The sequence below is a fragment of the Pseudomonas laurentiana genome, from assembly GCF_014648275.1.
Classification (GTDB): domain Bacteria; phylum Pseudomonadota; class Gammaproteobacteria; order Pseudomonadales; family Pseudomonadaceae; genus Aquipseudomonas; species Aquipseudomonas laurentiana.
Window position 1 is genome coordinate 1 of record NZ_BMQU01000006.1, and the last position, 57,416, is coordinate 57,416.

Below are 57,416 nucleotides of genomic sequence, written 5' to 3' on the forward strand. Positions count from 1 at the left end.
ACCTTCTAGAAACTTCTAACTCGTTGATTACCAAGGAGTTTTCCGTTTCGACTGCGCCGGAAGTGGGGCGAATTATAGAGATATAAAATGGCGCGTCAAGGACTATCTGCAACGTTTCGGTGCATCACGGTCAGGCAAACCAAAACAAGAGGGGGAGGCCTTACGGCCTCCCCCTCTTTCTACTCACATTTACAAGCTTGGGAATGCAAACTGCGAAGCCTCATGACTGGCGCGTTGCGGCCAGCGCTGAGTGATTGCCTTACGGCGGGTATAGAAGCGCACTCCATCCGGGCCATACGCATGCAGGTCACCGAACAGCGAGCGTTTCCAGCCACCAAAGCTGTGGTAAGCCACCGGCACAGGCAGCGGCACGTTGACACCTACCATACCCACTTCGATTTCGTCGCAGAACAAGCGCGCGGCCTCACCGTCACGGGTAAAGATACACGTACCGTTGCCGTACTCATGTTCGTTGATGAGCTGCATTGCCTCCTCGAGGCTGTTGACCCGAACGACGCACAGCACCGGCCCGAAGATCTCTTCTTTATAGATGCGCATCTCTGGCGTCACGCGGTCGAACAGGCAGCCACCCAGGAAGAAGCCTTCCTCATGACCGGCGACACTCAGGCCGCGACCATCAACGACCAGTTCGGCACCGGCCTTCAGGCCGTCTTCAACGTAGCCCGCCACCTTGTCACGGTGCTGCCCGGTAACCAATGGCCCCATGTCCAGGCCGCAGGAAGTGCCTGCACCGATTTTCAGCGCCTTGATCTGAGGTACCAGCTTGGCGACCAACGCATCCGCCACCTGATCACCGACACAAACGGCAACCGAGATTGCCATGCAACGCTCGCCACAGGAACCGTAAGCAGCCCCCATCAGCGCACTGACAGCATTGTCCAGATCGGCATCCGGCATCAGCACTGCATGGTTTTTCGCGCCACCCAGTGCTTGCACGCGCTTGCCACGGGCAGCGCCTTCTTTATAGATGTACTCGGCAATTGGCGTCGAGCCTACAAAACTCAGCGCCTTGACCTCAGGTGCTTCAATCAGGGCATCCACGGCAACCTTGTCGCCGTGGACCACGTTGAGCACACCGTCAGGCAGGCCGGCCTCTTGCAACAACTGAGCGATCAACAGTGTCGAGCTTGGGTCACGTTCAGACGGCTTGAGGATGAAGCAGTTGCCACAGACGATGGCCAGTGGGTACATCCACAGTGGAACCATGGCCGGGAAGTTGAACGGGGTGATACCGGCAACCACACCCAGCGGCTGGAAGTCGGACCAGGCGTCAATGTTCGGACCGACATTGCGGCTGTACTCGCCCTTCAGTACTTCGGGGGCGGCACAGGCAAACTCAACGTTCTCGATGCCCCGCTTCAATTCACCAGCGGCGTCTTCCAGCGTCTTGCCATGCTCTTCGCTGATCAACTGAGAGATACGTGCTTCGTTCTTTTCCAGCAGTTGCTTGAAGCGGAACATTATCTGAGCGCGCTTGGCCGCCGGTGTATTGCGCCAGGCCGGGAATGCAGCCTTGGCGGCGTCGATAGCCTGTTGAACCGTTTCCTTGCTGGCCAACGCTACCTTGTGGATAACCTGGCCAGTGGACGGGTTGAAGACATCAGCAGTACGTTCGCCGCTGGACACCAAGTCGCCATTGATCAAATGTGGAACGATGCTCATGCAGAACTCCAGAAAGGGGATAGTCCGGGCGCGGGGGCTGCCCGCGCCAGTTACCTATATATAGAAGGGCTCAGTCGACCTGGTTCAGCGCTTCGCCAACGGCATCGAACAGGCGGTCCAGCTCTTGCGGCTTAGCGTTGAAGGTTGGGCCGAACTGCAGGGTGTCGCCACCAAAGCGAACGTAGAAGCCGGCTTTCCACAGTTTCATCGCGGCCTCGTAAGGACGAACGATGGCATCGCCGTCACGCGGAGCAATCTGAATCGCGCCCGCCAAGCCGTAGTTACGAATATCAATGATGTTCTTCACACCCTTCACGCCGTGCAGCACGTTCTCGAAGTGCGGCGCCAGCTCGGCGGCAGCCTGAACCAGACCTTCCTTCTGCAACAGGTCCAAGGCTGCAATACCTGCGGCACAGGCAACAGGGTGCGCCGAGTAGGTATAACCATGGGGGAACTCCACCGCATACTCGGGAGTCGGCTGGTTCATGAAGGTCTGGTAGATCTCAGTGCTGGCAATCACTGCACCCATCGGAATGGCGCCGTTGGTGACCTGCTTGGCGATACACATCAGGTCTGGCGTAACACCAAAGGCCTCGGCGCCAAAATTCGCCCCCATGCGACCGAAACCGGTAATCACTTCATCGAAGATCAGCAGAATGTTGTGCTGGTCACAGATCTCACGCAAACGCTTCAGGTAGCCCTTCGGTGGTGGTAGTACACCTGCCGAACCGGCCAGCGGCTCAACGATCAGCGCGGCAATGTTCGAGGCGTCATGCAGTTCGATCAGCTTGAGCATCTCATCGGCCAGGGCGATCCCCCCCTCCTCAGGCATGCCCTTGGTAAAGGCGTTGCTGGCCAGCACGGTGTGAGGCAGGTGATCGACGTCCAGCAACTGGCCGAACATCTTGCGGTTGCCATTCACCCCGCCGAGGCTAGTGCCGGCAATGTTCACGCCGTGATAGCCACGGGCACGACCGATCAGCTTGGTCTTGGTTGCCTGGCCTTTCAGGCGCCAATAGGCACGTACCATCTTCACCGCAGTGTCGGCACACTCAGAGCCCGAGTTGGTATAAAAAACGTGGTTCAGATTACCAGGGGTCAGGTCGGTGATCTTCTCGGCCAGTTGGAACGACAGCGGGTGACCGAACTGGAAGGCTGGCGAATAGTCGAGTACACCCAACTGACGCGACACGGCTTCCTGGATTTCCTTGCGGGTATGCCCCGCACCGCAGGTCCACAGGCCCGACAAGGCATCATAAATCTTGCGGCCCTTGTCGTCGGTCAGGTAACTGCCTTCAGCGGCGACGATCAGGCGCGGATCACGCTGGAAGTTACGGTTGGCGGTATACGGCATCCAGTGCGCATCCAGCTTGAGCTGGCTGGCCAGACCGTTAGGTGCGTGTTCAGGCATGTTCATCGGACAAACCTCGCAAGGCGATTGGGTGATTGGCGTTGTTGCAGCTAAGTTGTCATGGCTATAAAGTCTGAAAAAGCCAACTTTTCTAATCTTTAGATAGCCGAGTACTAAACTATGAGCCGTCGCCCGGAAGCACTCGCCCAAGTCAGTGATTTCGACATCCGCTTGCTGAAAATCTACCGCAGCGTCGTGGAGTGCGGCGGTTTCTCGGCAGCCGAGAACGTACTGGGTATCGGCCGCTCGGCAATCAGTCAGCAAATGAGCGACCTCGAACAGCGCCTGGGCCTACGCCTGTGCCAACGTGGTCGTGCCGGCTTCTCGCTCACCGAGGAAGGCCGCGAGGTCTATCACTCCGCCCTGCAGTTGCTCAGTGCGCTGGAAAGTTTCCGCACTGAGGTCAATGGGCTGCACCAGCATTTGCGTGGCGAACTGAACATTGGCCTGACCGACAACCTGGTTACCCTTCCGCACATGCGCATTACCCACGCCTTGGCGCAACTCAAAGACCGAGGCCCCGACGTACGCATCCAGATCCGCATGATCGCCCCCAGTCAGGTGGAACAAGGCGTGCTCGACGGCAGCCTGCACGTTGGCGTGGTACCGCAAACCAGCCCGCTGTCCGGGCTGGAGTACGAGCCGCTGTACAGCGAACGCTCGCAACTCTACTGCGCCGTCGGTCATCCATTGTTCTATGCCGACGATCATCAGCTCGACGATGAACGCCTGAACACCCAGGATGCCATCGCCCCAACCTTTCGCTTGCCAGCCGATATTCAGGCCCACTACCAGGCACTCAACTGCACTGCCAGTGCTTCAGACCGCGAGGGCATGGCCTTTCTGATCCTGACCGGGCGCTACATCGGCTACCTGCCCGATCATTACGCCAGCTTCTGGGTGCAACAGGGACGCTTGCGAGCCCTCAAAGCCAGCGAGCGCTTTTACGATCTGGGATTATCCTGGGTAACCCGCAAAGGCCGCCGACCGCACCTGGTGCTGGAAAGTTTTCTGGAAAGCCTTGCCGCAACCCGTTAAACGGCTGGCACATCAGTACCAAACACCTTAAAAAATACGAAGATTGCGTTTTTAGCGGGCAGATGCTTGTCTGATAGCTGTGACTGAGTTATCTGTTGCACAGCCTTTACTTCGTCTTTTCCGGAAACACCTCATGACCCTGGAAGTTCCTGCGCATCGCCTGACAGCCTCCGGCAAGCCTGCCGGTCGCATCCGCCAAAAGAACGAGCAAGCCATTCTCAAGGCGGCCGAAGACGAGTTCGCCCGTCACGGTTTCAAAGGCACCAGCATGAATACCATTGCGCAGAACGCCGGGCTTCCGAAGGCCAACCTGCACTACTACTTCACCAACAAGCTCGGGTTGTACGTTGCAGTACTTAGCAACATCCTCGAACTCTGGGACAGTACCTTCAACGCCCTGAACAGCGATGACGATCCGGCCATTGCGCTGAGTAACTACATCCGCACGAAGATCGAATTTTCTCGACGCAACCCGCAAGCCTCACGAATCTTCGCCATGGAGATCATCAGTGGCGGCCAATGCCTGAGCGAGTACTTCAACCAGGACTACCGCACCTGGTTCAACGGTCGGGCGGCGGTCTTCCAGAGCTGGATCGATGCTGGCAAGATGGACCCGGTCGATCCGGTCCATCTGATCTTCCTGCTATGGGGTAGCACCCAGCACTATGCCGACTTCGCTACCCAGATCTGCCAGGTTACCGGTCGTAGCCGCTTGACCAAACAAGACATGGAAGCGGCCAGCAACAATCTTATCCACATCATCCTCAAAGGCTGTGGCCTGACACCTCCCAATTGAACTCCGTTTATGCCTTCAACCCTGTTGGACACCTGCGAGTTTCGCGAAGAAATCCGTAAAAGCCGCTTTATCACCCTCGCAGGCCCGATCAGCAGCCCCGCAGAGGCCCAACAATTCATTGAGCGGCACAGCGACCTGGCCGCAACCCACAATTGCTGGGCCTGGAAAATCGGTCAGCAGTACCGTAGCAGCGACGATGGCGAGCCTGGTGGCACCGCAGGTCGCCCGATTCTCGCCGCCATCGAGGCACAGGACTGCGACCAGGTCGTAGTGCTGGTGATTCGCTGGTATGGCGGTATTCAACTGGGCACCGGCGGCTTGGCGCGGGCTTACGGTGGTGGCGCCAACAAGTGTCTGCAACAGGCCGAGAAAAGACGCCTGGTCAGTCGTGTCGACCTGCGCTGCAGTTGCACGTTCAGCGAGTTGGCACTGCTTAAGCTGCGCGTCGCAGAAGTCGACGGCCTGGTGCTGGATGAGCAATTCACCGCCAATGGCGTCGACGTACAGATTGCCATTGGCGAAGCGCACATCGAGCCTCTCCAGCGCCAATTGGCTGACCTCAGCCGCGGCAGGATCCTGCTGGAGCGTACCTGACAGTTGCCCACATCCACTGTGGGCCTGACTGTGGATAAGCTCTGAGCATTCCTCTACAGCCCTTTTAAAACGTGGCCTGCAAGCAAACGATCATATTTTGATCAATATTTAATGACAGCGCTTCAATTGTCCGAAAATCAGACGCTTAGGCTGATTTATAGCCATTCGAAGACTGCCCACTGACGCTTATACCCCTGTTTTCGCCTTGCACACAGATACTGTGGAGCAACCTGTGGATAAACCGTGTACGCCTTAGCCAAGCGCTTGTACGGTCACGCCTGTGGCAGACTGGTTGTTTTTTGATCAGATCATTTGAGCTCAGCGCATTGCCATGACATAGGCACCCGCCATGTCGTAGCGACCGAACTGCACCTCGGCTAAAGGCTGGGGTATGCTTCAAGACCATTCCCAAATGAGCATTGATATGCGCATTGGTGAACGCCCTCAAACCTGCAGTGTGAGCGGCAATGCCCTACGCTTCCATGAAAGGAACCTCCCGCATGACCTCTCAAAAAAACGCATTGATCATTGGCGCTTCCCGTGGCTTGGGCCTTGGCCTGGTGCAGCGTCTGAACGAAGAAGGCTGGAACGTCGTGGCCACCGTACGTGACCCGCATAAAGCCGATGCGCTGAACGCAGTGTCGAACGTGCAGGTCGAGACGCTCGAGATGAACAGCAGCGTCCAACTGGATGCGCTTCAGCAGCGCCTGAAGGGGCAAACCTTCGACCTGTTGTTCATCAATGCCGGCGTCAAGGGCCCGGACAACCAGAACGCTGAGCACGCCAACCTCGATGAGGTCGGCCAATTGTTCATGACCAACGCGGTGGCGCCTATTCGTGTCGCCCAACGCTTCGCCAACCAGGTAAAAGCCGACGGTGGCGTGATTGCCTTCATGAGTTCGATCCTCGGCAGCATCAGTATTCCCGATGCACCAGAACTGGCGTTGTACAAAGCCAGCAAAGCTGCCCTGAACTCCATGATCAACAGCTTCTATGGCCCATTGGACGCCCCCGGCCTGACACTGCTGGCCATGCACCCAGGCTGGGTCAAGACCGACATGGGTGGCGAGGGCGCCGAGATTGATGTCGCCACCAGTACCCGTGGCATGGTTGATCAGGTCAAGGCATACAGTGGTCGAGGCGGCCTGCACTTCATCAACTACAAAGGCGAGCCCTTGGTCTGGTGAATTGAATCACCGTCGCTGAAACAGTAGACTCCAGGTCTCGCCCACATGGCGGACCTGGATCAGCAGACAGGGCAACACTGAGCTGGCTAACCTGAACCCACTTTCAGAGGAGCCGGCACCATGCCTGCGACCCGTATCTGGTTGAAAAATCCCCTCGCTATCTTCACCGCCAACACGCTTGACGCCCGTGGTGGCCTGGTCGTCGAACATGGCCGCATTCATGAAGTGCTTGGCTTGGGGCAATCTCCCGCCACCCCCTGCGATCACGTCTTCGATGCCCGCGAGCATGTGCTGCTGCCTGGGCTGATCAACACCCATCATCACTTTTACCAGACGCTCACCCGCGCCTGGGCCCCCGTGGTCAATCAGCCGCTGTTCCCATGGCTCAAGACGCTGTACCCGGTCTGGGCTCGCCTGACGCCCGAGCGGCTGAAAGTGGCCACCCAGGTTGCGCTGGCTGAACTGTTGCTGTCGGGCTGCACCACGGCAGCCGATCACCACTACCTGTTCCCCGAGGGCCTGGAAGAGGCCATCGATGTGCAAGTCGAAAGTGTGCGTGAACTGGGTATGCGTGCAATGCTCACGCGCGGCTCAATGAGCCTGGGCGAAGCTGATGGAGGCCTGCCGCCACAGCAAACCGTGCAACAGGGCGAAGTGATCCTGGCGGACAGCCAGCGACTTATCCACAGCTACCACGAACGCGGTGACGGCGCGCAGATCCAGATTGCCCTGGCACCGTGCTCACCTTTTTCAGTCACCCGAGAAATCATGCAGGCCAGCGCCAGCCTGGCAACAGAACTGGATGTACGCCTGCATACGCACTTGGCAGAAACCCTGGACGAAGAGGACTTCTGCCTGCAACGCTTTGGCCTGCGCACCGTCGACTACCTCGACAGCGTCGGCTGGCTTGGGCCACGCACCTGGCTGGCCCATGGCATTCATTTCAACCCCGATGAAATCGTCCGCCTCGGCGAAGCCGGAACAGGCATCTGCCATTGCCCGAGTTCCAACATGCGTCTGGCATCAGGTATCTGCCCGACCGTGGACCTGAGCAATGCCGGCGCTCCGATCGGGCTCGGTGTGGACGGCTCCGCGTCCAACGATGCCTCCAACATGATTCTGGAGGCTCGCCAGGCCCTCTACCTGCAACGCTTGCGCTACGGTGCGCAAGCGATTACCCCCGAGCGGGTACTGGGCTGGGCGACCCGAGGCTCGGCACAACTGCTCGGACGCAACGACATCGGCGAACTGGCGCCGGGTAAACAGGCTGACCTGGCCCTGTTCAAACTCGACGAACTGCGATTTTCCGGAAGCCACGATCCGCTGTCAGCCCTGCTGCTGTGCGGCGCTGACCGCGCTGATCGAGTCATGGTCGGTGGCCGCTGGCGCGTCATTGATGGGCACATCGACGGCCTGGACCTCAACGCTCTGATCGCCAATCATCGCCAGGCTGCAACGGCGTTGATGGCAGGCTAAACAGCCAAAGCCAATGCTCGCTCTCGTCAGTGGCGCAACCAGCGCCATTGATGAGATTACTGTCGTCATCACTAAACCCTGCATAGCGCAGGCACGCTAGAATGACGGCATCTGTACCTGAAGAGAAACGATTATGTACGACTGGCTTAATGCGCTGCCCAAAGCAGAATTACACCTGCACCTGGAGGGATCGCTGGAGCCCGAGTTGTTGTTCGCACTGGCCGAACGCAACAAGATTGCCCTGCCCTGGAACGATGTCGAAGCCCTCCGTGCGGCCTATGCGTTCAACAACCTGCAGGAATTTCTCGACCTCTATTATCAAGGCGCTGGTGTACTGCGCACCGAGCAGGACTTCTACGACCTGACCTGGGCCTACCTGCAGCGCTGCAAGGCCCAGAACGTGATTCACACCGAACCGTTCTTCGATCCGCAGACCCACACAGACCGCGGCATTCCCTTTGAGGTGGTACTCAACGGCATCCACCGCGCACTGGAAGATGGTCGTCAGCAGTTGGGCATCAGCAGCGGCCTTATCCTGAGTTTCCTGCGCCACTTGAGCGAAGAGGAAGCCCAAAAGACGCTGGATCAAGCACTGCCATTTCGCGATGCGTTCATTGCGGTGGGCCTGGACAGTTCAGAGCTCGGCCACCCCCCCAGCAAATTCCAGCGAGTATTCGACCGCGCTCGCAGCGAAGGCTTCCTGACCGTTGCCCACGCGGGCGAGGAAGGCCCGCCAGAGTACATCTGGGAGGCACTGGACTTGCTTAAAATCCAGCGGATCGACCATGGTGTTCGCGCCATCGAGGACGAGCGGTTGATGCAACGCATCATTGACGAACAGATTCCATTGACCGTCTGCCCATTGTCCAATACCAAGCTCTGCGTGTTCGACCACATGAGCCAGCACAACATTCTCGACATGCTTGAACGTGGCGTGAAGGTCACGGTCAACTCCGACGACCCGGCCTACTTCGGCGGCTACGTCACGGAAAACTTCCATGCCCTGTACACCCACTTGGGCATGACCCAGGACCAGGCCCGTCGCCTGGCGCAGAACAGCCTGGATGCGCGCCTGATCAAGGCCTGAGCCCGGATGGGGTAGGCGCTGACAGGTCAGCCCTACCCCATACTGCCGCTCAGCACTACCGGACAATAGCCTTCAGCCAGCCACCTTGGCCACGATGGGTTGAGCCATCTGACGAATCTTGTGCATACCGGCTGCGGTGATATGCAAGGCGCGCGAATCATCATTCACGCGAACCCAACCAGACTGGATAAACAGTTTTAACAAACTGCTTCCCAACGCCCCGCCAAGATGCGGACGACGCTCACTCCACTCACTGCAACAATTGCACGAGACGCCAATCTTGCGCTGTCGTTGAGCCAGCGCCTCGATGTAGATGCCCAGACGGGCAAGCTCCGTGCGCCCCTCCTGAGTCACTTCAAGCTGTTGCTCGACCCATTCCAGCCAACCACAGTCAAGCAACCGTTGATAGAGATCAGCCGCCAACTCTCCCCCCAGGTGATCACCACACAAACGTGCCCGACGCATCGACAAGGGGATGCTGGAGTTGCCTTTCTCGGCCGTACCGCCCTTCACTTCAAGCCCGAGAACCTGAACGCTGGCAAGCGCTTCAACTGCCGCCCCCACCTCCGGCGTTGCAAGTTTGAAATAGCGCTTACGTCCACGCGCTTCCAGTTTTAACAAACCACTGGCCGACAACCTGGCCAAGTGCGCACACGCCGAAGAGGGCGTCAGCCCGGCCATGACAGCCAGCTCTTCCGAAGGCCGAGCCATTCCGTCAATCAACGCCCAGAGCATGGCGCTACGTTTGGGGTCGGCCAGCAAGGTGGCAACTTTGCTTATACTCGAAATAGATTTCATATCTTCACTCCCTGAGAAAAAGTCACTCTTTGCCAATTGACCAAGACACTATCAACAGCGATGCCCGCCCCCTTGAGCGCAGAGAGCCGACTGTTTCACAGACAACTACTAGATCGATGAAATTACATGATGGGAGACTCGTAGTTCGTTCCCTGCCCTGGAAGCGTCTCATGCTGTTAATCGATGACGACGCCAGTATAAGCCTGCTTATAAAAACAAAAATCACTTAAACCCGATGCTGCGCCAGCAAGGCCCTATGCCTTGCGCAACCTTGAACACAATCAACGCAGGTCGTTATAAGCGATATTTTCAAGTCACTCTCCCTTGCCCCCCGCAAACTATGTCTCACGGCGCTAAAATTAATAAGTATGCTTTTCGGGTCGCGTAACAAAGCCTACGCAGCAAGTACATTAACCCCGCAAATAAATAATCTGGAATTGTAAGATGAGCCGTGTGATGCCCTATACGACATTAACGTCCGCAGCGGGCCGGTAGCATTGCCAGAAAAAGACGGTGCGAGCAGGTTTCCAAACCACAGGCATGACCGCCAGTCAGTCTGATGACATAGGTCATGCCGCCGCTACACACCAACGCTAAACTGACTCGACCTGTTGTTTGCCAAGCGGAGTCGGTGCGATGAACATCCTAGTCAAAGCGGTCGCCACAAAACCCGGAAGCCCATGGCAGGTTCAACTCGACCAGCACGTGGTCAGTTTTCGCAGCGAGGCCGAAGCACGCGCCTTCGTAGCCACCCTGCAAACCCGCCTGCAGGCACCGCACCCACTCAAGCGGTTCGGTTGAGCATCAGCCTCCGCGTCAACTGCGAGAGCACCACGGCCATCACGCCGCACAGGCTTATCACCAGCGCCATCGGCACTGCGCTGCCATCATCCAGTGCACTGACCAACGCCGCAGCACCTGCCGCCACACTGAACTGCAGGCAACCCAGTAATGCCGAAGCACTCCCAGCCCGCGCGCCCTGACCATTCATGGCACAGGCCGAGGCGTTCGGCACGATCGCGCCCAGGCTGGCAATGCCTATGAACAACGGTATCAGTAACGGCCACAGGGCTGCCGGATGCAGGGCGCTGAGCGCCAGTAGAACCAGCCCGGCCGTCACATACACCCATACCGCCCGCGACAGCAAAGCGGCAGGACCGCGCCTGGCCAACAACCGCGCATTTACTTGCGCCATCACGATGAACCCTGCGGCATTGGTGCCGAACAACCAGCCATAGTGCTCGGCCGGCACACCGTAGAGTTTGATGAACACGAACGGCGAACCTGCGATGTAGGCAAACATGCCGGCAATGGCGACGCCGCCGGTCAGGGCATGCCCAAGAAAGACGCGGTCGTTGAGCAAACGCCCATACTGGCGCAACGCACCGGACAACGGCTGACGCGGCTGATGCGCAGGCAAGCTCTCCGGCAATCCGAGCAACACCGACAGCGTGCACGCGGCACTGAACACTGTCAGCACCAGAAAAATCGACTGCCAGCCATGCAGATTGACCAGCACCCCACCGAACATCGGCGCCAGAATCGGTGCCAACCCCATGACCAGCATCAACTGGGAGAAGACCTTGGCCGAGCCAACGGCATCGCACGTATCGCTGACAATCGCCCGCGATAACACCATCCCCGCACAGCCGCCCAGCGCCTGAACGAAGCGCGCCGCAATCAAGGCCTCCAGTGTCGGGGCGAATGCACAGGCCAAGGATGCAAAGGTAAACAACACAAGACCGATCAGCAGAGGAATGCGCCGCCCGAAACGGTCCGCCACCGGTCCATAGGCCAACTGCCCCAAGGACAGGCCAAGAAAGTAGGCCGCAAGGGTTGCCTGGATATGCTTCTCATCGGTGGCAAACGCCTGCGCCATGGCTGGAAAACCCGGCAAATAGAAATCAATCGCCAAGGGGCCAAAGGCACTCAGGGCGCCGAGAATCAAAACGGTTCGCAGGTTCATCGGAAATCCATAGCAGGCTAAGCAAGTTCGCTAGTCTAACCGTACTGGATCCATTACAGATGCGCTGTTGCCTGTTGCTGCAAAAAAAAGAGCGAACCAGCGTCCGCCCTTTTTGCTCATCAGGCCACCTCGGCCTGGTAACCTTCTTCATGGATCAACTCGAGAATTTTCGAGGTGGCCAGGGTACTTTGAACACGTACCTGTTTCTGGCCCAGATCGACCTCGACCACTGCGGTCGGATCCTGATTCTGCACCGCATGGGTAACGGCCTTGACGCAGTGGCCGCAGGTCATGCCTTGAACATTGAATACTTGCATCGGGAGTGCCTCCGTTCAGGTTTTGATCCAGTCTCAGGCTTGCCACCATGGCAAGGTCAAGCATCTCAATCTGCTGCCGGGCTGGAAATCGGCGCCCGGCTCAGCCAAGCTGCGCTCCTGACGATTCACGATTCAGGAGATTCAACTCATGCGCAGGGCAGCATTGGGCCTTTTCGGCCTGCTGGGGATGTTCAGCCTCCCCCCACAGGTCAGTGCCGAAGGACCATCGGACTATAGCGTGCTGATCATTTCCCGGGAACGCCTGGAGGTCGCGACCACCTGCGAGATCGGTCTTTACCTTAATGATCAGTTGGCAGGCCGGTTGTTCCAGGAACAATCGACTTCGTTCAACCTGCCAGCAGGCCCGGTAGCCGTTCGCATGCGTCTGTTGCCTGGGCAAGCTCCCGGTTGCCTGCCAGGCATCGAAAATCAGCGTAGTACCCAATTGAACCTGCAGGCCGGGCAGATCAATAAATACCGAATCGCCGTGGATCAGAATGGCCTCTACCTGAAAAAGGCAAGCCTGGGCTATTGACCTTACCCATGTAGGAAGGTTGAAGCTGGAGGCACGCCCAAGGAGGAACGCCCCCATGCCCGAATCTACCACCTTCGACCTGCCGATTGTCGGCATGACCTGTGCCAGTTGCGCAGGTCGGGTCGAGCGAGCGTTGCGCAAGGTTGCGGGTGCCGAACAGGTCAGTGTCAACCTGGCCACCGAGCACGCACGTATCACTGCACCACCGCAAAGCCTGCCAGCATTGCTTGAAGCCGTCACCGATGCGGGCTACAGCGTACCCACTCAAACCCTTGAACTGCAGATCGGCGGAATGACCTGCGCGTCCTGCGTCGGTCGGGTCGAACGCGCACTGGCAAAAGTACCCGGGGTTCATCGCGTCAGCGTCAACCTGGCCAACGAACGCGCTCATGTCGAGGTGATTGGCAAGATTGATACGGCGCTATTGACTGCTGCAGTCGAACGCGCCGGTTACACTGCGAGCCTGCCACTGACCGGCAAGGCCGATGAGGACATCGCCGAACGCCGCTTGCGCAAGGAGCGTTGGGCCGTAGGCCTGGCGGTCGGCTTGGCCCTGCCGCTGGTATTGCCGATGCTGCTGCAGCCCTTCGGTATCCACTGGATGTTGCCAGCCTGGCTACAGTTCGCCTTGGCCACGCCGGTCCAGTTCATCCTGGGTGCGCGCTTCTATGTCGCCGCCTGGAAGGCCGTGCGTGCCGGGGCAGGCAACATGGACCTGCTGGTCGCGCTGGGCACAAGTGCCGGTTACGGCCTGAGTCTCTATGAGTGGGCGCGCACCACCCCCGGCAGCATGCCCCACCTGTACTTTGAAGCCTCAGCGGTAGTGATCGCCTTGGTACTGCTTGGCAAGTACTTGGAAAGCCGCGCCAAACGCCAGACCGCCAGCGCCATCCGCGCCTTGGAAGCACTGCGCCCTGAACGTGCATTGCAGGTAGTCGATGGGCAGGAGCGCGATGTACCGATCAGCGCCTTGCGCTTGAATGACCTGGTAATGGTCAAGCCGGGGGAGCGCTTCCCCGTAGATGGCGAAGTGATCGAAGGGCAAAGCCATGCCGATGAAGCCTTGATCAGTGGCGAGAGCCTGCCGGTGCCCAAGCAACCCGGCGACCGAGTAACCGGCGGCGCGATCAACGGCGAAGGCCGTTTGCTGGTACGCACCCTGGCGCTGGGAACGGAAACCGTACTGGCACGCATCATCCGCCTGGTCGAGGACGCTCAGGCAGCCAAGGCGCCGATCCAGAAACTGGTCGACCGCGTCAGTCAGGTGTTCGTACCCGTGGTGCTGCTACTGGCCTTGGCGACACTGACCGGTTGGTGGATCGTTGGCGCCCCCATGGAAACCGCACTGATCAACGCAGTCGCCGTGCTGGTCATCGCTTGCCCCTGTGCGCTGGGCCTGGCGACACCGACAGCAATCATGGCCGGTACCGGCGTGGCGGCTCGCCACGGTATCCTGATCAAGGACGCCGACGCGCTAGAACGCGCCCATGCAGTCAATCGCGTGGTCTTCGACAAGACCGGCACCTTGACCTCCGGCAGCCCGCGCATTGTCCACAGCCAAGCAGTGGTCGGCGATCAGGCGCAGTTGCTGCAGTTGGCCGGCGCGCTGCAACGCGGCAGCGAACACCCCCTGGCCAAGGCCGTCCTCGATGCCTGTGAAGAGCAACACCTGGATGTCCCTCCCGTCAGCGCCAGCCAATCACTGACCGGACGTGGTATTGCCGGTAACCTGGATGGCCGTGAGCTGGCGCTGGGCAATCGCCGTCTGCTCGATGAAAGTGGCTTGCAACCGGGCGATCTGGCCAAGGCTGCCCACGATTGGGAAGCAGAAGGCAGGACCCTTTCCTGGCTGATCGAACGCGCCCCGCAGCCCCGCGTGTTGGGCCTGCTGGCCTTTGGTGACAGCCTCAAGCCAGGGGCGCTGCAAGCCGTTCAACAGCTTAGCGAGCGAGGCATCAGCAGCCATCTGTTGACCGGCGACAACCGTGGCAGCGCACGTGTGGTAGCACTGGCGCTGGGCATCGAAGACGTGCATGCCGAAGTGTTACCGGCAGACAAGTCCGCGACCGTTCTCGCACTCAAACGCACAGGCACCGTGGCCATGGTCGGCGACGGCATCAACGACGCACCGGCGTTGGCGGCGGCAGATATCGGCATTGCCATGGGCGGCGGTACTGACGTGGCCATGCAGGCCGCCGGTATAACCCTGATGCGCGGAGACCCGCGTCTGGTACCAGCGGCTCTGGAGATCAGCCGCAAGACCTACGCCAAGATCCGCCAGAACCTGTTCTGGGCCTTTATCTACAACCTGATCGGGATTCCGCTGGCGGCTTTCGGCCTGCTCAACCCGGTGCTGGCCGGTGCTGCGATGGCCCTGTCCAGTGTCAGTGTGGTCAGCAACGCACTGTGGCTTAAAACCTGGAAACCCGAGATCCGACAACAGGACGACGCCCCATGAACATCGGTCAAGCCGCCCGCCACACAGGCCTGAGCGCCAAGATGATCCGTTACTACGAGTCGATTGGCCTGCTCAAGCCCGCCTTGCGCAGCGGCAGTGGCTATCGCCTCTACCAACCGGAAGACTTGCACAGCCTGGCCTTCATCAAACGCTCGCGCGACCTGGGTTTCTCACTTGAGGAAGTCGCCCGGCTGCTCACGCTCTGGCAGGACCGTCAGCGCGCCAGTGCCGATGTGAAGGCACTGGCCAATGAGCATATTGCTGACCTCAATCGCCGTATTGAAGAACTGGTCAGCCTGCGTGACACCCTGAGTGAACTGGTCGCCCACTGCCAGGGTGACGACCGACCGGACTGCCCGATCCTCAAGGACCTGGCTGCCGGCGGTTGCTGCCACTGACCTGCCTTACTGCATCCAGGGCGGGGTAGGCTCGGCCTCCATACCCTCCTGTGCAAGCGCTGCGCGACGTCGGGCTTCGTCGGCGCGCGCGGCGTCGATTTCACGCATCACATCGGCCACATTGGCATTGTGCTCGGTTTCGGCAAAATGCCCGCTCAGCTCGGTGCCAGGCAGCAATTCACCCGCCTGATACAGCGCCCACATTTCCTTGGCGTATCGGGTTTTCTTCAGCTCGGGCGCAAAACGCCCAAAGTAGCTGGCCATGTTGCCGACATCGCGCTCAAGCATGCTGAACGCATGGTTGTTGCCGGCGGCATCCACCGCCTGCGGCAGGTCGATAATCACCGGCCCTTCAGGCCCAAGCAGCACGTTGAACTCCGACAAGTCCCCATGCACCAACCCGGCGCAGAGCATCAGCACGATCTGGCGAATGACAAATGCGTGGTACTCAAGGGCCTGCTCAGGCTCAAGTTCTACATCATTGAGGCGCGGCGCGGCATCGCCATGTTCATCGGTAACCAGCTCCATCAGCAGGACACCGTCCAGAAAATCGTAGGGCGTGGGAACCCGAACACCTGCGCTAGCCAAGCGGAACAACGCGGCTACCTCAGCATTCTGCCAAGCCTCTTCAGCCTCCTTGCGCCCATACTTCGAGCCTTTGGCCATGGCACGTGCCTGGCGGCTATTGCGTACTTTACGACCTTCCTGGTACTCGGCGGCCTGGCGGAAACTGCGCTTGTTCGCTTCTTTGTAGACCTTGGCGCAGCGTAGGTGCTGACCGCAGCGAACCACGTAGACCGCTGCCTCCTTGCCGCTCATCAGGGGGCGCAACACTTCGTCGACCAACCCGTCTTCCACGAGCGGTTCAATCCGTTTTGGCGTCTTCATCAGCTTTGATTCTGGCTCCTTGTGAGGCGTATAGAGGTTTGTAACGGCAAACCGCGCGACCCGCCATTCTTTTTATGAGTAAAACGCCCGCGAAAAGTCAGATTCGGCTGTTTTGCCAATAAACACGGGGGCTTTCTTCTTCGACACTTTATTTCTTCTGCGCCCTGCCGATCCAGTCTTTAGCAGGTTCATGTGTTTATAAGAATTATTCGGAGCGCGGATGAACATCAAACAGAAATTGACCTTGGCCTTTGCCGTCATTGCCGGCTTGCCCATTGTAGTGGTCGCCACCCTGGTGGTGTTGAACCTGCGCACTGACGCTCGCGAATCATTCGTCGACGGCAGCAACCGTGAGATTCGCCAGGTCGCCAATGCCATGCAGCTGTTTTTCGATGGCATCAGCCAGAACATCGACTACATGGCAGCTCAACCCCTGTTCACTGATACCGGCGCAGGCTTGAAACAGTACATCAGTGCCGATGCCGCCAGTATCGCCCAAGGCGAGCAAGACAAGCGCCTGGTCGACTTCTTCACCCGCATGGCCGCCAGCCACCCCGCCTACGCGTATGTCTCCTACGGCGTCAAAGACGGTGGATACGCCTCCTGGCCGGATGATCCGAAACTGGCCAACTATGATCCGCGCCAACGCCCCTGGTACCAGACTGCGATGGCCAACCCAGGCAAAACGTTGCGCACCGCTGCCTATTACTGGGCACCTGACGATGCAGTCCTGCTCAGCACCGTACGCACCGTATCGAACCAACTGGGTTCGCCTGGCGGCGTGGTCAGTGTGGATGTTTCGATCAAGCAACTGACCGAGTTGGTCAAGCAGATCAAGCTCGGTGAAAGTGGCTACCTGATGCTGCTTGAGCGCAACGGCAACGTGCTGGTCGATCCGCATCAACCCGAGCACAATTTCAAGACACTGGGCTCTTTCGGTGAAGGTTATGCACAACTGGCCAAAGTCGAGAAGGGGCTGGTTGAGGTGGAGCTTGATGGGGTGCGCTACATGGCCAACGTCTGGCCTGCCGAACAACTTGGCTGGAGCTTCATCGGCCTGGTCCGTCAAGACGAAGTCATGAGCGCCACGACAAAGCTGACCTGGTTGATCGCCACCATTGCCCTGGTCCTGGCCGCCGTATTCGCCGTAGTCGGTGCGACCTTCGCGAGCTTGATCGTGCGCCCGATCAACAGTGTCAGCCTGGGCCTGGAGGGCATTGCCCAAGGCGAAGGCGACTTGACCCGCAACCTGGAAGTACGGGGTAGCGATGAAACCGCTCAACTGGCCAACTGGTTCAACCAGTTCCTCGCTGCAATCCGCAGCCTGATCCAGCATATCGGCCAGGCCGCCGGAAAAATCCTGACGACCTCCAGCAACTCGACCCGCGTCTCCGGTGACATGGTCGAAGCTGCTGGGCGTCAGCGCGAAGCCGTGGACATGGTGTCCACCGCGTTCCATGAAATGGTCGCCACCGCCAACGAGGTTGCACGCTCCTGCAGCCAGGCCGCCGAATCAGCCGACAGCGGTCAGCAGCAGGCCCGCGAAGGCCAGCAGCAGATCGATGCTGCCGTTCAGAGCGTGGATCGCCTGAGCCAGGAAATCGAGCAGTCGGCACAGTCGATGCAACAATTGGAGCGTGACAGCAACGACATCCAGTCGATTCTCGGCACGATCCGCTCCATTGCCGAACAGACCAACTTGCTGGCACTCAACGCCGCCATTGAGGCCGCACGCGCCGGTGAGCAGGGTCGAGGATTCGCCGTGGTGGCCGACGAAGTCCGCGCCCTGGCCAAACGCACCGCAGACTCCACGGCCGAAATTGATGGCTTGCTCGGAAACCTGGCGCAACGCACCAGCCAGGTTGCCCAGCAAATGCACGCCAGCCTGGAAGTGTCGCAACAATCGGTCAGCCGTATTGGCATGGCGCGAACCAGCTTCGGGCAGATCCGTGAGTCGGTAGACGTCATCCGCGACATGAACACGCAAATTGCCACGGCCGCCGAAGAGCAGCACCAAGTCGCCGAGGACATCAACCGGCACATCAGTCAGATTCACGGCGACGCGCAACTGGTGGCCGAACTGGCTAACGCAGCACGGCATGACTCTGAAAGCCTGGCGGGGTTGTCCAACGAACTGGACTCGCTGGTGCGCCGTTTCCGTACGTGATGCTCCGCCTTGGGGAGCCGGCTACAAGCCCAGGCTCCCCGGGGTAAAGCCGAACAAGCGCTTAAATGCCGCGATGTAGGCGGAGGTTGAGTCATAACCACAGCCCAGCGCGGCTTCCGTCACCCCTGCGCCCTGCTCCAGCACGCTGAGCGACGACAGCAGGCGCATCCGCTGGCGCCAGCCACGAAAACTCAGGCCGGTCTCGCGCTGGAACAGACGCGTCAGGGTTTTCTCCGACATGTTCAACTGCTCCGCCCACTGGCCAAGGGTGTCGGACTGTGTCGGCTGCTCAAGCAAACGGTCGCACAGCGCGCGTAAACGCGGATGCTGTGGCAACGGCAAGGAAAAGCCCACCTCTGCCAGCCCCTGCAACTGATCAAGCAACACCTGAACAAGGCGCGCCTCAGGGCTGTCGCCTTCGGCGTACTCCACCGGCAACTGACAAAACTGCTTGATCAACTCACGGACCAGTGGCGTGACCGCCAGCACCCGACAGCCCTCCGGCGCCCACTGCGCCTCCTCACGTCGTACGTACACGCTGCGCATCTCGGCGCGCATCGACGTCACCACTTCATGCTCGACCCCCGCTGGAATCCAGACGCCCCACTGTGGCGGCGCAAAGTAGCTGCCTTCTGCGGTATAGACCCCGAGCACACCACTGATTGCATAGGAGAACTGCACCCAATCATGTTGATGGCGCGAGGTCCAGGACCCCGCGCTGAGGCTCTCGGCGCGGGCATACAGCGGCCGCGGCAAGCGCTCCAGCATTGGAATCGGACGAGGGTTGAGAGTTTGTCCGTTACGCGGCATCGATTGACCTGGTATCGCAAGACGGTAGAGACCTCGCAGGTTAGCCTCTGTCGTCACATATTACAAAATACCCACAGGCCTCCCCATGCAAGCGTTCAAACACCTCAAGCGCGTGGTAACCGACTGGTTCCTCTGCGGCATGTTCATCGCCACCCTGCTCGCCTGGCTGTTCCCGCGTTTTGGGAGCAGCGGTGGTGCCCTGCATGCCGAGTATGTGACCAACATCGGCGTGTTCCTGGTGTTTTTCCTGCACGGAGTCAACCTGTCCAGCGAGCAGATTCGTCACGGTCTGAAAAACTGGCGCCTGCACCTGATGGTCCAGGGCTTCACCTTCGTGGCCTTTCCCGTGCTCTGGCTGGTCGGCAAAACGTTGCTGGGCACACAGGTCCCTGCGCTGTTGATGCTGGGCTTCCTCTACCTGTGCGCCCTGCCGTCGACGATCTCGTCTTCGGTGGCGCTCACGGGTAGCGCCAAGGGCAACGTACCCGCTGCGATTCTCAACGCCAGCCTGTCCAGTGTGCTGGGGATCTTCATCACCCCCTGGCTGATCAGCCTGGTGGTGGGCAGCGGCAGTGGCGGGATTGACCTTGGTTCGACCTTGCTTGACCTGTGCGCGATGCTCCTGCTGCCACTGCTGCTTGGGCAACTGCTGCGGCCCTGGCTCGGGCGCCTCTTTGCCCGCTACAAGCGCTACACCGCGGTGTTGGACAAGGTGGTGATCCTGCTACTGGTCTATGCCGCGTTCTGCAATTCGATGGTCTCGGGAATGTGGCAACAGCAGGGTACCGCGGTGATCGGCATGGCCGTACTCGGCAGTGCACTGTTGCTGGCGCTGGTGCTATGGCTGACCACTCGAAGCGCCCGCGCCTTGAACTTCAGCCCGGCTGACGAAATCGCTGCAGTATTCTGCGCCAGCAAGAAGTCCCTGGCCGCCGGCGCGCCGATGGCTGCACTGATCTTCGGCGCGCACCCAGGGCTTGGGCTGATCCTGCTGCCGATCATGATCTACCACCCGCTGCAATTGATCGTCTGCTCAGTCATGGCCGAGCAGTACGCCAACCGTACCGCAAGGGTCGACAGCAGCGCCGCCCTCAGCGCTCAATAATCGCCGTCACGCCCTGGCCGCCGGCGGCACAGATAGAAATCAGCCCGCGGCCTTTGCCGGCATGGGCCAACAGTTTGGCCATATTGGCCAGGATCCGCCCACCTGTCGCGGCAAACGGATGCCCGGCCGCCAACGAGCTGCCCTTGACGTTGAGCTTGCTGCGGTCGATACGCCCCAGAGGTGCCTCAAGGCCAAGACGGTCGCGGCAGAAAACAGGGTCTTCCCAGGCCTTGAGCGTGCACAACACCTGCGCGGCAAACGCCTCATGGATTTCGTAGTAGTCGAAGTCCTGCAGGTTCAGACCATTGCGCAGCAGAAGCCGAGGCACGGCATAGGCTGGGGCCATCAACAGCCCTTCCTGGCCGCGGACAAAATCCACAGCCGCGCTCTCGCCGTCGATCAGCCAGGCCATCACCGGCAGACCACGTTCCCGCGCCCATGCCTCACTCCCCAGCAACACCACCGAGGCACCATCGGTCAGCGGCGTCGAGTTACCCGCCGTGAGCGTGCCTTGCGCACTGCGGTCAAACACCGGCTTGAGTGCAGCGAGCGTCTCCAGGGTCAGGTCGGGGCGCAGGTTCTGGTCGCGGTTCAGTCCCAGGAAAGGTGTCAGCAGATCATCGTGCCAACCGTCGGCAAAGGACGCCGCCAGATTCTGATGGCTGCGCAAGGCCAGTTCGTCCTGGGCCAGACGGTCAATCTGCCAGGTGTGCGCCATCAGCTCGCAATGCTGGCCCATCGACAGGCCCGTGCGGGGTTCGCCATTGCGCGGCAGTTCAGGCTTCAAGTGCCTGAAGCGCAGTTGCAACAGTGCCTTGAGCTTTTCACCCGGACCTTTCGCCCGGTTGGCCTGCAGCAGGATACGGCGCAAGCCTTCGCTCACCGCAATCGGCGCATCCGACGTGGTATCAACACCCCCGGCAACGCCACATTCAATCTGCCCCAGAGCGATCTTGTTGGCGACCATCAGCGCGGCCTCCAACCCAGTGCCACAGGCTTGCTGAAGATCATAGGCCGGCGTGTGCGCCGACAGCCGCGAGCCAAGGACACATTCGCGGGTCAAATTGAAATCCCGCGAATGCTTGAGCACCGCGCCAGCGGCCACCTCACCCATGCGCAGGCCATGCAGGCTGAAGCGCTCGATCAGGCCTTCCAGGGCCGCCGTGAGCATGTCCTGATTGCTGACCTTGGCATAAGGGCCATTGGCGCGAGCAAAGGGGATTCGATTACCACCGATGATTGCGACCCGGCGCAAAGAACGCATGCATCACCTCCTTATGTTGAGGGCAGACTGGATACAGCGTAGGTGTTTTTTCCACCTTCAAGCGACCAACGGCAAAACATGGTCCACACTTTGAGGCTGATCTCATGGAGGCCTCGTTCATGTCCGACCGCTATCTCGACTTCGCCAACTCCGACTTCGGTCGCCGCCTGGTCGGTGTCATCGGCCTGCCGACGCCGGCACGCCTGGAACGCTGGGAGGCCGGTCGGATGCGCCCGATCGAAGGGGCATTGCTGCTGGGCGGCGGCGCGCTATCGCAGCACGTCGCCGGTTTCGCCAAGCGCCTGACCGATGAGGTCTACAGTTATGCCGATGAGGCCATGCAACTGCCGGCGTGGGTGGCGGGCCTGGGGCCAACGCTCAAGGCAGTGCTATTCGATGCCAGCGAACTGGAGGACATCGACCAACTCAAGCAACTGCGCGAGTTCTTCCAGCCGCTGCTACGTAGCCTTGAAGCCAATGCGTCCGTGGTGATCCTGGGCCGTGCGCCAGAACAACTCGAAGCACCGCTGGCGAGTGTCGCCCAACGTGCCCTGGAGGGCTTCAGCCGCTCGCTGGCCAAAGAATTGCGCAACGGCGGCAGGCTGCAACTGCTCTATGTCGGCGACGGTGCCGAGGACCAGCTCGAAGGCGCGCTGCGTTTCTTCCTGTCGCCAAAAAGTGCCTTCATCTCTGGCCAGGTGCTGCGCTTGAGCGCTTGCACTGCCCACGTTCAGGATTGGACACGACCATTGGCCGGACGCAAGGCACTGGTGACCGGTGCCGCACGCGGTATTGGTGCAGCGATCGCCGAAACCCTCACCCGTGATGGTGCCGATGTGGTGTTGCTCGACGTGCCACAGGCCAAGGCCGAGCTCGAAGCCCTCGCCGCTCGCCTGGGCGGGCGCAGCCTGACCCTGAATATCTGCGCAGACGATGCACCGCAACAGTTACTTGAGGGCCTGCCCGATGGCCTTGATATCGTCGTCCACAACGCCGGAATTACCCGCGACAAGACCTTGGCCAACATGACCCCTGAGTACTGGGACTCGGTCATGGCCGTTAACCTGAAAGCCCCCCAGATCCTGACCCAGGCCTTGCTCGACAAGGGCGCCCTGCACGCCAACGCCCGCATCGTGCTGCTGGCGTCGATCAGTGGTATCGCCGGCAATCGCGGCCAATCAAACTATGCCGCCAGCAAGGCCGGCCTGATCGGCCTGGCCCAGACATGGGCGCCACATCTGGCCATCACGGGGAGCAGCATCAACGCCGTAGCCCCGGGCTTCATTGAAACGCGGATGACCGCTGCCATTCCTTTCGCCCTGCGCGAGGCCGGTCGGCGCATGAGCTCGCTGGGCCAAGGTGGCCTCCCGCAAGATGTCGCAGAAGCCGTGGCCTGGCTGGTACAGCCGGGCAGCGGCGCGGTCAACGGACAGGTGCTGCGGGTCTGCGGGCAAGCGGTTATGGGGGCATGAACATGGGGCATCAATGGCATGAACTGAGCAAGACCGCCCCGCTACCCGGGCTGTACCTGCAAGCAGTGCGCAAGCGCAAGATCAGCGGCACCACCCTGCCGATTACCGGGCTGCACTGCAGCCTTGAGGTCAACGCCGAACGCCTGGCGGCCTACCGCACGCTGTGCCACTTTGGCGACGATCCGTTACTGCCGGCAACCTGGCCGCATGTGATGGCGTTTGCCCTCCACCTGCAGTTACTCACCGCCCCAGCGTTTCCGTTCCCGCTGCTAGGCCTGGTTCATCTCAGCAACAGCATCCAGGTCATACGCCCGTTGGGCGGTGTCAGCCGGCTGCGCTTCGCCGTGCGGGTGGAGAACCTGCAGGCCCATGAGAAAGGCGCCACCTTCGACCTCATCACCGAAGCCTGCGATAGCCTTGGGCTACTCTGGAGTGAAACCAGCCGCTTGCTCTGCCGAGGGGTAAAACTGCCAGGCGAGCCGTCCATCGAACCTGAAGCCGACGCCCTGCCCCTGAGTGAACTGACCCGCTGGTACGCCGACAGCACGATCGGGCGACGCTACGCACGCCTCTGTGGCGACTACAACCCGATCCACCTGAGTGCCCTCAGTGCCCGCCTGTTTGGCTTCCCCAAAGCTATCGCCCATGGCATGTGGAGCAAAGCCATGGCCCTTGCCGCCTTGCGCGGCCACCTGCCAACCAGCGGATACGCGATCGAGGTCAGTTTTCACAAACCCGTACGCTTGCCCAGCGAGGTAATACTCGACGCCAGCCCTGTCGCACCCGCCGGGCAACTGCGTCTGAGTGGCCATGGCGGGCTGGTGCATATGCAGGGAACATGGCGAACACTGGAAGCGCCTTGACCTCCACACGCCCTGCACAAATCTTCTAGACCTTTATGGCACTACGCGGGATCACTACCTGGTCGGCGGTGCCACCCACCGCTGTTCTTTGTGGTCGCGCTGCATGGCCTGCTGGGCATTGCTAGGCAGTGGCGTGCGGTGCCTCGGCCAACGACCGCAGGCCTGGCAGTGGTTCAACCGCAGCCTGGCACTGGTGCTACTGATTTCGGCCTGGAGCAACCTCTGGCCTTGAGGTCCTTGCGTTGCTGCGCGCTCAGGCTGAAGCTATGCAGCCTGAGGAGACTACCCCATGAACTTGCAAGCATTGACCGAACGACTGCACCGCATTCGTGACAACAACGACTGGCGCGGCTTTCATAGCCCGAAAAACCTGGCCATGGCAGCCAGCGTGGAAATGGCCGAACTGGTCGAAATTTTCCAGTGGCTGAGCGAAGACCAGTCGCGTCAACTCTCCAGGGAGCAACTGGAACACGCCGGCCAGGAAGTCGGCGATGTAGTCCTTTACCTGCTATTGCTGTGCAGTGAACTGGGCTTGGACATGGAGCAGGTCGTCGCACTCAAGTTGGCCGACAGCGAGAGGCGCTTCGCCCGATGAATGACCGTCACTTCGATGAGCTGGCGACCCGTTTTGCCGAAAAGATCTACGGTGGAGCCAAAGGTGCCATTCGACTGGCGGTGCTCCAGGCCGACCTTATCGAGAGCCTGCCAGACCGACCGCTACGCGTTCTCGATATTGGCGCCGGCCTGGGCCATATGGCCTTGTGGCTAGCCGAACGGGGCCATCAGGTGACCCTGGCAGAACCCGCCGCCCCCATGCTTGACGGTGCCCGTGTACGCTTTGCCGAGGCCGGCCAGCAAGCGACCTTCATTCAGGCGCCTTGGCAAGACCTGCTCGGTCAACTCACAGAACCCTATGACCTGGTGCTATGCCACGCCGTGCTTGAATGGCTGTCCGAGCCTGAGGCCATTCTGCCTGTCCTGCATCAGCTGACACGCCCCGACGGCTGGTTATCACTGGCGTTCTACAACCGCGACGCCTTGGTGTACCGCAACCTGCTGAAGGGCCATTTCCGCAAAATGCGGCGCAACAGCATGGCGGGCGAAAAACAGAGCCTGACCCCGCAAAAACCACTTGATCCACGCGAGCTCAAGGTGCAACTTGAAAGCCTGTGGCAGGTTGAAAGCGAGAGCGGTGTGCGGGTTTTTCACGACTACATGCCGAGCGAGTTTCAGGCCAAGGCCGCGTTGAGCGACCTGCTGGAAATGGAACTGGCACACCGCCGCCATCCGGCGTTCGCCGGGCTTGGCCGTTACCTGCACTGGATCTGCCGGCCCGTGTAACGGGCCGACTGGAGCACGACATGCCGTACCGTCCTGTGGCTGCGAGCCTGATCTGCCTGGCCTTGGCGGGGTGTCAGGGTGGCAACCCCTATGTCGCCACTTCCCTGCCGATACCGCCAGCACCTGCGCATGCTGGCGGCACGTTCGATGCCAGCGCCTACCCGCCAGCAAGCCGTGATTACGCGCACTACCGGAGTTGGAGCTGGCGCAACGGCCAACTGCCAGCCGGCAGCACCCTCGCTGATCCTGCACAACTGGCCGAGGTGGTCAGTAATGCGCTTGACCAACGTGGCCTGCGTCCTTCCCGCGAGCAGCCCGCTGACCTGCAGGTCAGTGCCAGCCTTGGCCTGGAAAAACGCCTGCGTCAGGTTCGTGAGGACGACTACCCTTATGGTGGCTACGGATACAGCGGATACGGCTATGGTCACCACCACAACGGTTACGGCATGTATACCAGCGTACCTATCGTGCGTACTTATGAAATCGAAGTGCTAGTGGTGCGTCTGGATCTGTTCGACGCCAGCAACGGTCAACCGGTCTGGAGTGCCAGCGCCGAGGCCGCGAACGCAAGCTCGGAGCAAGACCGTACCGATGCACTGCGCAATGCCGTCAACAAAGCACTGGAGGGTTACCCTCCCAGTTAGGCTGTAGGGCTCACCGGAGAACCATCATGTTCCGCCGTATTGCGTTACTTGCCTTGTTTATCCTGCTGGGCGCGTGCCAGAGCGACAGCATCACCCAGGATTTCGACGCCAGCCGAGACTTCGCCAGCTACCGCAGTTGGGCCTGGCAAGAGCCCGCATTGCAGTACCGGCCCGACGACCCACGCATCAAGAGCGACCTGACCGAGCAACGTATCCGCCAGGCCATCAGTGGCCAGCTCGATCAGCGCGGCCTGCGCCCGGTGCAAGGTAGCGGCCATGCCGATCTGGGCGTACAGGCTTACCTGATTGTCGAAAACCGCCAGCAACAGGTCACAACCAACTACGGCGGTGCCTGGAACGGGTATTGGGGCGGCTACTGGGGCGGGCCGGTCTACAACGAGACCCGCAGTGTCGACTACACGGTTGCCACCATTCAGATCGACCTGTTCGACGGTCGTGACGGCAAGCTGGTCTGGCGTGGCAGCGCCGAGCAAGTCATGCGCAGCTATCCTCCTGGCCCCGCAGAGCGCAACAGTGCCATCCAACAAACCGTGGCCAAGATCCTCGCCAACTACCCGCCACACTGAGCTTTTTTTTCCATAGTGGCTGAAGGCGTCTACCCTGAAAGAGAGACCAGACTGTCCCAACGAATGACTCATTGAAAAGGATGGCAACTCTCCCATGCAAAGCATCGTCCTGCTGCTGTGGCTCGCCTTGTGTGCCGAACAGGATGTACGTGAACGCCAGGTCGCCAATACCCTGACCATCGGTGCCGCCACCTGTGCACTGGCTTACCTGTTCACCACCGGGCATACCTGGATCGGTGCCGACGCCAGCGAAGGCGGCTGGGCGCTGGCCCTGGTCATGCTGCTGACCCTGCCCGGCTACATGCTCGGCCATGTGGGTGCGGGGGATGTCAAACTGCTCGCTGCCCTCGCCCTGGCCACCGACAAAATGCATGTGCTCGGCACCTTTATCGGTGCGGGCGTCGCTTTGGTGATCTGGCTGATGAGCCGGCGCTGGCTGTGGTCGCTCTTGAGTCTGCGTGTAAAAAAACGCCTCACACAACTGCGTGAAGCGTCATCGAGCAAACAGCCCTTTGCGCCGTTCCTGCTGGCAGGCTTTCTCTTGGCGGCCGTCTGGATTCAGTAGTCGAGGCGATCATACGCCGCGTGCTCACATCAACGTGGCACGCTTCCCGCCAAGGACCGGCGGCCAGCGCACGCCAGATTCTGCGCCCCAAGACTTGTTCAAGCCGTTGGAAATTACCTGATGGCGAAATGATCGAGCGCTCAGCCCTCAACACGGGCTCTGCCCCCGATGCGTCAGGTTGCCAACTAAGCACCTGCCCGCAGAAACAGATCACAAGCGCACTCAGCAACAACGCCCACGCCAGGCTAATGGTAATGCGATGACTCATGTCGGCCCCCTCTGCTCAAACGACCCCTTACAGTGTCTTCTCAGGCGGTATTCCACCCCCGCGGCGGCATTCAATAGCTTCGTCATTTGACGGTAGCGCAGGGCAAACGAAATGCCATCGCCCCGGATGGTTTTACAATCTCAGGCTGACACTCACGGTAAAACGCGGCTGCCGATCAGCGCTGTCAAACGCCACATCGGCCAACGGCTTGGCGATCTCCAGTGACAGGTTGTAATCACGCAAATCCCCCATGCGCACCCCAAGCGCCAGCGATGACAGGTGAGCACTGCGTACATCCAGCGTGTTGAACCAGGCCTGGGCAGTATCCAGCACCCCATAAGGCTGCAGTACCTTCAGCAGGCGGGACTCACGTATCACGCTGTAGTTAACCTCATAAGCTGCGCCCCATCCTTTGTCGCCCGAGGCCTGGTCGACCGGGTAACCTCGTCCAAAATGCTGCCCACCAAACACGGCCCGCTCACTGTCCGGCAGGCTGTCATCACTCCAGTAGAGAATGCCCGAGGCCACACCTTGCCAATTGTCGAAGAACCGGTCGCGCTGGACGCCGGAAACCCGCAAGCGCAAAAAATCCAAGTCGTAATCGCTGCTCGTCTTGGCCCCCAGGTAATCAAGCCCCTGGTACACCCCTCCACTGATTATCCGCAGTTGCTGCTCATCGGCCTTGCGCCACTCCCCCTCAAAGCTGAGCACACGGGTATCCGTCTCCACCGAAGGGTTGAGCGCAGTACCATCAGCCCGGTAGTCAATGCGGTCACGCACCGCATACAGCCGTGCGGCAACATTCAACCATTCGTCAGGCCCCGCAATCAGTGGCTGGCTCAGCCCCGCCGAAACAGAATCGCTACGCCAATCCCGCAGTAGCTCCCGGCCATCGCGAAAGCGCAGCGGCGTGTCCGATTCCGTACGGAAGGTCGAGGCAGCGAGGTTCAACTGGCTGCCCTCGCTGTCCAGGTACTGGGCATAGTCGAGGCGGTAGTAACGCTGATGATCATCGCCCGGCGCAAACAGTCCACGAACACTCAGTTGCTCTCCCAGCGCCGTCTGCGACTGGCTGTCCAGGCTCAACAACGCTTGAGGGTCTGCACGGCTCCCATCATTCAGTACCAACGTGGCCGCCAAGGGTTTACGCGATGCCCTGACGATCAACCGGGCAGCGCCGTCCGACGAGCTGGCGGGGCTCAACAAACCTTTCAGGGTCACGCCCGGCACGTGGCTCATCAAGCTGGTGTAACGCTCAAACGTCTGTCGCGTCAGCGGTCTTTCCGCCTTGATCCGGTCTGCCAGGCTTGCCAGGTAGGCTGACACTGGACCGACATCACCGCGCAGCTCAACGTCGCGCAAGTAGCCCTCAACCAGCACCACCCGCAAATAACCTTCACTGAAGTCCTGATCCGGCACCACCGCATAAGACAGAAAATAGCCGTCCCGATGGTAGCGCTCGGTCAGTCGCGCGGTGGCCTCAAGCACCTCGTTCAAGGTGACGGCGCGCTCCATCAGGTCCTGATAGTTGTCTTTCAGATCACTCAGCGGGTAGACCGTACCGCCTTCAAAGTGCACCTTTCGAAACCACACCCGGGTACCCGTCGGCAAACGCAACAAGGGCGGCCTCGGAGACGCGACAAACACATCGGCAGCAACCGGGCGATAGGCATCAATCGGCAGATTGGACGTCGGCAGGTAACGTTCGATCGCACTACGGTTGAGGTCATTCTGCAGGGCGTCGGCGCACACACCACACCCCCAGGAAAGGCCCAGCAGTGCGAGGGTCATCGATCGCATAGGACACTCCTTGACCCTGAATGTACGGGGCGGCTCGACGATGCTTTTCGTCTAACCCAAGCGTAGGTGTTGCCCGAAGAACCGTCTAATTGGCCATCGGGTCTACAGTTGCCCAGAGACAAGGCGGGCACCCCACGCCGCCTGCCGTTATAATCCGCGCCCCTTTTTTCTGGAGATTGCCATGCCCGCCCCTGCCTGGTGGCTGCTCTGCCTGCCGTTCGTCGCTGGCGCCTTCCTGCCGCTGCAAGCCGGTATCAACGGCCAACTGGCCAAACAGGTGTCCAGCGTGTTGGCTGCCGCCCTGATTTCCTTTGGCGTCGGCACTGTGGCGCTACTCGCGCTGGTGTTGCTGCAACGCGAAATGCCCGGCTTCAATGCCCTCAAGAGCCTGACCTGGTGGCACTGGTGTGGCGGCCTGCTCGGTGCCTTTTTCATCACCACGGCAGCCTTTGCTGGCCCGCGCATCGGTGCATTGCTGTTCATGGCGCTGGTCCTGGCCGGGCAGTTGGCGATGGCCTTGACCCTCGACCACTTCGGCTGGGCCGGCTTTCGCGAAGCGCCGGCCAGCCTGGGCAAGGTCGCCGGCTTGCTGCTGGTGCTGGCCGGCGTATGGATGATTCGTCGCGGCTGAGTACAGCGTGGCTCAGTCGTTGACCTGAAACTCGATGCGCGCGGTCTGCCCGCTGGCGTCGAGTGTGCTCAATTCATAGCGACCGGCCTGCTCGAAACTGACCGTGAGGCTATCCTGCGCAGCCGTCTCACCCACCGGCGCGCCATTGAGGAACCACCAGCGCTGGCCACTGCCGCCCAACGCCGACACCTTCAGTTGCAACGCGTCGCGACTGGCCGCCGGTCGGCGCAAGTGGTCGCCGTTGCGTACACCGACAATCGACAACGGCGCCGTAACATCCGGCACCTTCGGCGGGCAGCGCGGGTCAATGGCCGGCAGGCGTGCCTCACGCCGTTCCACCCGGGGCAACCACGGCTCCAGTGGCGCAGGCCACAAGGCGATGTCACGCGCGTGAGCCCCGGGGCACGCCGCATCGACGCGCAAACCCTGATCATTGACCCAGACCTTTTCCAGCAAGCCCACACTCAGGGGCTGATCAAGCGCCTGCAACGTCGGCGGCGTGGTGCCATCCAGCGTCCAGGCGAAACGCTGCCGCCGACAGTTGTCATCCTGCCGAGCCATCGGCTGGCCCAGTGGCCAGCAGATCGCTGCCACCCCAACATTGGCCGGCACGGCCGCTACCGGTGCGGTGATGCCGCGCTGGCTGTCGCGGTTACTCAACACGTCATGCACCTGCAGCATCAACGGTGCGGCAGAGGCCAAGCCGAACTGGCCCGGTACTGGTGTGCCATCGGGGCGCCCGATCCAGATGCCAATCAAGTAACGAGGGCCCACACCAATCGACCAGGCATCGCGAAAGCCATAACTGGTGCCCGTCTTCCAGGCCAATTGCGGACGCTGCACCAGCTCGGCATGAGGGTCGAGGTCCGGGCGGGCCTGGCCACTCAAGATACGCCGCGTGATCCATGCCGCACCGGGCGACAGCAGGCGCCGCTCCAACAGTGGATCGTCAGGCTGCAAACGCAGCGCTGCACTCATGCCATTGCGGGCAAAGGCACTGTAACCGCTGACCAGATCTTCCAGGCGACTCCCCGCGCCGCCCAGAATCAACGACAGGTTGGGCTCGGCCAGAGGCGGCAGGGTAAGCGGCATACCGCCCTGGCGCATCTGTGCAGCAAAACGCTTCGGCCCATAGGCTTCGAGCAACTGCACCGCCGGCAGGTTCAGTGACAAGGCCAAGGCCGAACTGGCCGACACCGGCCCGCTGAAGCCCTGAGAAAAATTGCCGGGGCGGTAGTCGCCATAACGCCGTGGTACGTCCTGCAGAAGCGACTCAGAGTGAATCAACCCCTCATCAAGTGCCATCCCGAACAAGAACGGTTTAAGCGTCGAGCCGGGCGAGCGCAGGGCGCTGATCATGTCGACATGACCGAAGCGCCGGGTATCACTGAGGTCGACCGACCCCAGGTAAGCGCGCACGGCCATGGTCTGTGACTCGACCACCAGAATCGCCGCCGACGTACGCTCGGGCAGGCGCGCGCGCCACCCCAGCAACAGGTCCTCCAGACGGCGCTGCAGGGCGGCATCGAGCGTGGTGCGGATCAACGGCGGACTGCCCGGTCGGTTCAAGCGCCTGGCCAACAGCGGGGCCAGTGTCGGCTCCTGACGGGGTGCCAGCAACAGTGGCTCCTGTGCCGCCTCGGCAACCTGTTGTTCAGGCCAGACCCGGTACTCGGCCAGCCGTTGCAGTACCTTGTCGCGCGCGGCCTGAGCACGCTGCGGGTGACGGTCAGGGCGCAGCCGGCTTGGCGCTTGCGGCAGCACTGCCAGCAGCGCAGCGTCGGCCGGGGTCAGTTGTTGAGGTGACTTGCCCAGATAGGCCCAACTCGCTGCTGCGACCCCCTGCAACGTACCGCCAAACGGCGCGCGGTTGAGGTAGATCTGCAGGATCTCATCCTTGGACAGGTGCCACTCCAGCTGCGCGGTACGCCAGAGTTGGCGCAATTTACCGGGCAGCGTTCGAGCATGGGGGTCGAGCAGTCGCGCCACCTGCATCGACAAGGTGCTGCCACCAGACACCACGCGCCCCCCCTGCAGGTTTTGCCAGACAGCGCGCCCCAAGGCCAAAGGGTTCACCCCGGGATGACGGTAAAACCAACGGTCCTCATAGGTCAGCAAGGCCTGCAAGTACAGGGGCGACACCTGCTCAGGAGTGATCGGGTAGCGCCATACGCCATCAGCGTCGGCGAAGCGCCACAACGGTGTACCATCTTCCGCCAGCACTACCCGGGCCAGGTCATCCGCAGGCAACGGCAGTGGCCAGATACGGTCGGCGAGCCACAACAGCGCGCACAACAGCAGGCCGCTCGCAGCAATGCCTGCCAGCCATTTCCCCTTGCGACCATGGGAGCGGACTACGCTGAACATCACGTACCGGCACCGTGCGCTGAGCACAGGGAACCGAGTCGGCCCGTGAGTGACCAAAGGCCGGGAAAGGGCGAAACTGCCGCGATGATCATCAGGACGCAATTATGCATGTAGAAGGTTTTTTCGAATGGCTCGGACAAGCGCTGGGCGCCTTGATCCGCTTTGTGGTGGATGGCCTCAGTGGCCTGTTCAACCTGCTGGCCAATGCCGGCAGCAGCTTTATCGAGGGTCTTTCGCGCACGCTGGGCATGGACACCTCGCTGATCAGCATCCTCACGCTGATCGTCGGGCTGCTGGTGCTGTACTCGGCGGTTCGAGCGTTCATGCGCGCCTCGATCATCATCGGGATCATCTGGTTACTGCTGGGGCTGTGGATTCTGAGCTGGGTGGTTCACTGACGGCCATCGACGGCAAGGCCGGCGCCTACAGGGCATACGCCACCCTGTAGAAACCGGCCAACACCCCATCAGCGCTCCTTGACCACCAACGCGCCGCGAGCCTCGCCGACTGCCTGCCAGTTAGGCCGATACATCGACTCGACCTGTGGCGGTGGCACCCGGTAGACACCCGGGGTCACTGCACGGGCCAGGTACAGCAGGTGGGTCGTGCCGTAACCGTCCAGGTCCACTGCCGCGACATAACGATCGTCACGGAACTCCTGATGCAGCAAGGTCGCATTCTGCATCGCGCTGTGCCATTCCTTCACCGCACTGCTGGCGTTCTCCAGGCTGGCCGCACTTTGCGCCAGATTCTGGTTCTCCAGCTCCAGGCCGGCAGGCAGCAGGTCGACCACCAAGGCGTCAGGCACACGCTGACTGGCACTCACCGCCAGGTGTACCAGCACCAGTTGGCCACTCTTCAGGCCATTAAGGTCCAACGGCTGGCCGTTCATGCCCAGGTAATCGCGGCGGATACTCAGGTTCTCGCCACCAGCAGGAGGTGCCACCTGTGGATACCCTGACAAGGTCAGTTGCTGGTACAGGGTTTGGTCACCGTTGTTCTGCACGGTCAACGACTGAGCCAACGCTGTACTTTCAAGCTTCACGGCAGGCTGCGCCTGGCTCAGCTCACGCACCTCGCCGCCAGCCTCCAGGCGAGCGGTCCAGGGCTGCTCTGGCTTGCCAAGCAAACCGCGCCCGGCCAGGAACAGGGCGTTGCGCTCCTGTGTCGACAACCAACGATTGGCCGCCAGCAGGTCCGACAACTCGAACAGGCGCGCCTCGCGCTTGCCCGATGCCAGGTTGTTTTCTTCCAGCAGGGCCAGAATCAAGGCCTGGTCCCGTAGCGGGCTACCGTAATCGCCCAGCCAGTAACGGCTGTCACGGGTCACTGCCAGCCCGGCCTGCATGGCCTGCTCGGCACGCGGCTTGTCACCCATCTTGTCCAGGGCAATGGACAACTGCACCAGCGGCAAGCCCGAGCGCGCGTCGCTGCGACGCTCGAACAAACTGCGCAAAGCACCCAGCGGTGCTTGCTGACTACGCGCCAACACCAACGCCGCGTAGGCTTGCACGGCAAAGCGGCTGTGCTCGGCATTCTGGCTGTAGCGTACCTCGATCAGGTTACGCTCCTGCACGTAACGCAACAGGCGCTCACTGGCCTTTTTCAAGGCTTCGGCCGGTACCGCATAGCCTTGATCGCGGGCACGCAGGAGGAAGTCGGTGACATAGGCCGTCAACCAGTACTCTTCCTCGCCGTCGGCACTCCACAGGCCGAAGCTGCCGTTGTAACGCTGCATGCCCAGCAGGCGCTCAATACCGACTTCGATCTTGCGCTGACGTTTATCCGCAGCCTCGCCTTTCAGGCCCAGACGCTTAAGCGTCGCGTCATCGGCATAGAGCGAGGGGTACAGACCACTGGTGGTCTGCTCGGCACAGCCGTACGGGTAGGCTTCCAATGCACGGATCTGCTCACCCAGGTTCAGCGGTGGGCGGCTGGACAGGGCCAGGCTCGCCTCAAGGCCGGCCGGCTCGAACACTGCCAGCTCCGACTGCGGCAGGCTCCATGGCTGATCGTTGAGCGTCGCGCGGTAATGCTTGAGCAGCGCCGGGTACGCCGGGCGTATGCCCAAGGTCCACTCACGGCTGAAGACAGTGCTCGGCTCACCTGGCAGCACCAGGCCTTGCACCTGCACCTTGACCTGCCCTTGCCCCAAGCCACCAGTGGCCTGTACCGGGATCAGCAGCGTCTTGCGCTGACCTTCCGCCAATGGCACCTGCTGCTCGGCAGCCCGCATCAGGCTGAGCTGACCTTCGGCGCTGAACTGCACGGTGATGTTCTGCGCCTTGCCGGAGAGGTTCGACAGGTCAAGCGCCAGGGTAGTGCGATCACCACCGGCGAGGAAGCGCGGTGCCGACAGTTCGGCAATCAGGGGTGCGGCCACGACCGTCTTGGCCTCGGCCATGCCGAAGCGGTCTTCGGTCCAGGCCTGGGCCATCACCCGCAGCTCACCATTGAAGTCCGGGATATCGACACTGGCCTGGCCTTCACCCTTCTCGTTCAAGGTCACCGGCGCGCTTTGCAAGGCAACGATGGTCACGCTGGTATCCGGGCGCTTGCCACCCTTGGTCAGGCCGGCGTCACCACCGAATGCCAGGCTGGCCAGGCGGCCCTGACCGGCTTCGATCAACTGACCATAAATATCCAGTTGGTCGGCGCCATAGGCCTTGCGCCCGAACATCGCGGTAAATGGATCTGGTGTTGCGTATTCCGTGATGTTGAGAATGCCAACGTCCACCGCAGCCAGCAGTACGTGCACCTGTTTCGGCACACTGCCATCGGCGTTACGCGCCTGCACCTTGACCGTCAGTGGTTGCTTGGGACGCATCTTCTCTGGCGCGGTGAGACTGACCGCCAGTTTGCGCTCGGCACGCTCCAGTGGCAGGTGCAGAATACCCACGGCACGCTTTGGTGTGACGTTCGCCTTGCGCTCCCCCGGGCGAATCACCAGGGCACTGACATACAGATCGTGCCGCGCCCACTTGCGGTCCAGCTTGACGTCAAAGGCCTTGCCTTCGGCAGGCACGTCGATTTCCTCCCACCACAGCGGGCCGTCGGCGGACTCGACCATCAAGTACCCCTTGCCCGCAGCGGGAGGGGTCACCGTGACCGTGGCGGTGTCGCCATCAGCATAGGCTTTCTTGTCCAGCGCCAGCTTGACCTGGTCCGGGCGTACAGCGCCGCCGTCAGTATTGTCCTGGGCACGGTAGCCAGCCCAGAAACGCAAGCTGCTGACCAACCCGGTACGCGGGTCCTCCACCTCGACACGGTAAGGGCCCCACTCTACCGGGAAGCTGATCTTGGCGGTGCCACCGGCCTTGATGCTGACGGTTTCCTCGCTCTGGGTCAGGTACTTCTCGTTAAAGTTGTAGCTCCAGCCATCGCTCTCGGAATAGTTCCAGTAATAATCGCGGCGCTCCTGCACCAGGCGCACCCGCAGGTTATCCACCGCCAGCTTGTTGCCGTCGCGGTCAGCGACAAGCAGTTCAAACTCGACCGGACCATCACCATCGGTTTCTTCACCATTAAACAGGCCGCGCAACCCCGGCAACCGATTGGCCGGCCAGATCGGCTGTTCAAGTCGGCGGGTGATCGGACGACCACCGGACTCCTGCAGGCTCGCCTGCACCGTCAACTGCAAGGGCGAACGGGCTTCAGACCATTTACTCTCAATGCTCAGCGTGGCATCACCAGAGGCATCCAGGGTGGTTTCGTCCAGTTCCAGATCCTGGCTCAGCTCCTGCTCGGTAACCGAGCCGAACTGGTAGCCGGGCAAGGCCGGCACGGCTTCACGCAATGGGCGGACATAGGCTTGGCCGCTCAGACGGTTACCCGACGCCGGAGCACCATAGAGGTAACGGCCATTGACCGATATTTCGGCAGTTTCCTCAGGCGTCAGGGGTGTCGGGCTACCCTTGAGTTCGAGCGCCAGTCGCTCAGGCAGGAAGTCCTCGACCATGAAACCGTAGACCTGGCGCTGACCGCCGCCGAAGTCGAAGAGCAACTCCCAACGCCCCGTGGGCGCTTCGCCAGCCAGTTGCAGCGCGTACTGATAGAGGCCTTCGTTACCCGGCTCCCAGACGAACTTGCGGCTGATCTGGTTATCCGGGCGACGCACTTCTACCGTGACCGGTTGCGGCTTGACCGGCTTACCGTCCTGATCGCGCAGCAACGCATTGAGCAGCACGGTCTCACCCGGGCGATACAGGTCACGCGGGCCAAACACGAAAAACTGCAAAGGGTTGGCCAGAGGCCCAGTGATGTCGAACTCGGCCAGGTCCAGTGCGGCATTGTTCAAACGCAGCATCGTGGTGTGTTCGGCCTGCTTGGCCAACAGCACTTCAGCCTTGGCCGCCGCCGGCAACTGCGCGTGGCCACTGCCATCGGTCTTGCCCTGGCCCAGCACGCGGCCTTCGTTGTCGAGCAACTCGACCTCGACGCCGCCAAGGGCCTTGCCGCCTTCCAGCGCCTGGGTGAACACATCGAGGCGGTTCTGATAACGGTGCGCCGACAGGCCAATGTCGCTGAGGGTAAACAGGGTGGCCGGCTGCGAATAGTTGTAGGTACCCGACGCACGCATGACCGCCAGATAAACCCCTGGTTGCTGCAGCGGCTTGAGGCCGGCGATTGGCAACAACAGGGTTTCACGGGTATTGCGGGCCGGGTTCAGGTCAAAGCGACCGCCATAGACCAGCTCGGCCATCGGCAGCAACTCGCGGGACTCATACGTCTGCAGGCTGCTGTTGCGGCCCCACTGTCCCAGGAAGGTCGGCAGCGCCTCAGGCTTGATCCGGAAAAATTCGACATCGACCTTGTCGACGTTGAGCGCGATTACCGGCAGGCCTTCGGCCACGCGGGTCGGCAACAGCGAGCCGCGGCTGGCGAAACCGACGGTCGGCTCCAGGTCGCGGGTTTCCAGACGGCTGACCGATTCGGCAGCCAGGTGCTTGCCATTCACGGCCAACAGCCCGGCGTCGATGGTCAGCACCAGCTTGCGCTTGGGCTCCAGGTGCCGCAATCGCAGCTCCATCTGGTTATCGGAGAGCTCCCAGGCACCATCGACCTTGCCCTTGACCGTATCCACCAGGTGAAGGCGTTCGGCGAACGGCTGCTGAGCGTCCAGTGGTGCACTGAACGACACCGACAAGGTGCTCGAACCATCCAGTTGCACTTCGGACACATCCACCACGCTCAACTCGCGTCCGGCGTAGCGTTGGGCCAGGGTTGCAGCGTCTTCACGCGCAGGCTTGGGCGCGCTGGGCGCCGCCTTCTCTGCCGGCGCGGGTGCGGGTTTGTCCACGGATGACGAGTCGCAGGCACTCAATAGCGCCAGCGCACAGGCCAGCAACAATCCTTTGTTGAACATGGGAGATGAACTCTCTTGGGCAGCAGTGTCTTTAAGGGGTGAACTATATCTCATCGGCACATCGGCAAGCGTGCGCAAATGCACGCTTTAGCCACAGGCAAGGCGCTCAGACCGCCTGTCGGCCCATTAGTGCCGTCTGTCCACTACAATGCGGGTTCACTAGGAGCCTGCATGACCTCACTGATCGCCGATTGGCGCGACCGCCCGACCCATCGCAACGTATGGGCGCTGGCCGCGCCGATGATTCTTTCGAACATCTCCGTACCGCTGGTGGCCTTGGTCGACAGCGCGGTGATCGGCCACCTGCCCCATGCCCACCAACTCGGCGCCGTAGCCGTCGGAGCCAGCCTCTATACCGTCCTGGCCTGGGTGATGGGGTTCCTGCGCATGGGCACCACCGGTTTTGCCGCCCAAGCCGCCGGCCGCGAGGACGGCGCGGCCTTGCGCCAGATACTGCTGCAGGGGTTGGCACTGGCGCTGTTCTTCGCCCTGTTGCTGGGCCTGCTGGCGATCCCCTTCAGCCACCTGGCGTTGAGCGTGATGCAACCCTCGGAGGCGCTGGCACAGACCACCCACGACTTCTTCCAGACCCGCTTGCTCGGCCTGCCAGCCGCCCTGGCCAGCTTCGCCCTGGTGGGCTGGTTCCTCGGGACCCAGAATGCTCGTGCGCCGCTGGCGATCCTGTTGACCACCAACCTGCTGAACATCGTGCTCAACCTCTGGTTCGTGATGGGCCTGGACTGGGGCGTCATCGGCTCGGCGCGAGCCTCGGTAGTCGCCGAGTGGAGCGCGGCCCTGCTCGGACTGGCCATGACCCGCCCGGCCCTGCGCGCCTATCCGGGCAACCTGGCCTGGGCAGCGTTACGCCGCTGGCAAAGCTGGCGACCACTGCTGAGCGTCAACCGGGACATCTTCATCCGCAGCCTGGCCTTGCAGGCGGTGTTCTTCCTGATCACCGTGCAGGGCGCCCGCTTGGGTGATGCCACCGTCGCGGCGAATGCCCTGCTGCTCAACGGCTTACTGCTCACCGCCTACGCACTGGACGGCCTGGCCCACGCCGTGGAAGCGCTCTGCGGCCACGCCATCGGCGCCGGCGACCGTCCTGCCCTGCGTCGCTCATTGACCGTGGCGGCGGGCTGGTCCTTGCTGGCGAGCATGGGGTTTGCCGTGCTGTTCATGCTCGGCGGCCACCTGTTCATTGAAATGCAGACCGACATCCAAAGCGTGCGGGACACCGCTTTCGAGTACCTGCCCTACCTGGCACTGCTGCCGTTGATCGCAGTGTGGAGCTACCTGCTCGATGGCCTGTTCATCGGCGCTACCCGCGCACGGGAAATGCGCAACGGCATGCTGCTCAGCGTCGCCCTTGCGGTACCCTTTGCCTACGCCGTCAGCGGGTTGGGCAACCATGGGCTGTGGCTGGGTTTTCTGCTGTTCATGGCCTTGCGCGGCGTAACACTGGGCCTGATGAGCTGGCGGATGCAGCAACGCAATGAATGGTTCAAAGAGCCCACGCACTCGCTGAAATCTCGTTGATGCCTTCGCAGGCACAAGGCCGTGGGGGCGCTAGCTTGCCAACGATCGCCGAGACCAGTCCCGCCATTACAAAGTGTCACACATTAAAGTTGACCGTGAAGGCGCTATCGCCCACAAATTGAATTCCCATGGAGGGGTTTAATTCAAAGCGCTCTGACGCACCCAAGCAGGAAGCCTTTATGCACCCTCCTCAAGCCCCTAATGGCGCTTCGGTTGACTCGAACATGGAGACCGCCAACCTTCAGAAACTCTACTTCAAGAACGGCGGCAGTGCCTTTCTCCTATCCTGGTTCTATTCCAAAGTCAGGAATCACGGGGAATGGGACTACAAACAGCATGGACGAAAGTATGAAGCCTTTGGAAACTTCAACTATGGTGCTTGCGGCATAGCCGCCGGAATATCCGAAAGTGTGCTTCTGAGAGGGGCTGGTTGGGCACAAAGCCGAGCGGGAACCAGCAATGCTCTATTTGGCAACTGGTGGGAAGACTCACCTTACGGAGATGACCCTCGCGACCAAGAATGGATCAAGGCCGGTATTGAATATGCCCAGTACTCCGGTTACTAAATGGCTTCTCGCATGCCTCGCACTGCTCGTTATCGGGCAGTTCGCATGGATACTCACGGCCACACCTCGAAAGCCGTCGCTCAGCGAAATCATCAACACGACGCCCATTGGTGAACACAGTTTGATCTATGAAGCCGCGAGCGATTCGGGTGGTGCTACCGTGGGGCGCACTTACTTTTACTACGTGTTCGAACGCCAGGACAGCCTGGAAAAAGCACTAGCAACGCTGCAAGGCCAACCTGCCTTTCTGGTCACCCGTCAGTCCGGCGCAATCGTGTCCGTCAAAGGCCAACAGATTACCGCTCATGCAAAGGACACGGTCTATCAGTACTCCAGCTTGGCAGTGCTGCGGGAAAAGGGTCAAACCCTTCCAGTGAACATCGAACTCACGGCAACTCAACCCGAACAATGAGCGGTTCGTACCCCCCATAGCCAACCGGAACGGCAATGGGGGGCCAACCTCAGCGCCCCTTGGCTGCGTCCAGGCTTTGCTGCTCCAGGCTATCGAGCAACGCATCGACCAGCGCCTTGGCCATTTCCACCGAGTGTAATGTTGCCTGGGCGAAACCTCGCCCGGACTCGCTGGCCTGTTCGACCATCAGCGGCCCCGTCAGGCTGGCGCACTTGAGATACAACCCGGCATGCACCAGCGCATCCTCAAGGTTGATGCCCGCACGCACGGCAAACAACGGCGGATGGCCAACGTCGCAAAGGCCGAAAGGCGTTTCGGTGGTTTGAAGGAGATGAAAATCGGGGGGATCAGGAACGATTTTTTTCATGTTGCAACCCTCTGGTGTGATGGGGCTGCCACATGTTCGTCGCCAAACGAAGGGTGGCAGCTGTACGCAGGTTGGCGAACCGAGACACCAGAACAAACCCGGCAGGGCCGAAGCCCTCCCGCGCACAGCTGCCATGACAACGGATGCATGGAGAAACGGTGTGTCGGGTCGCCAAACCCAATCGCTGATTTTCAGCGACTCACCAAGCCTAGTGACGTGCTTCCCCTAGGGCAATCATCCGCACAACGACAGATTTCGTAGGATAGGTCCTAGGACAACTGCAGCACCAGCGGCGCTGTGTTGCAGTATTTGTGAAGGCCGACTCTCCGCCTGTAGGAGCCGGCCTTGGCCGCGATGACTGCCGACGCCGTGTTACGAGGACAGGTACGAAGAACGCGTCAGACCCAGGCGCAAGGCATCCAGGAACTGGGTGCGCTCGCGGGCGCTGATTTTGGCGCTGGCGACCTTGTCGCGGTAGTGCGTCATCAGCTCTTCCGGCGACAGGTGCACGTAACGCAGCATGTCTTCGATGGTGTCGTGGGTTTCAATACCGGCGTGATACACGCTGCCGTTAGGGTTCTGGTAGATGTTCACCGAATCGGTATCACCGAACAGGTTGTGCATGTCACCCAGAATTTCCTGATAGGCACCGACCAGGAAGATACCCAGCAGGTAGTCTTCACCTTCGTTGATGCTATGTACCGGCAAGCTGGTCTCGATGCTCTGCTCATCGACGTACTGGTTGATCTTGCCATCGGAGTCGCAGGTCAGGTCCTGCAGCACCGCGCGGCGCATCGGCTCTTCGTCGAGGCGGTGCAATGGCAGGATCGGCAATACCTGGCCAATGGCCCAGGTGTCCGGCAGGCTCTGGAATACCGAGAAGTTGCAGATGTACTTGTCGGCCAGCTTGTCGTTGAGCTCGTCCAGCACCTGACGGTGCGAACGCTGACGCGCCTTCAACGAATTGTGCAGGCGGCGGCAGACGGCGAAGTAGCACTGTTCAGCCAGGGCTTTCTGGGCCAGGGTGATCTTGCCATCGGCATACTGGGTAGCGACGTCACTCATGTAGTGCGTGGCACGCCAGTAGGTCTCGGTGACCATCTCGATGTCAGTCGGGCCAAGCAGGTCGATCAGCCATTGCACGGTTTCCGGCAGGCTTTCCTTGTCGTCGATGGTCGGCACTTCGTCGTTGTGTTTCTCGACGTCAGTCACCTGCACCACCAATACGGCGTGGTGGGCAGTCAGCGAGCGACCGCTCTCGGAGAAGATGTGCGGGTGCGGCAGGCCCTGCGCATCACAGAACTCCTTGAGCATGCCGACCACGACACCGGCGTAATCGTCCATGTCGTAGTTGATCGAACTGGCATTGCGCGAGTGGGTACCGTCGTAGTCCACGCCCAGGCCACCGCCGACGTCGATGTGATCGACTGGCAGGTTAAGGGCACGCAATTCGCCGTAGTAACGAATGGCCTCCTTGAAACCGTGCTGGTAGTCGGCCAGGTTGGCGATCTGCGAGCCCATGTGGAAGTGCAGCAGGCGAATACCCTGATCAAGGCCGGCATCGCGGAAGCGCTGCACCACCGAGATCAGTTGTGCCGCCGACAGACCGAACTTGGATTTTTCGCCCCCCGTGTCAGCCCATTTGCTCGAGGCCAGGGACGATAGGCGCACACGCAGGCCAACCTGCGGCTTGACCTTGAGTTCGGCGGCTTCTTCGATCACCAGCGCCACTTCCGACTCTTTCTCGATAACGATAAAGACGTTGTGGCCCAGCTTTTGGCCCATCAGCGCCAGGCGGATGAACTCACGGTCCTTGTAACCGTTGCAAACGATGGTGCCGCCCTTCGGTGCCAGCGCCAGCACGGCCAGCAGCTCAGGCTTGGAGCCAGCTTCAAGGCCGATGGACACGTCCTGGGTGGCGATGATGTTTTCCACCACCGCTTCCTGCTGGTTGACCTTGATCGGGTACAACGCGGTGTACTTGCTCTGGTACTCCAGGCGCGCGATGTTGGCGTCGAAGGCACCGGTCAGTTGGCGTACGCGATCCTGCAGAATGTCCGGGAAACGAACCAGCAATGGCAGCGACAAGCCGCTCTTGCGCAGTTCATCGACCTGCTCGAACAGATCAATCGGCGCACTGCCCGGCCCGTTGGGGCGTACTTCGACGCGCCCGGCCTCGTTGATCGCGAAATACCCGGCCCCCCAATGGCGAATCCCATACACACTGCGGCTGTCCGCAACGGTCCATTGGCTGCCATCGTCTTTGCGTGTGCGTCGTACGGACATCGAAGTCCCCTATATAAAAAATCGAAGAACACCGGCCAACCCGGAGCGGGCGCAGTGTAAATCCTGAAAATGACGGTCTTCCGTGTTCAGGGGTAGACCCTTCCTACGGGAACGAGTTTAGAAACGGGAATGCAAAAAATCGCGACGTGGCCGATCAGCCACCGGATTTTTTCGCTTTGAAGCCCTGTTTGATCAGTTCCGCCAGTAACAGCTCGACATGATCACCCTGGATCTCGATGACACCGTCCTTCAACGCACCACCGGTTCCACAGCGACGCTTGAGCGTGCTGGCCAGATCCTTGAGTGCTTCGAGGGGCAGCGGCACGCCGCTGATGGTGGTAACGGTCTTGCCGCCACGGCCCTTGCTTTCGCGGCGCACGCGAGCAATGCCATCGCCTTCGGGAATGGCCGTCTGCTTGCAAATGCAGGCATCGATGGGTTGGCTGCAGTCCGGGCAATGCCGGCCTGCATCGGTGGAGAACACCAGGCCGCCAAGGGCAGCGAATGATGCGGCTTTTTTGGCCACTTTTGATCCTCTATCGTGAGGACAAAAACTGGTCGATGCCCCGAACAGGATACCGACCGCGAAGCCCCACTCTGGCAGGGGCAGCGCAACCGGGTCTGCGAGCAGTCCCGGCTTTAAAAGGCCGCGCAGTGTAACGACAAATGCAGCAAATGCTAAGTACAAATCTGCGCCATTTTAGGCAGATTTAGCGACCTCAGGATCGCCGGTCGATGTAACGTTTCAGGGCAGCCAGTGAATCAGGGCAATAGGGCCGTACCAGGCTGTCGGCCAGGACGGTCTCCAGAGGCAGAAAACGCGCCTCGCTGACCTCTTCCGGCTGCAGGCGCAGGGGGCCGTCCCAGACGGCCGAGAACACCGCGCACCACAGGCGGTTGTCCGGTTGATCGAAGAAAAACCGCTCATGGGCCGTCAGTTCAACGCCCGTCACGCCCAATTCTTCCTCCAGCTCGCGCGCAGCCGAGGCCGCGTAGCTTTCGCCAACCGCCACCATGCCGCCCGCGGCCACATCCCAATAGCCGGGATAAAGCGCCTTGCTCAGCGTGCGCCGATGCACGCACAACTGGCCGGCCGAGTTGAACAGGAGAATAAAGGTGCCGCGACCGATCAGGCCGCGCTCGCGCAACTCGGCCCGCTGCATCGCCCCCAGCTCGGCATCGTCGCGGTCGACCCAGACGATGCGCTCAGCATCTGAAGCGGCGCGGTGTGCCGCTTCTCGGGAAGAGATGGCCATCGGCTCAGCCTTGGGACAGCAATTGGCGCAAGTCGATCACTGCGGCGTTGGCCCGGGAAATGTAGTTGGCCATCACCAGCGAGTGGTTGGCCCACATGCCGAAACCGCTGCCGTTGAGTACCATCGGGCTCCACAGCGGCTCTTGGGACGCCTCAAGCTCGCGGATGATCTGACGCACGCTGACGGTGGCGTTCTTCTTCGCCAGCACGTCGGCAAAGTCGACCTCGATGGCGCGCAGCAGGTGCGACAGTGCCCACGCTTGGCCACGGGCCTCGTAGAACACGTTGTCGATCTGCAGCCACGGGGTCTCGACCACTTCCTCGTCAAGCTGCGGCACCTGGCCTGCAACTACCGACTCGGTCTTCAGGGTGGTGTTGAGCTTGACCCGACCCACACTGGCCGACAGGCGTTGGGACAACGAACCCAGACGCGTGGCGACATCGCCCAGCCAGTTGTTCAGGTTGTCGGCACGGGTATAGAACTGCGCGCCCTGCTGATCAGGTGAGGCCAGGCGGTTCTGGTAACGGGTCAGGCTGTTGATACCCTCCTGGAACTCAGACTCGCTCGACGGCAAGATCCAGCTCTTGTTGTCGAAGTTGAAGCGTGGCTCGGCCTTGGCCAGGTCAGCGTCCTCGGTGGACTGCGACTGGGAACGAGCAAAGTCCTTGCGCAGGGCACGGCTCAGGTCACGCACCTGAACCAGTACGCCGTATTCCCAGCTTGGCATGTTGTCCATCCACAGGCCTGGCGGGAAACGGTCGTTGGAAATGTAGCCACCAGGTTTGTGCAGCAATGTACCGGCAACGCTCTTGAGGGTTTCGATGGTGGTGTAGCCGATCACCATCTGCTTGCCAGTGCGCTCAGCCGCAGCCTGGGCGTTCTGCTGAACCGGAAACAGGTCGGGCTCCTCGCTCCAGTACCAGCCCAAGGCAATCGTCACCAGCAGGTAGATAGCAATCAGGGTGCCCAGCGCCCGGCTGAACAACAGCCCGCTGAAGTAGCTGCCCGCTGCCGTTTCACGGGTGCCAGCCCGCTCGCGCGCCTCGGCTTTGCCTGTACGGTTTTTCCAATCCAGCATGGCATTGTCCTTTCAGTCACGTCGGTTCAAGGGTTAGACCGCAAGCCCCCGCATCGTGCCAGCGCACCGTCTGTTTTTCACAGCCGCGTGTCTGCCGGGGTCGGCATCATGCGTTGCACTATAAATCAACCCGGCTACTTCGCATAAGCGACTATCCGGTCACAAACTGAATTTGCAGGCAACGCGGTAAATTGACGCAAGGCAGGTGATCGCCTGAAAAGTAGTGCTAGCATAGAGCCATCACTGGAACTCAGCCTCACCCCTATATAAGTAGTCAGGATATGACCGAGCCAGAAGACCCAAATCGTGAGCGCCTCAAACAGCACTTTGCCCAGCGGGTCATCCACCAGGCTCGACAAATACTTGAGATCTGGCAACGCCTGCAACGTAGCGAGTGGTCAAGCAACGACTTCGATGAGTTGTGCGAAGCCAACCTGCGCCTGCAGCGTTATGCCGAGCGCTTCGATCAGCCCGAACACAGTCAATTGGCCGAGGCAATAGGGCAAACCCTGAAGGCCATCGAAGCCAACAGCGCGCGCCTGAGCAGTGGCTTGATCAATGAACTCAACCGCCTGATGCAGCGCCTGTCACGTACAGGCTTGCGTCAGGGTGACCAGCTTGAGCAGACACCGCTCCCGCCCTTGCGCAAACCGGTTTACATCATGCTGCAAGACTATGACCGGGCCGAGCGACTGGCGACGCAGTTGGAGTTTTTTGGCCTAGGGGTACAAGCGCTTAGCAGTGCCGAGGCTTTTAGGGCCTCAATGGCCGAACGCTTGCCGGCCGCCATCGTCATGGACGTCGACTTCACCGGCAGCGGACAAGGCCTGCTCTTGGCGGCCCAGGCTCAACAAGGGCTGGAGCAGCCACTGCCGCTGTTGTTTTTCAGCCTGCACGAGACTGATACGCCGACGCGTCTCGCTGCCGTTCGCGCCGGCGGCCAGGAGTTCCTGACAGGCACCCTGGAGGCGTCCAGCCTACTGGAAAAAGTCGAGCTGCTGACCAGCGTGACCCAGTATGAGCCGTTCAGGGTGCTGGTCATCGACGATTCGCGGGCGCAGGCAATCTACACTGAGCGTTTGCTGAACAACGCAGGCATCGTCACCCGCACCCTCACCGACCCGATTCAGACCATGGCTGAACTGGCTGACTTCCAGCCAGACCTGATCATCCTTGACCTGTACATGCCAGGCTGCACGGGACCTGAGCTGGCCAAGGTCATCCGACAAAACGACCGTTATGTCAGCGTGCCGATCATTTATCTGTCGGCCGAGGACGACCTGGACAAGCAGCTCGAAGCCATGAGTGAGGGTGGCGATGACTTCCTGACCAAACCCATTCGCTCGCACCACCTGATCACCACGGTGCGCAACCGCGCAGCACGGGCACGCAACCTCAATGCACGTATGGTTCGCGACAGCCTCACCGGCCTGTACAACCACACGCATATCCTGCAACTGCTGGAAGACTGCAGTTTCCGGGCTCGTCGCGAAGAGCGGCCGCTGAGTTTTGCGATGCTCGACATCGACCACTTCAAGAAGGTCAACGACAGCCATGGCCACCCCATGGGCGACCGTGTGATCAAAAGCCTGGCGCTGTTTCTGAAACAACGCCTGCGCAAGACCGACTTCATCGGTCGCTATGGCGGTGAAGAGTTTGCGATTGTCATGCCCAATACGGACCTGAATGCTGCACACAAAGTGCTCGATGAGATCCGACGACGCTTTGCCGAGATCCACTACCCGGCCCAGCCCCGTGATTTGTTCTGCACCTTCAGTGCCGGGGTTGTACAACTGAGCGACGGGCTCGATGCACTGAACATGGCAACCGCCGCCGATGAAGCGCTGTACCGAGCCAAGGCGGCAGGACGCAATACGGTGCTGCGCAGCGAACGATAAAGGCAAAGTGCCATTTTTTTAGTTGTTCCGCGCTTTCGTCATAACCTCGTCATAAAAACGCAATAACTTCAGAGGCTTACCACTCCGCCGTTGGTAGACCCTGGATATGCGCCTGAAGCTGCTTACCAATCTCAACACCTTGTTGCTGGTCACCGTCTGTCTGGCCCTTGGCGCCACACTATGGTGGTCGCAGCATGCACTGGAACGCCCCTATCTGTTGATGGAGCGTTACCTGAGCCTGTCCCAGCAGTTTCAGAACCGGGCTGCACGTAACATTCAGGACTACCTGAATAGTGGCGATGCCCTGCGCCATGCCGAGGCCCAGCAGGCCATCGTTGATGTACAGGCACAACTGAGCGCTCTCCCGGACGACCTCGCCGCTCGCCTGCGCCCGAGCCTGGACAGCCTGCAGGCCTTTACCGACTCCGAGCTACTGGCCGCCGGCAAGCTTGCGGGCGACCCTCAAGCACTGCTGCTGCAAGCCGAGCGCGAGCTTGGTGCCGCGCTAGAGCAACTGGCGCACTATGCCCAGAGCAGCAACAGCGCCGACGCCGGGCGCTATCCACAAACACTGTTCAATGCCGGCTTGCACCTGGGCCGACTCTCGCTGGCCCGTGACAAGCTGGTCAGCAGTGGCCGCAGCGAATTGGCCGACGAAGTCGAACGCGAGCTGCAAAACATGGCCAGCCAAGCCCGAACACTCGACCAACTGCCATTGCTGGGTGTGACCACCAGCGCAGCCTCGAGCACCGACGACTTCGCGGCAATGATGGGCTTGCAGAGCGAAGCCACCGCCGTGGCCGAAGACAGCGGCATCGCCCTGAAACGCGAGCTTAACAGCCTGCTGACACGCTATCCGGGCGAGCTTCAACGCACCCGCGAACAGATTCAGCGCCGCGCCGAGCTGGCCAACAGCACCCATGAGCGCATTGCAGCGGTACAACAGGCCATTGCCGAACTGGAGCCGAGCGTACGCAGCCAGCACGCACAAATACAGGGTGAAGTCCGCCTGATCCAGGGCGTGATGATTGCCATGATCCTGCTGATCGCCCTGTTGATCGATACCCTGCAGAGGCGCCTGGCCCGAGTACTGACCAACCTCTCCCCAGCACTTTCGCGCTGGGCGGAAGGCGACTTCAGCCAAACCATTGCCCTGGGCGCCACCAACCGCGAACTGCGAGACATTCAGGACTCACTCAATCGCCTGCGTATCTATCTGGTGGAACTGGTTGGCACGTTGCGCAGCAATGCCGAACAAGTAGCCGGCAGCAGCAATGCCCTGGCCGACATGAGCAGCGCCCTGCACGATGGCGCCGAGCGCCAGGCGGGTGATACGGCGCAGATACGCGATGCTTTGGGCGAGTTGGAAGCCACTATTGTCCAGGTCGCAGGCGATGCCAGCCAGGCCGCCGATGCTAGCCGCAGTGCCGGGCGCGCTGTCGAGCAGGGGCAACGGGTGATTGGCCATAGCCTGACCGGGCTGCATTCGCTGGTCGGAGAGGTACAGGGCAACGCCCAGATGATCGAACAACTGGCGCAGGAGTCGGCCACCATCGGGGGTGTCCTGACAGTGATCCGCTCAATTGCCGAGCAGACCAACCTGCTGGCCCTCAACGCGGCCATCGAAGCGGCACGGGCCGGTGAAATGGGTCGGGGGTTTGCCGTGGTCGCAGAAGAGGTCCGTTCTCTGGCTCAGCGCACGACCGGAGCGACCGGGGAAATTCAAACCCTGATCGAGCGTCTGCAACAGGCCGCACGCCATTCGGTGGAAGGCATGCGCGCGCAGGTTGAACATGCTGAGGCTACTGCCAGCCAGGCCCAGGCCGCCGACGGCGCGCTGGATGAAATTGTCGGGGCAATCCGGACCATCGCCGCCACTGCCGAGCGCATCGCGGATGTCACCGCCCAGCAGAGCGGTGCGGTCAGCGAGATTCGCGATCACAGTGAACGCATCTATACCCTGGGCAAAGACAACCTGCAGCGTATCGGTGAGGGCCGCGACCAAGGTGAACAGTTGCTCAGGCTGGGCGGCGAGCTGAACACCGCCGTTCGCGCATTTCGGGTTTGAGCCAAGAACAGGTGCCTGCAACGGCCCCGGCGGCATGCAAGGGGGTGTGCGGCGCCTGCACGTCTCGGCGCACTCCGCTATGATGCGCCCATACCCGTTCCGCGAGATTGTCATGCGCCGCCTGCTTTGCCTTCTGTTTGTGCTTTTGGCCCTGCCCGTTTCCGCTGCCGGCCTGCTCGACAGCCGTCCCAGTACGACGCTGGGTGCCGCCACGCTGAACAACAGCGCCGACTTCCTTCCTGTGCGTGAAGCCTTCAAGCTCAGCCTGGTCAAGGACGATGCGGAGTCGATCACCCTGCGCTTCGTCGCCGCCGAGGGGTATTACCTCTATCGACACCGCTTTCAGTTCCGCAGCGAACCCGCCGACATTGCGCTGGGCACTGCACAGTTACCCCAAGGCGAAGCCAAGCACGACGAGTTCTTCGGTGATGTCGAGGTGTATCACGGCATCCTCGATGTCACCCTGCCACGGGGCGCCGAGAAGCGCGCCTTCACCCTGCTGGTGACCTACCAGGGCTGCGCCGACAAAGGTCTGTGCTACCCACCTGAAACCGAGCGCCTGAGCATTTCGGGCAGCAGCGCTACGCCAACCGAAACGGCCAAGGCCAACAGCCACACCGACTGGAAAGCCTTACTGCTGTTCTTCCTCGCTGGCGTCGGCCTGACCTTCACCCCATGCGTACTGCCCATGCTGCCGATTCTCTCCGGCGTGGTATTGCGCGGCCATATCGGTGGGCTGCGAGGCTTGAGCCTGTCGCTGGCGTACGTGCTGCCGATGGCCGCCTGTTTTGCCCTGCTGGGTGCGCTGATGGGACTGTTCGGCGCCGAACTGAACCTGCAGGCACGCCTGCAGTCGGCCTGGATACTGGTGCCGTTCTCGTTGTTTTTCGTGGTCTTCGCCTTGGCGATGTTCGGTTTGTTTGAACTGCGCTTGCCGTTGGCCGTGAGCACCCGCCTCGACCACATTGCCGGACGCACACGCGGTGGCTCACTGCTGGGTGCGGCGGTGCTCGGTATCCTCTCCAGCTTGTTGGTATCACCCTGCGTGTCTGCACCATTGGCCGGAGCCCTGCTGTACATCAGCGCCAGCGGCGATGCACTGGGCGGCGCACTGAAACTCTTCGCCCTGGGCCTGGGCATGGGCGCGCCCCTGCTGGTGGTCGCCACTGGCGGTGCCGCCTGGCTGCCAAGAAGCGGCCCTTGGCTGGTTACAGTGAAAAATGCCATTGGTGTCTTGCTGCTGGGCCTGGCCATCGGCTTGCTCAGCCGGATATTGCCGGGCGAAGTGACTCTGGTGCTGATCGGCTTGCTGGCTGCGGGTGTCGCACTGTTCCTCGGCGCCCTTGAGTTCATCGAGAAAAGCCCGGCCCGACGCCTGACGCAATTGCTCGGTCTGTTGCTGCTCGCCTATGCAGTGGCCTGCTGGTATGGCGCCTTCAGTGGCCAGACCGACCCGTTCAGACCACTAGGCAAAACGCACCTGGCCAGTAGTGGCAGCACCATTGCCAGCGCCCAGGCCGATACCTGGCAGAAGGTACGCACCCCAGCGGCACTCGACGCCGCCCTGGCCGAGGCCAAAGCAGCAGGGCAACCCGTGTTACTGGACTGGTACGCCGACTGGTGCATCAGTTGCAAGGTCATAGAGCGTGAGGTACTGAGTGCGCCTGCTGTCCAGGCGCAACTGAAAGACTATCGCCTGATCCAGTTCGACATCACCGAAAGTACCGCCGAACAGCGCGCCCTGCTCGACCGTTATCACCTGTTCGGTCCACCCGCGCTGATGTTTTTTGCGGCGAACGGCAGCGAAAAAACCGACGCCCGAGTGGTTGGCGAGACAAACGCCGGCGAATTTGCTGAACATCTGTTGCGCATTCGTCGCGAACTGCGTCTATAACTTCCGGTGGTCACAAAAAAGCAGTGCGAATGACCAAAATTAACAAAGTAGTCATATATTTTGCGTGAATCTCGGTCATCGTGCTGGCTATTGCAGGTAACTGGACACTGCCCCGTGCTTGCGGCATAGTCGCCGCGCTGATGTATTCGCACGCATAAAAAAGGATCCGCAGATGGCAACGCTACTGGTGCTCCATGGCCCCAATCTGAACCTGCTTGGCACCCGCGAGCCAGGCGTTTACGGTGCCGTGACCCTGGACCAGATCAACCAGGACCTGGAACAGCGCGCCCGTGCCGCTGGCCACCACCTGCAGTACCTGCAGAGTAATGCCGAGTACGAGTTGATCGACCGTATCCACGCCGCACGCAACGAAGGCGTGGACTTCATCCTGATCAACCCGGCGGCTTTTACGCATACAAGTGTCGCATTACGTGACGCGCTGCTGGCGGTGAGCATCCCATTCATCGAAGTGCATTTGTCCAACGTGCACAAGCGTGAACCTTTTCGCCATCACTCCTACTTTTCAGATGTCGCCGTAGGAGTGATCTGCGGCCTGGGCGCCAGCGGTTACCGGCTGGCCCTGGAGTCTGCCCTGGAACAACTGGCGGCGAACGCAAAGCCCTGATAACGAGTACCTGGCCCATTGGCCGGGCTCATAGAAACGTTTGATTACACGTTTATACGCCCCTGACCGAACCTTGGGAGTTGATGATTCATGGATATCCGTAAAGTCAAAAAACTGATCGAACTGCTGGAAGAGTCCGGCATCGACGAGCTGGAAATCAAGGAAGGCGAAGAGTCCGTACGGATCAGCCGCCACAGCAAGACACCAGCACAGCAGTACTACGCACCAGCCCCAATGGCTGCTGCCGTCGCGCCTGCCGCTGCACCCGTTGCCGCTGCCCCGGTCGCCGAAGCTGCTGCCGCGCCAAAACTGAACGGCACCGTGGTTCGCTCGCCAATGGTCGGTACCTTCTACCGCAAGCCTTCGCCAACCTCGCCAAACTTCGCTGAAGTTGGCCAGACCGTGAAGAAAGGCGACACCCTGTGCATCGTCGAAGCCATGAAAATGATGAACCACATCGAAGCTGAAACCAGCGGTGTGATTGAATCCATTCTGGTAGAAGACGGCCAGCCGGTTGAGTTCGACCAGCCGCTGTTCACCATCGTTTGAACCGCGGAGAGCCAACGATGTTGAAACCTGCGAAGTTGGAAAAAGTTCTGATCGCCAACCGCGGTGAAATTGCCCTGCGGATCCTGCGTGCCTGCAAAGAGATGGGCATCAAGACCGTCGCCGTACATTCCACGGCTGACCGCGAGCTGATGCACCTGGGCCTGGCCGACGAATCGGTTTGCATCGGCCCGGCTTCGGCCAGCCAGTCCTACCTGCACATCCCGGCAATCATCGCCGCGGCTGAGGTGACCGGCGCTACTGCCATTCACCCGGGCTACGGCTTCCTCGCGGAAAACGCCGACTTCGCCGAACAGGTAGAAAACTCCGGGTTTGCCTTCATTGGCCCGAAAGCCGACACCATTCGCCTGATGGGTGACAAGGTTTCGGCCAAGGACGCCATGAAGCGTGCCGGCGTACCGACCGTACCAGGCTCGGACGGCCCGCTGCCGGAAGACGAAGAGACTGCACTGGCCATCGGCCGTGAAGTCGGCTACCCGGTGATCATCAAGGCCGCCGGTGGCGGTGGTGGTCGCGGCATGCGTGTGGTGCACAAGGAAGAGGACCTGATTTCCTCGGCCAAACTGACCCGTACCGAAGCCGGTGCTGCGTTCGGCAACTCCATGGTCTACCTGGAGAAGTTCCTGACCAACCCACGTCACGTGGAAGTTCAGGTTCTGTCCGACGGCCAGGGTCATGCCATCCACCTGGGCGACCGTGACTGCTCGCTGCAGCGCCGTCACCAGAAAGTACTGGAAGAAGCGCCAGCACCAGGCATCGACGAGAAAGCCCGTCAGGAAGTTTTCGCCCGCTGCGTCCAGGCGTGCATCGAGATCGGCTACCGCGGTGCCGGCACCTTCGAGTTCCTCTACGAGAACGGCAACTTCTACTTCATCGAAATGAACACCCGTGTTCAGGTAGAACACCCGGTTTCGGAGATGGTCACCGGTATCGACATCGTCAAGGAGATGCTGAGCATCGCCGCTGGCAACAAGCTGTCGTTCACCCAGGAAGACGTCGTCATCCGCGGCCACTCGCTGGAATGCCGGATCAACGCCGAGGACCCGAAGAAGTTCATCCCGAGCCCAGGCACGGTCAAGCACTTCCACGCGCCAGGCGGCAACGGCATCCGTGTCGATTCGCACCTGTACAGCGGCTACAGCGTACCGCCGAACTACGACTCGCTGATCGGCAAGCTGATCACCTACGGCAAAGACCGCGACGAGGCCATGGCCCGCATGCGCAATGCCCTGGACGAGATCGTCGTTGATGGCATCAAAACCAACATCCCGTTGCACCGCGACCTGGTGCGTGATGAAGGTTTCTGCAAAGGCGGCGTAAACATTCACTATCTGGAACACAAACTGGCTAACCAGGAGTGATCCGAAAGTGATGTAAAAAAGCCCCTGGCCGCAAGGCCAGGGGCTTTTTGTTTTACAGGTACCTCAAGGGCGCGGTGCCTGCATCCTCGGCATTTCAATACCATGCTCATGCACCCGTCGGTACAGCGTTGCCCGCGAGATCCCCAGTGCGCGCGCAGCATCACCGGGTTTCCAGCGATGTCGCACCAGTGCATCAAGCAGCACTTGCCGCTGCGGGCTGACACACTGCTGCTCAGGTGCCGAGCACTGCCCACCGCGCACGTCCACCGGCAGGTCTTCCACCTGCAAGGTGCCGCTGCCACACACGGCACAGGCATAGCGCAACACCTGCCGCAGTTGACGCAGGTTACCCGGCCAGCGGTAGTTCAACAGGCACTCCAGTGCCGCAGCCCCGAGCCCCACCTGCACACCACAGGCTTTCGCCTCCTCTTCCAGCACCTGATTGATCAACACCAGCAAGTCGCTACGCTCGCGCAGCGGCGGCAGTTCAAAACGTGCGTTGGCCAACCGAAAGTACAGGTCCTCTCGGAAACTGCCTGCAGCCACCCTCGCAACCAGGTCACGGTGCGTGGCGCAGATCACCTGAATATCCACCCGCTCGCGCCGGGAAGCCCCCAACGGCGCCACTTCACCCTCCGCCAGCACCCGCAACAAACGCGTCTGCAGACCCAGCGGCATGTCACCGATTTCATCGAGAAACAACGTACCGCCATCGGCCTGCTGCAATAGCCCACGCATCCCCTTGGTCGAAGCACCGGTAAAGGCTCCTGCGGCATAACCGAACAGTTCACTCTCGATCAGGCTCTCCGGGATTGCCGCACAGTTGAGCGCCACAAAAGGCCCTTCGGCCCGCGCACTGCGTTGATGCAACTGACGAGCAAAGACCTCCTTGCCCGCCCCGGTCTCCCCCTGGATCAGCACCGCCAGGTTGCAGTCCTTGACCCGCGTCGCCAGACGCAAGGCCTCAGTCACGCGTGCATCAATCGCAATCGGTTCAGTGCGAGTCGCCCGTCGAACCGGCTGACGCCGTGGTGAACTGACCCGGGCATGCACTTCGCCACCAGCGGCAGTCCAGTTCAGGCGCTGGGCAGCCTCGTCTGTCGCGGCACGCAGTATCTCCAGGTCAAACAACTGACCAATGTGCTCCGGCACTTGCCCGCATTGCTCAAGCACAACCCGCCGCGCCACGCTGTTGAGTGCCTGCAGCCGTCCGTCGGCATCCCAGGCCAGGAGAAAGTCAGGTTGGCTGTCGACGTAACCGGGCGCACTGTGGGCGCGCAACACCCAATGCTGTTCGGCGTTGTGCATGAAAAAGGCATTCTCGATTTCACGCGCACTCTGGACCACCATCTGCCGAATCAAGTGCTGGCTACGACGGTCATCCGGCGATTGCAGCGCCGAGACATCAAGCACCCCGAGCAACGCGCCCTGGGGGTCGAACACTGGGGCTGCCGAGCAGGTCAGACCAATGAAGGCGGCCCGAAAGTGATCGCGCTTGTGCACTGTGACCGGTGCATGACTGGTCAACACCCCGGCCACCCCGCAAGTACCCTCCTCGCCTTCCGACCAACAGGTGCCCAGGTACAGGCCAGCCTTGCGACAGTCGTTGCGTATCGTCGACTCGACGCGATAGTCGATGGTGCGCCCCTGGGCATCGGTCAACAGCACGCAATAATCGGCATCACGTACCCGCCCATGCAGGCGTGCAACGGCATCGCTGGCAATGCGCAGGAACAGCTCGGCGCGCTCGCGGCACTCATTCAGTGAGCTTTGTGAAAGGATGCGCGGCCCTTGCAGGGAGGCAGGATCTAGACGGTGCTGCTCCATGGAGCGGCGCCAGGAGTCGAGTATCGGCGCCGGAACCGGCGCTTGAGGCAGGCGATCGGCGTTCTTCAGCACACGGCTGACGCAATCGACGTGGGCCTTGGAGTTCGCGGCAAGCATGGGGCCTCCGGTTCTCGTGTTCTTGTCGTTATGCGGCCCATTAAGCGCCCATTGCCGGCCCTCGACAAGCACTGCCTGCGCCACGGCCTTTGTGAGACGCAGCGTCTCGGCGTCTCAGCCAACACCCCTCGCGACTGACACCCAGCGTCTTGCCGCAGCCTGCCAGCCGCGCACTGAGCCTCGCCACAGAACCGCTCTGGAACAGCCCTTTGCGCATCACTCACACCACCTTGGCACCACGCTTGCTCTAGCCCTGACAAACAAAACCAAAGGTGTGCCCATGAGCCATCCCGTTCTTACCGTAGGCATCATCGCCAACCCGGCTTCGGGTCGCGATCTGCGCCGACTGACTGCCAACGCTGGGCTCTACTCCAGCACTGACAAGGCCTCGGCCGTGCAACGCCTGCTGGCGGCTTTCGCCGCAACCGGGGTCGACCAGGTGCTGCTGCCTCCAGACATGACCGGAATTGCTGCCGCCGTGCTCAAGGCCGGGCTTGGGCCACAGGCTGCCAGCCAACGCTGGCCACAACTGCGCATCCTCGACATGCCGCTACGCCAGACTGTCGCCGACACCCGCCTCGCCGCCCGCCTGATGGTCGAGCAAGGTGCCAGTCTCATTGCAGTGCTGGGTGGCGATGGCACCCACAAGGCCGTGGCTGCCGAGGTCGGTGACACGCCACTGCTTACCCTTTCCACTGGCACCAACAATGCGTTCCCGGAACTGCGCGAAGCCACCAGTGCCGGCCTGGCTGGAGGCCTCTATGCCAGCGGCCGGGTGCCTGCACCGATCAGCCTGCGGCGCAACAAGCGCCTGTTGGTACGCGAGCCCAACCGAGGCATCTGTGAATGGGCGCTGGTGGACGTCGCCGTGTCGCCACAACGTTTTGTCGGCGCCCGCGCCATCAGCCGTACGGAAGACCTTGCGGAGGTCTTCGTCACCTTCGCCGAACCCCATGCCATCGGCCTCTCGGCGCTGTGCGGGCTGTGGTGCCCAGTGCCGCGAAATGCCCCCGAGGGCGCCTGGATACGCCTGCACCCCCATGCCGATCAGGCCCTGCTGGCACCCTTGGCTCCCGGCCTGCTACTGGGTTGTGGTGTCACCGCCGCCGGCATCCTGACACCCGGCGTAGCCCACTCACTGAGCCTGGCCAGCGGCACCCTGGCCCTGGACGGTGAACGCGAAATCGAGTTCAGCGAACAGGACCACCCCACCATCACCCTCGACGGCCATGGCCCGTTGAGCATCGATGTCGAAGCGGTACTTGCCTACGCCGCCCGCCATCGCTTGCTGGCGGTTGGCCGTGAACACCCGCAACACCCTGCGAATCAACCGTGCTGAGACAACCCTGGAGAACAACAAGATGTCCACTCACCTGTCCACTGAACAACTGCTACATGCCTATCAGGTCATGCGCACCATCCGCGCCTTTGAAGAACGCCTGCATGTGGAGTTCGCCACCGGCGAGATTCCCGGTTTTGTCCACCTGTATGCCGGCGAGGAAGCATCCGCAGCCGGGGTCATGGCACACCTGCGCGACAGCGATTGCATCGCCTCCAACCACCGTGGTCACGGCCACTGCATTGCCAAGGGCGTCGATGTATACGGGATGATGGCCGAGATCTACGGCAAGAAAACCGGCGTCTGCGGTGGTAAGGGCGGCTCGATGCACATCGCCG

50 protein-coding genes and 1 pseudogene (1 of these 51 running past the window's edge) are annotated in these 57,416 nt (G+C 61.0%); 34 read left to right on the plus strand and 17 right to left on the minus strand.

Features of this window, described 5'->3' with window-relative positions; translation table 11 throughout:
* Positions 1–189 precede the first annotated feature (189 nt).
* Together IE038_RS07830 and aptA are read right to left on the minus strand one after the other, a co-directional pair.
* Positions 190–1,683: a CoA-acylating methylmalonate-semialdehyde dehydrogenase gene (locus IE038_RS07830; protein WP_189395416.1), complete on the minus strand. Its 1,494-nt coding sequence runs from the start codon at positions 1,681–1,683 to the stop codon at positions 190–192.
* Positions 1,684–1,753: 70 nt separating this feature from the next.
* Positions 1,754–3,100: an omega-aminotransferase AptA gene (aptA, locus tag IE038_RS07835; RefSeq protein ID WP_189395417.1), complete on the minus strand. Its 1,347-nt coding sequence runs from the start codon at positions 3,098–3,100 to the stop codon at positions 1,754–1,756.
* 114 nt (positions 3,101–3,214) lie between these two features.
* Here aptA and IE038_RS07840 point away from each other — a divergent pair, with 114 nt between their 5' ends.
* The 6 genes from IE038_RS07840 to IE038_RS07865 all read left to right on the plus strand — a co-directional run bounded on the left by IE038_RS07840 (position 3,215) and on the right by IE038_RS07865 (position 9,272).
* On the plus strand, positions 3,215–4,132 hold the full coding sequence (locus tag IE038_RS07840) for a LysR family transcriptional regulator (protein WP_189395418.1): 918 nt from the start codon (positions 3,215–3,217) through the stop codon (positions 4,130–4,132).
* Between the two features lie 133 nt (positions 4,133–4,265).
* Positions 4,266–4,928, plus strand: a complete 663-nt coding sequence (locus IE038_RS07845; RefSeq protein ID WP_189395419.1) for a TetR/AcrR family transcriptional regulator — start codon at positions 4,266–4,268, stop codon at positions 4,926–4,928.
* Between the two features lie 9 nt (positions 4,929–4,937).
* Positions 4,938–5,522 carry an IMPACT family protein gene (locus IE038_RS07850; RefSeq protein ID WP_189395420.1) on the plus strand — a complete coding sequence of 195 codons (585 nt, stop codon included), beginning with the start codon at positions 4,938–4,940 and terminating at the stop codon, positions 5,520–5,522.
* 500 nt (positions 5,523–6,022) lie between these two features.
* A complete protein-coding gene (locus IE038_RS07855; RefSeq protein ID WP_189395421.1) occupies positions 6,023–6,709 on the plus strand; it encodes an SDR family oxidoreductase in 687 nt (228 codons plus the stop codon).
* Positions 6,710–6,829: 120 nt separating this feature from the next.
* Complete coding sequence (locus tag IE038_RS07860) at positions 6,830–8,185, plus strand: 8-oxoguanine deaminase (protein ID WP_163939492.1); 1,356 nt, start codon at positions 6,830–6,832, stop codon at positions 8,183–8,185.
* A 133-nt stretch (positions 8,186–8,318) separates the two neighbouring features.
* Complete coding sequence (locus tag IE038_RS07865; protein ID WP_189395422.1) at positions 8,319–9,272, plus strand: adenosine deaminase; 954 nt, start codon at positions 8,319–8,321, stop codon at positions 9,270–9,272.
* Between the two features lie 72 nt (positions 9,273–9,344).
* Here IE038_RS07865 and IE038_RS07870 read toward each other — a convergent pair whose 3' ends face one another.
* On the minus strand, positions 9,345–10,070 hold the full coding sequence (locus IE038_RS07870; RefSeq protein ID WP_163939490.1) for an ArsR/SmtB family transcription factor: 726 nt from the start codon (positions 10,068–10,070) through the stop codon (positions 9,345–9,347).
* A gap of 636 nt (positions 10,071–10,706) precedes the next feature.
* Here IE038_RS07870 and IE038_RS07875 point away from each other — a divergent pair.
* Positions 10,707–10,871, plus strand: a complete 165-nt coding sequence (locus IE038_RS07875) for a hypothetical protein (protein WP_167524144.1) — start codon at positions 10,707–10,709, stop codon at positions 10,869–10,871.
* Here IE038_RS07875 and IE038_RS07880 read toward each other — a convergent pair.
* On the minus strand, positions 10,855–12,036 hold the full coding sequence (locus IE038_RS07880) for a multidrug effflux MFS transporter (protein WP_189395423.1): 1,182 nt from the start codon (positions 12,034–12,036) through the stop codon (positions 10,855–10,857). The genes IE038_RS07875 and IE038_RS07880 overlap by 17 nt on opposite strands.
* Before the next feature lie 119 nt (positions 12,037–12,155).
* Positions 12,156–12,353, minus strand: a complete 198-nt coding sequence (locus IE038_RS07885) for a heavy-metal-associated domain-containing protein (RefSeq protein ID WP_163939488.1) — start codon at positions 12,351–12,353, stop codon at positions 12,156–12,158.
* A gap of 148 nt (positions 12,354–12,501) precedes the next feature.
* Here IE038_RS07885 and IE038_RS07890 point away from each other — a divergent pair, with 148 nt between their 5' ends.
* The 3 genes from IE038_RS07890 to cueR are packed head-to-tail and all read left to right on the plus strand — an operon-like array spanning position 12,502 to position 15,744.
* Positions 12,502–12,888, plus strand: coding sequence for a hypothetical protein (locus tag IE038_RS07890; RefSeq protein ID WP_163939486.1), 387 nt, complete (start codon positions 12,502–12,504; stop codon positions 12,886–12,888).
* Between the two features lie 55 nt (positions 12,889–12,943).
* Positions 12,944–15,346 (plus strand): heavy metal translocating P-type ATPase, encoded by a 2,403-nt coding sequence (locus IE038_RS07895; protein ID WP_189395424.1) that lies wholly within the window; start codon positions 12,944–12,946, stop codon positions 15,344–15,346.
* Complete coding sequence (gene cueR, locus IE038_RS07900) at positions 15,343–15,744, plus strand: Cu(I)-responsive transcriptional regulator (protein WP_163939484.1); 402 nt, start codon at positions 15,343–15,345, stop codon at positions 15,742–15,744. The genes IE038_RS07895 and cueR overlap by 4 nt, the downstream gene beginning before the upstream one ends.
* Positions 15,745–15,750: 6 nt before the next feature.
* Here the strand turns inward: cueR and IE038_RS07905 are convergent, their stop codons facing one another.
* Entirely contained in the window at positions 15,751–16,632 is an 882-nt protein-coding gene (locus IE038_RS07905) for a PA4780 family RIO1-like protein kinase (protein WP_163939481.1), read from the minus strand.
* A gap of 220 nt (positions 16,633–16,852) precedes the next feature.
* On the opposite strand from IE038_RS07905, the pseudogene IE038_RS25230 reads away from it, so the two are divergent.
* Positions 16,853–17,941, plus strand: a pseudogene (locus IE038_RS25230) (cache domain-containing protein); the annotation flags it as partial.
* A 129-nt stretch (positions 17,942–18,070) separates the two neighbouring features.
* Complete coding sequence (locus IE038_RS25235) at positions 18,071–18,799, plus strand: methyl-accepting chemotaxis protein (protein ID WP_438810754.1); 729 nt, start codon at positions 18,071–18,073, stop codon at positions 18,797–18,799.
* A 21-nt stretch (positions 18,800–18,820) separates the two neighbouring features.
* Here IE038_RS25235 and IE038_RS07915 read toward each other — a convergent pair whose 3' ends face one another.
* Positions 18,821–19,609, minus strand: a complete 789-nt coding sequence (locus IE038_RS07915) for an AraC family transcriptional regulator (RefSeq protein WP_163934097.1) — start codon at positions 19,607–19,609, stop codon at positions 18,821–18,823.
* Between the two features lie 85 nt (positions 19,610–19,694).
* On the opposite strand from IE038_RS07915, the gene IE038_RS07920 reads away from it, so the two are divergent.
* Positions 19,695–20,714 carry a bile acid:sodium symporter family protein gene (locus IE038_RS07920; protein WP_163934099.1) on the plus strand — a complete coding sequence of 340 codons (1,020 nt, stop codon included), beginning with the start codon at positions 19,695–19,697 and terminating at the stop codon, positions 20,712–20,714.
* Here IE038_RS07920 and IE038_RS07925 read toward each other — a convergent pair.
* Positions 20,701–21,978: an acetyl-CoA C-acetyltransferase gene (locus IE038_RS07925; protein WP_189395426.1), complete on the minus strand. Its 1,278-nt coding sequence runs from the start codon at positions 21,976–21,978 to the stop codon at positions 20,701–20,703. The genes IE038_RS07920 and IE038_RS07925 overlap by 14 nt on opposite strands.
* 119 nt (positions 21,979–22,097) lie before the next feature.
* Here IE038_RS07925 and IE038_RS07930 point away from each other — a divergent pair, with 119 nt between their 5' ends.
* The 8 genes from IE038_RS07930 to IE038_RS07960 all read left to right on the plus strand — a co-directional run bounded on the left by IE038_RS07930 (position 22,098) and on the right by IE038_RS07960 (position 27,450).
* On the plus strand, positions 22,098–23,450 hold the full coding sequence (locus tag IE038_RS07930) for a 3-oxoacyl-ACP reductase (protein ID WP_189395427.1): 1,353 nt from the start codon (positions 22,098–22,100) through the stop codon (positions 23,448–23,450).
* Positions 23,451–23,452: 2 nt separating this feature from the next.
* On the plus strand, positions 23,453–24,313 hold the full coding sequence (locus IE038_RS07935; RefSeq protein ID WP_163934101.1) for a MaoC family dehydratase: 861 nt from the start codon (positions 23,453–23,455) through the stop codon (positions 24,311–24,313).
* Between the two features lie 103 nt (positions 24,314–24,416).
* Entirely contained in the window at positions 24,417–24,545 is a 129-nt protein-coding gene (locus IE038_RS24700) for a hypothetical protein (protein WP_268244557.1), read from the plus strand.
* A 57-nt stretch (positions 24,546–24,602) separates the two neighbouring features.
* A complete protein-coding gene (locus tag IE038_RS07940) occupies positions 24,603–24,908 on the plus strand; it encodes a MazG-like family protein (RefSeq protein ID WP_163934104.1) in 306 nt (101 codons plus the stop codon).
* Positions 24,905–25,654, plus strand: a complete 750-nt coding sequence (locus IE038_RS07945) for a methyltransferase domain-containing protein (RefSeq protein WP_189395428.1) — start codon at positions 24,905–24,907, stop codon at positions 25,652–25,654. Before IE038_RS07940 ends, IE038_RS07945 begins: the two co-directional genes overlap by 4 nt.
* Before the next feature lie 20 nt (positions 25,655–25,674).
* Positions 25,675–26,298, plus strand: coding sequence for a DUF4136 domain-containing protein (locus IE038_RS07950; RefSeq protein WP_163934108.1), 624 nt, complete (start codon positions 25,675–25,677; stop codon positions 26,296–26,298).
* 26 nt (positions 26,299–26,324) lie between these two features.
* Positions 26,325–26,885 carry a DUF4136 domain-containing protein gene (locus tag IE038_RS07955; protein WP_189395429.1) on the plus strand — a complete coding sequence of 187 codons (561 nt, stop codon included), beginning with the start codon at positions 26,325–26,327 and terminating at the stop codon, positions 26,883–26,885.
* 94 nt (positions 26,886–26,979) lie between these two features.
* Positions 26,980–27,450, plus strand: coding sequence for a prepilin peptidase (locus IE038_RS07960; protein ID WP_163934111.1), 471 nt, complete (start codon positions 26,980–26,982; stop codon positions 27,448–27,450).
* A 400-nt stretch (positions 27,451–27,850) separates the two neighbouring features.
* Here the strand turns inward: IE038_RS07960 and IE038_RS07965 are convergent, their stop codons facing one another.
* Positions 27,851–29,518 carry a ShlB/FhaC/HecB family hemolysin secretion/activation protein gene (locus tag IE038_RS07965; RefSeq protein WP_163934114.1) on the minus strand — a complete coding sequence of 556 codons (1,668 nt, stop codon included), beginning with the start codon at positions 29,516–29,518 and terminating at the stop codon, positions 27,851–27,853.
* Between the two features lie 181 nt (positions 29,519–29,699).
* Here IE038_RS07965 and IE038_RS07970 point away from each other — a divergent pair, with 181 nt between their 5' ends.
* Positions 29,700–30,149: a DMT family transporter gene (locus IE038_RS07970; RefSeq protein ID WP_163934117.1), complete on the plus strand. Its 450-nt coding sequence runs from the start codon at positions 29,700–29,702 to the stop codon at positions 30,147–30,149.
* Positions 30,150–30,161: 12 nt separating this feature from the next.
* Here the strand turns inward: IE038_RS07970 and pbpC are convergent, their stop codons facing one another.
* Complete coding sequence (gene pbpC / locus IE038_RS07975; RefSeq protein WP_189395430.1) at positions 30,162–32,516, minus strand: peptidoglycan glycosyltransferase PbpC; 2,355 nt, start codon at positions 32,514–32,516, stop codon at positions 30,162–30,164.
* 104 nt (positions 32,517–32,620) lie between these two features.
* Here pbpC and IE038_RS07980 point away from each other — a divergent pair, with 104 nt between their 5' ends.
* Positions 32,621–32,914 (plus strand): hypothetical protein, encoded by a 294-nt coding sequence (locus IE038_RS07980; protein ID WP_163934120.1) that lies wholly within the window; start codon positions 32,621–32,623, stop codon positions 32,912–32,914.
* A 68-nt stretch (positions 32,915–32,982) separates the two neighbouring features.
* Here the strand turns inward: IE038_RS07980 and IE038_RS07985 are convergent, their stop codons facing one another.
* The gene (locus tag IE038_RS07985; protein ID WP_163934123.1) at positions 32,983–37,881 is read right to left on the minus strand and encodes an alpha-2-macroglobulin family protein; all 4,899 of its coding nucleotides are present in this window, start codon (positions 37,879–37,881) and stop codon (positions 32,983–32,985) included.
* A gap of 171 nt (positions 37,882–38,052) precedes the next feature.
* Here IE038_RS07985 and IE038_RS07990 point away from each other — a divergent pair, with 171 nt between their 5' ends.
* The 3 genes from IE038_RS07990 (at position 38,053) to IE038_RS08000 (ending at position 40,395) form a co-directional block, all read left to right on the plus strand.
* Positions 38,053–39,417: an MATE family efflux transporter gene (locus IE038_RS07990; RefSeq protein WP_163934126.1), complete on the plus strand. Its 1,365-nt coding sequence runs from the start codon at positions 38,053–38,055 to the stop codon at positions 39,415–39,417.
* 224 nt (positions 39,418–39,641) lie between these two features.
* Positions 39,642–39,983: a polymorphic toxin type 44 domain-containing protein gene (locus IE038_RS07995; RefSeq protein WP_163934129.1), complete on the plus strand. Its 342-nt coding sequence runs from the start codon at positions 39,642–39,644 to the stop codon at positions 39,981–39,983.
* Positions 39,961–40,395: a hypothetical protein gene (locus IE038_RS08000; RefSeq protein ID WP_189395432.1), complete on the plus strand. Its 435-nt coding sequence runs from the start codon at positions 39,961–39,963 to the stop codon at positions 40,393–40,395. The genes IE038_RS07995 and IE038_RS08000 overlap by 23 nt, the downstream gene beginning before the upstream one ends.
* A 49-nt stretch (positions 40,396–40,444) precedes the next feature.
* Here the strand turns inward: IE038_RS08000 and IE038_RS08005 are convergent, their stop codons facing one another.
* From IE038_RS08005 to IE038_RS08025, 5 genes are all read right to left on the minus strand, one after another.
* Positions 40,445–40,762 carry a DUF3077 domain-containing protein gene (locus IE038_RS08005; RefSeq protein WP_163934135.1) on the minus strand — a complete coding sequence of 106 codons (318 nt, stop codon included), beginning with the start codon at positions 40,760–40,762 and terminating at the stop codon, positions 40,445–40,447.
* A gap of 372 nt (positions 40,763–41,134) precedes the next feature.
* Positions 41,135–43,048 (minus strand): arginine decarboxylase, encoded by a 1,914-nt coding sequence (gene speA, locus IE038_RS08010; protein WP_163934138.1) that lies wholly within the window; start codon positions 43,046–43,048, stop codon positions 41,135–41,137.
* 154 nt (positions 43,049–43,202) lie between these two features.
* Positions 43,203–43,574, minus strand: coding sequence for a translation initiation factor Sui1 (locus IE038_RS08015; protein ID WP_163934141.1), 372 nt, complete (start codon positions 43,572–43,574; stop codon positions 43,203–43,205).
* Positions 43,575–43,767: 193 nt separating this feature from the next.
* The gene (locus tag IE038_RS08020; protein ID WP_163934144.1) at positions 43,768–44,304 is read right to left on the minus strand and encodes an NUDIX hydrolase; all 537 of its coding nucleotides are present in this window, start codon (positions 44,302–44,304) and stop codon (positions 43,768–43,770) included.
* 4 nt (positions 44,305–44,308) lie between these two features.
* On the minus strand, positions 44,309–45,382 hold the full coding sequence (locus IE038_RS08025) for a DUF2333 family protein (protein WP_163934147.1): 1,074 nt from the start codon (positions 45,380–45,382) through the stop codon (positions 44,309–44,311).
* A gap of 281 nt (positions 45,383–45,663) precedes the next feature.
* Here IE038_RS08025 and IE038_RS08030 point away from each other — a divergent pair, with 281 nt between their 5' ends.
* The 6 genes from IE038_RS08030 to accC all read left to right on the plus strand — a co-directional run bounded on the left by IE038_RS08030 (position 45,664) and on the right by accC (position 53,795).
* Positions 45,664–47,280, plus strand: coding sequence for a response regulator (locus IE038_RS08030; protein WP_163934150.1), 1,617 nt, complete (start codon positions 45,664–45,666; stop codon positions 47,278–47,280).
* Positions 47,281–48,568: 1,288 nt separating this feature from the next.
* Positions 48,569–49,348, plus strand: a complete 780-nt coding sequence (locus tag IE038_RS25240) for a methyl-accepting chemotaxis protein (RefSeq protein ID WP_438810755.1) — start codon at positions 48,569–48,571, stop codon at positions 49,346–49,348.
* Between the two features lie 112 nt (positions 49,349–49,460).
* Positions 49,461–51,242, plus strand: coding sequence for a protein-disulfide reductase DsbD (locus IE038_RS08040; RefSeq protein ID WP_189395474.1), 1,782 nt, complete (start codon positions 49,461–49,463; stop codon positions 51,240–51,242).
* A 172-nt stretch (positions 51,243–51,414) separates the two neighbouring features.
* Positions 51,415–51,867 (plus strand): type II 3-dehydroquinate dehydratase, encoded by a 453-nt coding sequence (gene aroQ, locus IE038_RS08045; protein ID WP_065757952.1) that lies wholly within the window; start codon positions 51,415–51,417, stop codon positions 51,865–51,867.
* Positions 51,868–51,957: 90 nt separating this feature from the next.
* Complete coding sequence (accB, locus tag IE038_RS08050; protein ID WP_163934157.1) at positions 51,958–52,416, plus strand: acetyl-CoA carboxylase biotin carboxyl carrier protein; 459 nt, start codon at positions 51,958–51,960, stop codon at positions 52,414–52,416.
* Between the two features lie 17 nt (positions 52,417–52,433).
* Positions 52,434–53,795: an acetyl-CoA carboxylase biotin carboxylase subunit gene (gene accC / locus IE038_RS08055; RefSeq protein WP_163934160.1), complete on the plus strand. Its 1,362-nt coding sequence runs from the start codon at positions 52,434–52,436 to the stop codon at positions 53,793–53,795.
* Positions 53,796–53,858: 63 nt separating this feature from the next.
* Here the strand turns inward: accC and IE038_RS08060 are convergent, their stop codons facing one another.
* Positions 53,859–55,739, minus strand: a complete 1,881-nt coding sequence (locus tag IE038_RS08060; protein ID WP_189395433.1) for a sigma-54-dependent Fis family transcriptional regulator — start codon at positions 55,737–55,739, stop codon at positions 53,859–53,861.
* A 280-nt stretch (positions 55,740–56,019) separates the two neighbouring features.
* Between IE038_RS08060 and IE038_RS08065 the strand changes: the two genes are divergently transcribed.
* Together IE038_RS08065 and IE038_RS08070 are read left to right on the plus strand one after the other, a co-directional pair.
* Positions 56,020–57,078 carry an ATP-NAD kinase family protein gene (locus IE038_RS08065; RefSeq protein WP_163934162.1) on the plus strand — a complete coding sequence of 353 codons (1,059 nt, stop codon included), beginning with the start codon at positions 56,020–56,022 and terminating at the stop codon, positions 57,076–57,078.
* Positions 57,079–57,100: 22 nt separating this feature from the next.
* Positions 57,101–57,416, plus strand: the beginning of a protein-coding gene (locus tag IE038_RS08070) for a thiamine pyrophosphate-dependent dehydrogenase E1 component subunit alpha (protein ID WP_189395475.1). Its footprint extends 662 nt past the window's final position; only the first 316 of its 978 coding nucleotides appear in the window; it begins with the start codon at positions 57,101–57,103; its stop codon lies beyond the right edge, outside the window.

Bases quoted from the DNA above. Each gene is read 5' to 3' on its own strand.
- IE038_RS07830 (WP_189395416.1), bottom strand. From the start codon at position 1,683: ATGAGCATCGTTCCACATTTGATCAATGGCGACTTGGTGTCCAGCGGC.
- aptA (WP_189395417.1), bottom strand. From the start codon at position 3,100: ATGAACATGCCTGAACACGCACCTAACGGTCTGGCCAGCCAGCTCAAG.
- IE038_RS07840 (WP_189395418.1), top strand. From the start codon at position 3,215: ATGAGCCGTCGCCCGGAAGCACTCGCCCAAGTCAGTGATTTCGACATC.
- IE038_RS07845 (WP_189395419.1), top strand. From the start codon at position 4,266: ATGACCCTGGAAGTTCCTGCGCATCGCCTGACAGCCTCCGGCAAGCCT.
- IE038_RS07850 (WP_189395420.1), top strand. From the start codon at position 4,938: ATGCCTTCAACCCTGTTGGACACCTGCGAGTTTCGCGAAGAAATCCGT.
- IE038_RS07855 (WP_189395421.1), top strand. From the start codon at position 6,023: ATGACCTCTCAAAAAAACGCATTGATCATTGGCGCTTCCCGTGGCTTG.
- IE038_RS07860 (WP_163939492.1), top strand. From the start codon at position 6,830: ATGCCTGCGACCCGTATCTGGTTGAAAAATCCCCTCGCTATCTTCACC.
- IE038_RS07865 (WP_189395422.1), top strand. From the start codon at position 8,319: ATGTACGACTGGCTTAATGCGCTGCCCAAAGCAGAATTACACCTGCAC.
- IE038_RS07870 (WP_163939490.1), bottom strand. From the start codon at position 10,070: ATGAAATCTATTTCGAGTATAAGCAAAGTTGCCACCTTGCTGGCCGAC.
- IE038_RS07875 (WP_167524144.1), top strand. From the start codon at position 10,707: ATGAACATCCTAGTCAAAGCGGTCGCCACAAAACCCGGAAGCCCATGG.
- IE038_RS07880 (WP_189395423.1), bottom strand. From the start codon at position 12,036: ATGAACCTGCGAACCGTTTTGATTCTCGGCGCCCTGAGTGCCTTTGGC.
- IE038_RS07885 (WP_163939488.1), bottom strand. From the start codon at position 12,353: ATGCAAGTATTCAATGTTCAAGGCATGACCTGCGGCCACTGCGTCAAG.
- IE038_RS07890 (WP_163939486.1), top strand. From the start codon at position 12,502: ATGCGCAGGGCAGCATTGGGCCTTTTCGGCCTGCTGGGGATGTTCAGC.
- IE038_RS07895 (WP_189395424.1), top strand. From the start codon at position 12,944: ATGCCCGAATCTACCACCTTCGACCTGCCGATTGTCGGCATGACCTGT.
- cueR (WP_163939484.1), top strand. From the start codon at position 15,343: ATGAACATCGGTCAAGCCGCCCGCCACACAGGCCTGAGCGCCAAGATG.
- IE038_RS07905 (WP_163939481.1), bottom strand. From the start codon at position 16,632: ATGAAGACGCCAAAACGGATTGAACCGCTCGTGGAAGACGGGTTGGTC.
- IE038_RS25235 (WP_438810754.1), top strand. From the start codon at position 18,071: ATGGTGTCCACCGCGTTCCATGAAATGGTCGCCACCGCCAACGAGGTT.
- IE038_RS07915 (WP_163934097.1), bottom strand. From the start codon at position 19,609: ATGCCGCGTAACGGACAAACTCTCAACCCTCGTCCGATTCCAATGCTG.
- IE038_RS07920 (WP_163934099.1), top strand. From the start codon at position 19,695: ATGCAAGCGTTCAAACACCTCAAGCGCGTGGTAACCGACTGGTTCCTC.
- IE038_RS07925 (WP_189395426.1), bottom strand. From the start codon at position 21,978: ATGCGTTCTTTGCGCCGGGTCGCAATCATCGGTGGTAATCGAATCCCC.
- IE038_RS07930 (WP_189395427.1), top strand. From the start codon at position 22,098: ATGTCCGACCGCTATCTCGACTTCGCCAACTCCGACTTCGGTCGCCGC.
- IE038_RS07935 (WP_163934101.1), top strand. From the start codon at position 23,453: ATGGGGCATCAATGGCATGAACTGAGCAAGACCGCCCCGCTACCCGGG.
- IE038_RS24700 (WP_268244557.1), top strand. From the start codon at position 24,417: ATGGCCTGCTGGGCATTGCTAGGCAGTGGCGTGCGGTGCCTCGGCCAA.
- IE038_RS07940 (WP_163934104.1), top strand. From the start codon at position 24,603: ATGAACTTGCAAGCATTGACCGAACGACTGCACCGCATTCGTGACAAC.
- IE038_RS07945 (WP_189395428.1), top strand. From the start codon at position 24,905: ATGAATGACCGTCACTTCGATGAGCTGGCGACCCGTTTTGCCGAAAAG.
- IE038_RS07950 (WP_163934108.1), top strand. From the start codon at position 25,675: ATGCCGTACCGTCCTGTGGCTGCGAGCCTGATCTGCCTGGCCTTGGCG.
- IE038_RS07955 (WP_189395429.1), top strand. From the start codon at position 26,325: ATGTTCCGCCGTATTGCGTTACTTGCCTTGTTTATCCTGCTGGGCGCG.
- IE038_RS07960 (WP_163934111.1), top strand. From the start codon at position 26,980: ATGCAAAGCATCGTCCTGCTGCTGTGGCTCGCCTTGTGTGCCGAACAG.
- IE038_RS07965 (WP_163934114.1), bottom strand. From the start codon at position 29,518: ATGCGATCGATGACCCTCGCACTGCTGGGCCTTTCCTGGGGGTGTGGT.
- IE038_RS07970 (WP_163934117.1), top strand. From the start codon at position 29,700: ATGCCCGCCCCTGCCTGGTGGCTGCTCTGCCTGCCGTTCGTCGCTGGC.
- pbpC (WP_189395430.1), bottom strand. From the start codon at position 32,516: ATGTTCAGCGTAGTCCGCTCCCATGGTCGCAAGGGGAAATGGCTGGCA.
- IE038_RS07980 (WP_163934120.1), top strand. From the start codon at position 32,621: ATGCATGTAGAAGGTTTTTTCGAATGGCTCGGACAAGCGCTGGGCGCC.
- IE038_RS07985 (WP_163934123.1), bottom strand. From the start codon at position 37,881: ATGTTCAACAAAGGATTGTTGCTGGCCTGTGCGCTGGCGCTATTGAGT.
- IE038_RS07990 (WP_163934126.1), top strand. From the start codon at position 38,053: ATGACCTCACTGATCGCCGATTGGCGCGACCGCCCGACCCATCGCAAC.
- IE038_RS07995 (WP_163934129.1), top strand. From the start codon at position 39,642: ATGGAGACCGCCAACCTTCAGAAACTCTACTTCAAGAACGGCGGCAGT.
- IE038_RS08000 (WP_189395432.1), top strand. From the start codon at position 39,961: ATGCCCAGTACTCCGGTTACTAAATGGCTTCTCGCATGCCTCGCACTG.
- IE038_RS08005 (WP_163934135.1), bottom strand. From the start codon at position 40,762: ATGAAAAAAATCGTTCCTGATCCCCCCGATTTTCATCTCCTTCAAACC.
- speA (WP_163934138.1), bottom strand. From the start codon at position 43,048: ATGTCCGTACGACGCACACGCAAAGACGATGGCAGCCAATGGACCGTT.
- IE038_RS08020 (WP_163934144.1), bottom strand. From the start codon at position 44,304: ATGGCCATCTCTTCCCGAGAAGCGGCACACCGCGCCGCTTCAGATGCT.
- IE038_RS08025 (WP_163934147.1), bottom strand. From the start codon at position 45,382: ATGCTGGATTGGAAAAACCGTACAGGCAAAGCCGAGGCGCGCGAGCGG.
- IE038_RS08030 (WP_163934150.1), top strand. From the start codon at position 45,664: ATGACCGAGCCAGAAGACCCAAATCGTGAGCGCCTCAAACAGCACTTT.
- IE038_RS25240 (WP_438810755.1), top strand. From the start codon at position 48,569: ATGAGCAGCGCCCTGCACGATGGCGCCGAGCGCCAGGCGGGTGATACG.
- IE038_RS08040 (WP_189395474.1), top strand. From the start codon at position 49,461: ATGCGCCGCCTGCTTTGCCTTCTGTTTGTGCTTTTGGCCCTGCCCGTT.
- aroQ (WP_065757952.1), top strand. From the start codon at position 51,415: ATGGCAACGCTACTGGTGCTCCATGGCCCCAATCTGAACCTGCTTGGC.
- accB (WP_163934157.1), top strand. From the start codon at position 51,958: ATGGATATCCGTAAAGTCAAAAAACTGATCGAACTGCTGGAAGAGTCC.
- accC (WP_163934160.1), top strand. From the start codon at position 52,434: ATGTTGAAACCTGCGAAGTTGGAAAAAGTTCTGATCGCCAACCGCGGT.
- IE038_RS08060 (WP_189395433.1), bottom strand. From the start codon at position 55,739: ATGCTTGCCGCGAACTCCAAGGCCCACGTCGATTGCGTCAGCCGTGTG.
- IE038_RS08065 (WP_163934162.1), top strand. From the start codon at position 56,020: ATGAGCCATCCCGTTCTTACCGTAGGCATCATCGCCAACCCGGCTTCG.